Annotated in this window: 55 protein-coding genes, 1 other RNA gene and 1 pseudogene; 27 read left to right on the top strand and 30 right to left on the bottom strand. The window is 65.2% G+C overall.

Going from position 1 to position 55,101, the window contains the following annotated elements; genetic code table 11:
* Positions 1–92 precede the first annotated feature (92 nt).
* On the top strand, positions 93–1,448 hold the full coding sequence (locus tag I3J27_RS37080; protein ID WP_270163750.1) for an AmpG family muropeptide MFS transporter: 1,356 nt from the start codon (positions 93–95) through the stop codon (positions 1,446–1,448).
* 134 nt (positions 1,449–1,582) lie between these two features.
* On the opposite strand, the gene I3J27_RS37085 is transcribed toward I3J27_RS37080, so the two are convergent.
* From I3J27_RS37085 to ffs, 5 genes are all read right to left on the bottom strand, one after another.
* Complete coding sequence (locus I3J27_RS37085) at positions 1,583–2,020, bottom strand: hypothetical protein (protein ID WP_270163751.1); 438 nt, start codon at positions 2,018–2,020, stop codon at positions 1,583–1,585.
* A 26-nt stretch (positions 2,021–2,046) separates the two neighbouring features.
* A complete protein-coding gene (recR, locus tag I3J27_RS37090) occupies positions 2,047–2,649 on the bottom strand; it encodes a recombination mediator RecR (protein WP_027561562.1) in 603 nt (200 codons plus the stop codon).
* Position 2,650: 1 nt separating this feature from the next.
* Positions 2,651–2,971, bottom strand: coding sequence for a YbaB/EbfC family nucleoid-associated protein (locus I3J27_RS37095; RefSeq protein WP_270163752.1), 321 nt, complete (start codon positions 2,969–2,971; stop codon positions 2,651–2,653).
* A 31-nt stretch (positions 2,972–3,002) separates the two neighbouring features.
* Positions 3,003–4,817, bottom strand: a complete 1,815-nt coding sequence (locus I3J27_RS37100; protein ID WP_270163753.1) for a DNA polymerase III subunit gamma/tau — start codon at positions 4,815–4,817, stop codon at positions 3,003–3,005.
* Between the two features lie 93 nt (positions 4,818–4,910).
* An RNA gene (gene ffs / locus I3J27_RS37105) (signal recognition particle sRNA small type) lies at positions 4,911–5,007 on the bottom strand.
* Between the two features lie 184 nt (positions 5,008–5,191).
* On the opposite strand from ffs, the gene I3J27_RS37110 reads away from it, so the two are divergent.
* The 9 genes from I3J27_RS37110 to I3J27_RS37150 all read left to right on the top strand — a co-directional run bounded on the left by I3J27_RS37110 (position 5,192) and on the right by I3J27_RS37150 (position 12,777).
* Complete coding sequence (locus I3J27_RS37110) at positions 5,192–6,046, top strand: transporter substrate-binding domain-containing protein (RefSeq protein ID WP_270163754.1); 855 nt, start codon at positions 5,192–5,194, stop codon at positions 6,044–6,046.
* Positions 6,047–6,238: 192 nt separating this feature from the next.
* Positions 6,239–6,901, top strand: coding sequence for an amino acid ABC transporter permease (locus I3J27_RS37115; protein ID WP_270163755.1), 663 nt, complete (start codon positions 6,239–6,241; stop codon positions 6,899–6,901).
* Positions 6,898–7,692 (top strand): amino acid ABC transporter ATP-binding protein, encoded by a 795-nt coding sequence (locus tag I3J27_RS37120; protein WP_270163756.1) that lies wholly within the window; start codon positions 6,898–6,900, stop codon positions 7,690–7,692. The genes I3J27_RS37115 and I3J27_RS37120 overlap by 4 nt, the downstream gene beginning before the upstream one ends.
* Positions 7,692–8,447, top strand: coding sequence for an SDR family NAD(P)-dependent oxidoreductase (locus I3J27_RS37125; RefSeq protein ID WP_270163757.1), 756 nt, complete (start codon positions 7,692–7,694; stop codon positions 8,445–8,447). Before I3J27_RS37120 ends, I3J27_RS37125 begins: the two co-directional genes overlap by 1 nt.
* On the top strand, positions 8,444–9,571 hold the full coding sequence (locus I3J27_RS37130) for a muconate cycloisomerase family protein (protein ID WP_270163758.1): 1,128 nt from the start codon (positions 8,444–8,446) through the stop codon (positions 9,569–9,571). The genes I3J27_RS37125 and I3J27_RS37130 overlap by 4 nt, the downstream gene beginning before the upstream one ends.
* A gap of 299 nt (positions 9,572–9,870) precedes the next feature.
* Entirely contained in the window at positions 9,871–10,290 is a 420-nt protein-coding gene (locus tag I3J27_RS37135) for an HIT family protein (protein WP_212489400.1), read from the top strand.
* Between the two features lie 11 nt (positions 10,291–10,301).
* Positions 10,302–11,240, top strand: coding sequence for an NAD(+) diphosphatase (gene nudC / locus I3J27_RS37140; RefSeq protein WP_270163760.1), 939 nt, complete (start codon positions 10,302–10,304; stop codon positions 11,238–11,240).
* Between the two features lie 6 nt (positions 11,241–11,246).
* Entirely contained in the window at positions 11,247–12,170 is a 924-nt protein-coding gene (locus I3J27_RS37145) for a sugar kinase (protein WP_270163761.1), read from the top strand.
* 97 nt (positions 12,171–12,267) lie between these two features.
* Positions 12,268–12,777, top strand: coding sequence for an Lrp/AsnC family transcriptional regulator (locus I3J27_RS37150; RefSeq protein ID WP_270163762.1), 510 nt, complete (start codon positions 12,268–12,270; stop codon positions 12,775–12,777).
* A 64-nt stretch (positions 12,778–12,841) separates the two neighbouring features.
* Here I3J27_RS37150 and I3J27_RS37155 read toward each other — a convergent pair whose 3' ends face one another.
* Positions 12,842–14,182, bottom strand: a complete 1,341-nt coding sequence (locus tag I3J27_RS37155) for a sensor histidine kinase (protein WP_270163763.1) — start codon at positions 14,180–14,182, stop codon at positions 12,842–12,844.
* On the bottom strand, positions 14,182–14,904 hold the full coding sequence (locus I3J27_RS37160; protein ID WP_270163764.1) for a response regulator: 723 nt from the start codon (positions 14,902–14,904) through the stop codon (positions 14,182–14,184). The genes I3J27_RS37155 and I3J27_RS37160 overlap by 1 nt, the downstream gene beginning before the upstream one ends.
* Positions 14,905–15,085: 181 nt before the next feature.
* On the opposite strand from I3J27_RS37160, the gene I3J27_RS37165 reads away from it, so the two are divergent.
* The 3 genes from I3J27_RS37165 (at position 15,086) to I3J27_RS37175 (ending at position 16,551) form a co-directional block, all read left to right on the top strand.
* Positions 15,086–15,307 (top strand): hypothetical protein, encoded by a 222-nt coding sequence (locus I3J27_RS37165; protein ID WP_270163765.1) that lies wholly within the window; start codon positions 15,086–15,088, stop codon positions 15,305–15,307.
* Between the two features lie 71 nt (positions 15,308–15,378).
* On the top strand, positions 15,379–15,702 hold the full coding sequence (locus I3J27_RS37170; protein ID WP_270163766.1) for a cysteine rich repeat-containing protein: 324 nt from the start codon (positions 15,379–15,381) through the stop codon (positions 15,700–15,702).
* A gap of 9 nt (positions 15,703–15,711) precedes the next feature.
* A complete protein-coding gene (locus tag I3J27_RS37175; RefSeq protein WP_270163767.1) occupies positions 15,712–16,551 on the top strand; it encodes a sterol desaturase family protein in 840 nt (279 codons plus the stop codon).
* A gap of 14 nt (positions 16,552–16,565) precedes the next feature.
* Here I3J27_RS37175 and I3J27_RS37180 read toward each other — a convergent pair whose 3' ends face one another.
* From I3J27_RS37180 to I3J27_RS37205, 6 genes are all read right to left on the bottom strand, one after another.
* Positions 16,566–18,065, bottom strand: coding sequence for a phosphomannomutase/phosphoglucomutase (locus tag I3J27_RS37180; protein WP_270163768.1), 1,500 nt, complete (start codon positions 18,063–18,065; stop codon positions 16,566–16,568).
* A 156-nt stretch (positions 18,066–18,221) separates the two neighbouring features.
* Complete coding sequence (locus tag I3J27_RS37185) at positions 18,222–18,563, bottom strand: HepT-like ribonuclease domain-containing protein (protein ID WP_270163769.1); 342 nt, start codon at positions 18,561–18,563, stop codon at positions 18,222–18,224.
* Positions 18,553–18,849, bottom strand: a complete 297-nt coding sequence (locus I3J27_RS37190) for a nucleotidyltransferase family protein (protein ID WP_270163770.1) — start codon at positions 18,847–18,849, stop codon at positions 18,553–18,555. The genes I3J27_RS37185 and I3J27_RS37190 overlap by 11 nt, the downstream gene beginning before the upstream one ends.
* A 59-nt stretch (positions 18,850–18,908) precedes the next feature.
* The gene (locus I3J27_RS37195) at positions 18,909–19,421 is read right to left on the bottom strand and encodes a TIGR02281 family clan AA aspartic protease (RefSeq protein ID WP_270163771.1); all 513 of its coding nucleotides are present in this window, start codon (positions 19,419–19,421) and stop codon (positions 18,909–18,911) included.
* A 129-nt stretch (positions 19,422–19,550) separates the two neighbouring features.
* Positions 19,551–22,025, bottom strand: a complete 2,475-nt coding sequence (gene hrpB / locus I3J27_RS37200; RefSeq protein WP_270163772.1) for an ATP-dependent helicase HrpB — start codon at positions 22,023–22,025, stop codon at positions 19,551–19,553.
* Positions 22,026–22,167: 142 nt separating this feature from the next.
* Positions 22,168–23,484: a UDP-glucose dehydrogenase family protein gene (locus tag I3J27_RS37205; RefSeq protein ID WP_270163773.1), complete on the bottom strand. Its 1,317-nt coding sequence runs from the start codon at positions 23,482–23,484 to the stop codon at positions 22,168–22,170.
* 195 nt (positions 23,485–23,679) lie between these two features.
* Here I3J27_RS37205 and I3J27_RS37210 point away from each other — a divergent pair, with 195 nt between their 5' ends.
* The 4 genes from I3J27_RS37210 to I3J27_RS37225 all read left to right on the top strand — a co-directional run bounded on the left by I3J27_RS37210 (position 23,680) and on the right by I3J27_RS37225 (position 29,401).
* Positions 23,680–24,747: an acyltransferase family protein gene (locus I3J27_RS37210; protein ID WP_270163774.1), complete on the top strand. Its 1,068-nt coding sequence runs from the start codon at positions 23,680–23,682 to the stop codon at positions 24,745–24,747.
* 214 nt (positions 24,748–24,961) lie between these two features.
* On the top strand, positions 24,962–28,003 hold the full coding sequence (gene polA, locus I3J27_RS37215) for a DNA polymerase I (protein WP_270163775.1): 3,042 nt from the start codon (positions 24,962–24,964) through the stop codon (positions 28,001–28,003).
* A 46-nt stretch (positions 28,004–28,049) separates the two neighbouring features.
* Entirely contained in the window at positions 28,050–28,685 is a 636-nt protein-coding gene (locus I3J27_RS37220) for a LysE family translocator (RefSeq protein WP_270163776.1), read from the top strand.
* 80 nt (positions 28,686–28,765) lie between these two features.
* Entirely contained in the window at positions 28,766–29,401 is a 636-nt protein-coding gene (locus I3J27_RS37225) for a LysE family translocator (protein ID WP_270163777.1), read from the top strand.
* A 194-nt stretch (positions 29,402–29,595) separates the two neighbouring features.
* Here I3J27_RS37225 and I3J27_RS37230 read toward each other — a convergent pair whose 3' ends face one another.
* Positions 29,596–30,222, bottom strand: coding sequence for a glutathione S-transferase family protein (locus I3J27_RS37230; RefSeq protein WP_270163778.1), 627 nt, complete (start codon positions 30,220–30,222; stop codon positions 29,596–29,598).
* Positions 30,223–30,395: 173 nt separating this feature from the next.
* Between I3J27_RS37230 and pyrE the strand changes: the two genes are divergently transcribed.
* Together pyrE and I3J27_RS37240 are read left to right on the top strand one after the other, a co-directional pair.
* Complete coding sequence (gene pyrE / locus I3J27_RS37235) at positions 30,396–30,959, top strand: orotate phosphoribosyltransferase (protein ID WP_270163779.1); 564 nt, start codon at positions 30,396–30,398, stop codon at positions 30,957–30,959.
* Positions 30,960–31,198: 239 nt separating this feature from the next.
* Entirely contained in the window at positions 31,199–31,975 is a 777-nt protein-coding gene (locus I3J27_RS37240; RefSeq protein ID WP_270163780.1) for a DUF2865 domain-containing protein, read from the top strand.
* A 105-nt stretch (positions 31,976–32,080) separates the two neighbouring features.
* Here the strand turns inward: I3J27_RS37240 and I3J27_RS37245 are convergent, their stop codons facing one another.
* The 5 genes from I3J27_RS37245 to I3J27_RS37265 form a co-directional block, all read right to left on the bottom strand.
* Entirely contained in the window at positions 32,081–32,512 is a 432-nt protein-coding gene (locus I3J27_RS37245) for a hypothetical protein (RefSeq protein WP_270163781.1), read from the bottom strand.
* A gap of 354 nt (positions 32,513–32,866) precedes the next feature.
* Entirely contained in the window at positions 32,867–33,538 is a 672-nt protein-coding gene (gene pdeM / locus I3J27_RS37250) for a ligase-associated DNA damage response endonuclease PdeM (RefSeq protein ID WP_270163782.1), read from the bottom strand.
* A 53-nt stretch (positions 33,539–33,591) separates the two neighbouring features.
* Positions 33,592–36,180, bottom strand: a complete 2,589-nt coding sequence (locus I3J27_RS37255; RefSeq protein ID WP_270163783.1) for a ligase-associated DNA damage response DEXH box helicase — start codon at positions 36,178–36,180, stop codon at positions 33,592–33,594.
* 158 nt (positions 36,181–36,338) lie between these two features.
* A complete protein-coding gene (locus I3J27_RS37260) occupies positions 36,339–37,568 on the bottom strand; it encodes an ABC transporter substrate-binding protein (RefSeq protein ID WP_270163784.1) in 1,230 nt (409 codons plus the stop codon).
* 116 nt (positions 37,569–37,684) lie between these two features.
* Positions 37,685–38,611, bottom strand: coding sequence for a class I SAM-dependent DNA methyltransferase (locus I3J27_RS37265; RefSeq protein WP_270163785.1), 927 nt, complete (start codon positions 38,609–38,611; stop codon positions 37,685–37,687).
* Between the two features lie 64 nt (positions 38,612–38,675).
* On the opposite strand from I3J27_RS37265, the gene I3J27_RS37270 reads away from it, so the two are divergent.
* The 5 genes from I3J27_RS37270 (at position 38,676) to I3J27_RS37290 (ending at position 44,014) form a co-directional block, all read left to right on the top strand.
* A complete protein-coding gene (locus tag I3J27_RS37270; RefSeq protein ID WP_270163786.1) occupies positions 38,676–39,713 on the top strand; it encodes a ligase-associated DNA damage response exonuclease in 1,038 nt (345 codons plus the stop codon).
* Positions 39,710–41,371 (top strand): cisplatin damage response ATP-dependent DNA ligase, encoded by a 1,662-nt coding sequence (locus I3J27_RS37275; protein ID WP_270163787.1) that lies wholly within the window; start codon positions 39,710–39,712, stop codon positions 41,369–41,371. Before I3J27_RS37270 ends, I3J27_RS37275 begins: the two co-directional genes overlap by 4 nt.
* Before the next feature lie 260 nt (positions 41,372–41,631).
* A complete protein-coding gene (locus tag I3J27_RS37280) occupies positions 41,632–41,934 on the top strand; it encodes a DUF6460 domain-containing protein (RefSeq protein ID WP_270163788.1) in 303 nt (100 codons plus the stop codon).
* A gap of 18 nt (positions 41,935–41,952) precedes the next feature.
* Positions 41,953–42,687, top strand: a complete 735-nt coding sequence (locus I3J27_RS37285) for an MBL fold metallo-hydrolase (protein WP_270163789.1) — start codon at positions 41,953–41,955, stop codon at positions 42,685–42,687.
* Between the two features lies 1 nt (position 42,688).
* Positions 42,689–44,014 carry an MATE family efflux transporter gene (locus I3J27_RS37290; RefSeq protein ID WP_270163790.1) on the top strand — a complete coding sequence of 442 codons (1,326 nt, stop codon included), beginning with the start codon at positions 42,689–42,691 and terminating at the stop codon, positions 44,012–44,014.
* A gap of 51 nt (positions 44,015–44,065) precedes the next feature.
* On the opposite strand, the gene I3J27_RS37295 is transcribed toward I3J27_RS37290, so the two are convergent.
* Both I3J27_RS37295 and I3J27_RS37300 read right to left on the bottom strand, forming a co-directional pair.
* Positions 44,066–45,163, bottom strand: coding sequence for a quinone-dependent dihydroorotate dehydrogenase (locus I3J27_RS37295; protein ID WP_270163791.1), 1,098 nt, complete (start codon positions 45,161–45,163; stop codon positions 44,066–44,068).
* Positions 45,160–45,504, bottom strand: coding sequence for a DUF952 domain-containing protein (locus tag I3J27_RS37300; protein WP_270163792.1), 345 nt, complete (start codon positions 45,502–45,504; stop codon positions 45,160–45,162). Before I3J27_RS37300 ends, I3J27_RS37295 begins: the two co-directional genes overlap by 4 nt.
* A 305-nt stretch (positions 45,505–45,809) precedes the next feature.
* On the opposite strand from I3J27_RS37300, the gene I3J27_RS37305 reads away from it, so the two are divergent.
* Complete coding sequence (locus I3J27_RS37305; RefSeq protein WP_270163793.1) at positions 45,810–46,463, top strand: S24 family peptidase; 654 nt, start codon at positions 45,810–45,812, stop codon at positions 46,461–46,463.
* 12 nt (positions 46,464–46,475) lie between these two features.
* Here I3J27_RS37305 and I3J27_RS37310 read toward each other — a convergent pair whose 3' ends face one another.
* From I3J27_RS37310 to I3J27_RS37320, 3 genes are read right to left on the bottom strand one after another with little or no spacing between them, the layout of a single operon-like run.
* The gene (locus tag I3J27_RS37310) at positions 46,476–47,180 is read right to left on the bottom strand and encodes an aquaporin (protein ID WP_270163794.1); all 705 of its coding nucleotides are present in this window, start codon (positions 47,178–47,180) and stop codon (positions 46,476–46,478) included.
* Positions 47,181–47,188: 8 nt separating this feature from the next.
* The gene (locus tag I3J27_RS37315; protein ID WP_270163795.1) at positions 47,189–47,680 is read right to left on the bottom strand and encodes a DUF3237 domain-containing protein; all 492 of its coding nucleotides are present in this window, start codon (positions 47,678–47,680) and stop codon (positions 47,189–47,191) included.
* Positions 47,677–48,183, bottom strand: coding sequence for an ester cyclase (locus I3J27_RS37320; RefSeq protein ID WP_270163796.1), 507 nt, complete (start codon positions 48,181–48,183; stop codon positions 47,677–47,679). The genes I3J27_RS37315 and I3J27_RS37320 overlap by 4 nt, the downstream gene beginning before the upstream one ends.
* Positions 48,184–48,278: 95 nt before the next feature.
* Here I3J27_RS37320 and I3J27_RS37325 point away from each other — a divergent pair, with 95 nt between their 5' ends.
* The gene (locus I3J27_RS37325) at positions 48,279–48,890 is read left to right on the top strand and encodes a TetR/AcrR family transcriptional regulator (RefSeq protein WP_270163797.1); all 612 of its coding nucleotides are present in this window, start codon (positions 48,279–48,281) and stop codon (positions 48,888–48,890) included.
* A gap of 103 nt (positions 48,891–48,993) precedes the next feature.
* The gene (locus I3J27_RS37330) at positions 48,994–49,746 is read left to right on the top strand and encodes a carbonic anhydrase (protein ID WP_270163798.1); all 753 of its coding nucleotides are present in this window, start codon (positions 48,994–48,996) and stop codon (positions 49,744–49,746) included.
* Positions 49,747–49,867: 121 nt separating this feature from the next.
* Here I3J27_RS37330 and I3J27_RS37335 read toward each other — a convergent pair whose 3' ends face one another.
* The 6 genes and pseudogenes from I3J27_RS37335 to I3J27_RS37360 form a co-directional block, all read right to left on the bottom strand.
* Positions 49,868–50,614 (bottom strand): AbiV family abortive infection protein, encoded by a 747-nt coding sequence (locus tag I3J27_RS37335; protein WP_270172982.1) that lies wholly within the window; start codon positions 50,612–50,614, stop codon positions 49,868–49,870.
* A pseudogene (locus I3J27_RS37340) lies at positions 50,591–52,225 on the bottom strand (lysine--tRNA ligase); the annotation flags it as partial. The pseudogene I3J27_RS37340 and the gene I3J27_RS37335, both read right to left, overlap by 24 nt.
* A gap of 184 nt (positions 52,226–52,409) precedes the next feature.
* A complete protein-coding gene (locus I3J27_RS37345) occupies positions 52,410–53,345 on the bottom strand; it encodes an ABC transporter substrate-binding protein (protein ID WP_270163799.1) in 936 nt (311 codons plus the stop codon).
* A gap of 116 nt (positions 53,346–53,461) precedes the next feature.
* Positions 53,462–54,052 (bottom strand): SCO family protein, encoded by a 591-nt coding sequence (locus I3J27_RS37350; RefSeq protein ID WP_270163800.1) that lies wholly within the window; start codon positions 54,050–54,052, stop codon positions 53,462–53,464.
* A 24-nt stretch (positions 54,053–54,076) separates the two neighbouring features.
* Entirely contained in the window at positions 54,077–54,271 is a 195-nt protein-coding gene (locus I3J27_RS37355) for a hypothetical protein (protein WP_270163801.1), read from the bottom strand.
* Positions 54,272–54,380: 109 nt separating this feature from the next.
* Positions 54,381–54,902, bottom strand: coding sequence for a hypothetical protein (locus tag I3J27_RS37360; RefSeq protein ID WP_270163802.1), 522 nt, complete (start codon positions 54,900–54,902; stop codon positions 54,381–54,383).
* Positions 54,903–55,101: the final 199 nt, after the last annotated feature.

Below are 55,101 nucleotides of genomic sequence, written 5' to 3' on the forward strand. Positions count from 1 at the left end.
TCGCGGACGATGACAGCGAGTGGGTGTTGAGAGCTTCCGCCTCACCGGCTACCGCCAGAGTCTTTTCCCCCAGAATCTGCTAACACGCCCCCATGACTGCACCCGACGCCACCTCGCCCACCGCCCCCGCCACCTCCTGGCGCGACAGCCTGGCCGTTTACCTGCAGCCGCGGGTGCTGATCGTGCTGTTCCTCGGCTTTTCCTCAGGCCTGCCGCTGGCGCTGTCGGGCTCGACGCTGCTGGTGTGGATGCGCGAGGCCGGGGTCGACCTCAAGACCATCGGGCTGTTTGCGCTGGTCGGCACGCCCTACACACTGAAATTTTTATGGGCGCCGCTGGTGGATGCGCTGCATGTGCCGCTGTTCACGCGCGCCTTCGGGCGGCGGCGTGGCTGGCTGCTGTTCTCGCAGCTATTGCTGATCGTCGCGATCCTGCTGCTGGCACTGACCGACCCCGCCCGCTCGCCGTTCTATGTCGCACTCGGCGCGCTGCTGGTGGCGACGACGTCGTCGACGCAGGACATCGTCGTCGACGCCTTCCGCGTCGAGAGCCTGCCCGAGAGCGAGCAGGCCGCCGGCATGGCCGCCTACGTCGCCGCCTATCGCATCGGCATGCTGGTCTCGACCGCGGGCGCGCTGTTCATCGTCTCGGGCTTCGAGGGCACCGGCCTCACGCGCACCTCGGCCTGGATGTGGGGCTATGTGGTGATGGCGGCGATGGTGCTGATCGGGACGATCACGGCGCTGGTCGCGACCGAGCCCGAGCAATCGGTGCGGGCGGAAGCTGCGACGCAAACCGAGACCGCGTTCGCACGCGTGCTGAACGCAGCGATCGGCGCCTTCTCCGAGTTCCTGTCGCGCAAGGACGCGCTCGCCGCGCTCGCCTTCGTGGTGCTGTTCAAGTTCACCGACGCGTTCTCGGGCACCATGACGGCGCCGTTCGTGATCGACCTCGGCTTCACCCGCAACGATTATGCGGCGATCGTGAAAGGCGTCGGCCTCGCTGCGACACTGATCGGCGGCTTTGCCGGCGGTTTTGTCGCGCGGCGCTATCCGCTGGCAGCATCGCTCTGGATCGGCGGCGTGGTGCAGGCGCTGGCCAATCTGACCTTCTCCTGGCTCGCAGTGGTCGGCACCAATCAATGGGCGCTGGCGCTCGCCATCTGCGCCGAGAACTTCACCAGCGCCATCGGCACCGTGATCTTCGTCGCCTATCTGTCGGCGCTGTGCCAGAACCCGCTGCACACAGCGACGCAATATGCGCTGCTCACCGCTCTGGCCGCGGTGGGGCGGACGTATCTCTCGTCAGGCGCAGGCTTCGTGGCTGATATGACCGGCTGGCCGCTGTTCTTCGTGATCTGCGTGCTAGTGGCGATCCCGAGCCTGGTGCTGCTGGCCTGGCTGCAGAAGCGCGGGCATTTTGAGGCGTTGGGGCCGGTAAGGGTGTAGCAACCACTGTCATGCCCCGCGAAGGCGGGGCATCCAGTATTCCAGAGACGGTCGTGATTGACCGAGAAGCCGCGGCGTACTGGATCGCCCGCCTTCGCGGGCGATGACACCGGAATCGTGGAGAGACGCCCCCTTTACTGCTTCCTGATCAGGCTCCACTTCGTGATCACGGCCTCGCTGATCTGGCCGGGATCGCTGGCGCAGGCGATCTCGTCGACCTTGACCGAGATCTCCTTGCCGACGAACGATTTCAGCTGCGTGGCCTGCGCGTCGCTGGAGGTGACGAGCTGGAACGTCTCAGGGCCGGTCTCGAGATTGCACAGCCCGTTCGGCGGCGGCAAGCGGCGCGGCTCGGAGGTGATCTGATAGGTCGCGATGCGCTTGCCGGCGTTCTTGACGTCGCGCACCTTCATTGCGTTCAACTCGCCCGAGAGCACCTCGCCGGCGTTGATCGGCTTGCCGGGCTTCGACGGCGGCGGCGCCCCGTCGTCCTGCTGCGCGGAGATGGCCGGGCTCGCCAGCAGCATCATCGTCGCGACCAAAGCCGATCGTGTGGCGAAAAGTTTCGTCATGTCGTCCGTTCCGTAAGTCTGGATGGCTAGAACAGGGTGCGCTGCCGCATCGCGGCCGATAGCGTACCTTCATCGAGATAATCAAGCTCGCCGCCGACCGGCACGCCATGCGCAAGCCGCGTCACCTTCACATTGGCGTCCTGGAGCAGGTCGGTGATGTAATGCGCCGTGGTCTGACCGTCGACCGTGGCATTCAGCGCCAGGATGATCTCGTGCACCTCGGCCGCGTGGGCACGCGCGACCAGCGCGTCGATGGTGAGGTCTTGCGGGCCGACGCCGTCGAGCGGCGACAATGTCGCGCCCAGCACATGATAGCGTCCCTGGGTCGCATTGGCCCGCTCCAGCGCCCAGAGATCGGCAACGTCGGCGACGACGACGATGATCGCTGGATCGCGCTTCGGATCGGTGCAGACCGTGCAGGGATTTTGCGTGTCGATGTTGCCGCAGGTCTTGCAGACCTGGACCTTGTCGAGCGCGACCTGCAAGGCCGAAGACAGCGGCATCATCAGCGCTTCGCGCTTCTTGATCAGGTGCAGCGCCGCGCGCCGCGCCGAGCGCGGACCGAGGCCCGGCAGCCGTGCGAGGAGCTGGACCAGCCGCTCGATTTCGGGACCTGCAACCGCGCCCATCTTACTGGCCGAACAGCCCCGGCGGCAGGCCGAGCCCGCCGGTGAGCGACTGCATCTTCTCCTGCACGGCGGTTTCGGCCTTGCGGCGGGCATCGCCGAGCGCGGTGACGAGCAGGTCCTCAAGCACCTCGCGCTCTTCGGCCTTCATCAGCGAGGGATCGATTGTGATGCCCTTCACGTCCATCTTCGCGGTCATGCGCACGACGACGAGGCCGCCGCCGGAGATGCCTTCGACTTCCACATTGGCAAGCGCGTCCTGCATCTCCTGCATCTTGGATTGCAGTTGCGCCGCCTGCTTCATCATGCCGAGAAAATCAGCCATCGGTGCTCGTCCTTGGAAAGAAAGATAGGCTCTAGAGATCGTCGCCTTCGGAACCGTCGGGCGGATCGTCACTGCCATAGTCAGCGTTAATATTGGACTCCGGCGCCTCGGGAGCAAGCCTGCGGACCTCGACGACCTTCGCGCCGGGGAAACGCGACAGCACCTCCTGTACGCGCGGATCGGCCTCGGCGGAGCGCGCATGTTCCTGCTTGGCCGCCTGGTTCACCGAGCGCAGCGTCGGCTGGCCCTGCTCGTTGGAGACGATGATGGTCCAGCGCCGGCCGGTCCACTGCTCGAACTTGCGCGCGAGTTCGGAGATCATGGTCTTGGAGGCGTTCGGCTCGAGCCCGACTTCCAGCCGGCCCTCCTCGAAACGCACGAGGCGCATGTCGCCTTCGAGCGCGCCTTTGGTCATGATGTCGCGCTTCTGGCCGGCGAGCGCGACGAGCTGGGTGAAGCTGGTGATGCGCAGCTGGGGCGGAACAGCTTGCGGGCTGGCTGCGGGCGCCGCCATCTGCGGCCGGGCGCCGCCGCCGAACGAAGACGGCGACGAGGTCGGCATGCGAACCGGCGCTGCGGACGCCATCGGCGCGGCCGGCGCGCTGCTGCGCGCAGCACTGCCGCCGTTCACGACCGGCGAGCCGCCGCCGCTCTGCTCCAGCATTTTGATCGCTTCGTCCGGTGTCGGCAGGTCGGCGACATAGGCGATGCGCACCAGCACCATCTCGGCGGCCGCGGCAGGGCGCGTCGCCGCCTGCACCTCGGCGATGCCCTTGAGCAGCATCTGCCACATCCGTGACAACACGCGCATGGAAATCTTGGACGCGAAGTCTCGCGCGCGCACCCGCTCGGTCTCGCCATAGGCGACATTGTCGGCGGTGGCCGGCACGATCTTCACGCGGGTGACGAAATTGACGAATTCGGCGAGGTCCGAGAGAACGACGATCGGATCGGCGCCGACGTCATATTGGTCGCGGAACTCTTTGAAGGCGGCGGCAATGTCGCCGCGCGCCAGCGAGTCGAAGAGATCAATGACGCGGGTGCGGTCGGCGAGGCCCAGCATCTGCCGGACCGCGTCGGCCTTCACTGTGCCTGCGGCATGCGCGATGGCCTGATCAAGCAGCGACAGAGAGTCGCGCACCGAGCCTTCGGCGGCGCGCGCGATGATGCCGAGCGCTTCCGGCTCAATCTCGACGTTTTCCTTTGTCGCGATATTGGCGAGGTGCTTCATCAGCACGTCGGCCTCGACGCGGCGCAGGTCGAAACGCTGGCAGCGCGACAGCACGGTCACCGGAACCTTGCGGATCTCGGTGGTGGCGAACACGAATTTGGCGTGCTCCGGCGGCTCCTCCAGCGTCTTCAGGAAGGCGTTGAACGCCGCCGTCGACAGCATGTGGACTTCGTCGATGATGTAGACCTTGTAGCGGGCGCTGGCCGGCGCGTAGCGCACGCTGTCATTGATCTGGCGGACGTCGTCAACGCCCGTATGCGAGGCGGCGTCCATCTCCAGGATATCCATGTGCCGGCTTTCCATGATCGCCTGGCAATGCACACCGAGGGTCGGCATGTGGATGGTCGGGCCCTTCACCGAACCGTCCGGCATCTCGTAGTTGAGCGCACGGGCCAAGATGCGCGCGGTGGTGGTCTTGCCGACGCCGCGGACGCCGGTGAGTATCCAGGCCTGCGGGATGCGCCCGGTCTCGAACGCATTCGAGACGGTGCGCACCACAGCCTCCTGGCCGATCAGATCGTCGAAAGAGGAGGGGCGGTATTTGCGCGCCAGCACCCGGTAAGGTGCGTTTCCGGCCTGGCTGTCAGGATTGGGAGGGGCGCCAGCGTCGGTCATCGGTCGATCCGCAATGAAATGTCTGTTGGCCGGCTTTTGCGGAAAGGAGCGCGCTGGCGGGAAGCCCGCCGGCGCAATTCGCTCAAAAAACAGGTAGGAGACTGACGAGCGACCCGATCCGGACCTCGTTAGGGCTGCTTCCTTCCGGACCTGACCCGGTTGGCGAGTGGCTCGTCCACCGCCAATCTCCCGGTCTCTATTTGGGGCCAACGGGAGCGGAAAGCAAGCGGGTATCAGCTCGAACGGCTTGATCTTGCCCAGCTTCCGGGCAATTCCTGACTTGCCCAGCCAATAGGCTGTGCTTTCGCAGCCTCGGCCGCCTTGATAAGAACGCTCGGTGGAACTCCGTCCAACCAGAAAAGCGATTGATCCCAATGGTTACACGTCGTGATGTTGCATCGATTGTCGGACTTGGCGCCATCGGCGCGGCGGCCGCGGGCGCGCTGGCTTCGCCCGCCGTGGCGCAAGCCGCCGATCCCAACGAATCGACCTTCGCCCGCATCCGCCGGACCAAGAAGATGCGGATCGGCGCGGTCGGCGGCGGCGCGCCCTATTACATGAAGGATCTGTCCAGCGGACAGTGGAAGGGCTTCTACGTCGACATCGCCAAGGCGCTCGCCGACGACATGGAGGCCGAGCTCGAGATCACCGAAACCACCTGGGGCAATTCGGTGCTCGACCTGCAGGCCAACAAGATCGACATCTTCTTCGGCCTCAACCCGACCCCGAAGCGCGCGCTGGTGATCGACTTCTCGGTGCCGGTCTTCAACAACGCCTTTGCCATCCTCTGCAAGAAGGACTTCAAGCCGAAGAGCTGGGCCGAGCTGAACTCGCCCGACATCAAGATCGCCGTCGACCAGGGCTCCTCGCACGACCAGGTCGTCAGCCGCCTGACGCCGAAGGCGCAGATCACCCGGCTGAAGACCGCGGACGATGCCACCGCCGCGCTGCAGACCGGCCGCGTCGACGCGCAATGCCTGATCACCATGCTGTCGCTGACCGTGCTGAAGAAGAACCCCTCGCTCGGCCAGCTCGTGCTGCCGACCCCGATCTTTGCGACGACGTCCAACGCCGGCTTCCGCCGCGAGACCGACAAGACCTGGCGCGACTACGTCAACACCTGGATCGACTTCAACAAGGGCCTCGGCTTCATCCGCAACGCCATCATCACCAACATGGAGCTGGTGGGCGTGACGGAAGCGGACATTCCGCCGGGCGTGTCGCTCTAAGGTGTAATGAGTTTGGGTCCGGCTGGCGCGGCGCACTTCGCTTCTCTCCCTCTCCCGCTTGCGGGAGAGGGTTGGGGTGAGGGTGTCTCCACTGGCAAGACCCCCCCAGAGGAAAGAGCCCTCACCCGTGCCGCATCTTCGATGCGACGCGACCTCTCCCGCAAGCGGGAGAGGTGAAGCAAGAGAACACGCATGTATCAGTGGGACTTCGGCATCCTCTGGAGCTATCGCTGGCTCTTTCTCAACGGGCTCGGCGTCACGGTCGGCTTCACCGTGGTGATCGTGGTGCTTGGCCTCGTGTTCGGCCTGTTCGGGGCGTTCGGCAGCCTGTCGCGCTTCAAGGCGGTGCGCCTCGTCGCCCTCACTTTCATCGAGGCGTTCCGCTGCACGCCGATCCTGGTGCAGCTGATCTGGTTCTACTACGCGCTGCCGATCCTGGCCGGCGTCGAGATGACGCCGATCACGGCCTCGGCGCTGGCGCTGTCGCTCTATGGTGGCTCGTTCTATTCCGAGATCATTCGCGGCGGCATCATCTCGATCGACAAGGGCCAGTCCGAAGCCGGCGCCGCGCTCGGCATGACGCCGGGCCAGAGCATGCGGCGCATCGTGCTGCCGCAGGCGATCAAGCGCATGATTCCGGCGCTGATGAACCAGTCGATCATCCAGTTCAAGAACACCTCGCTGGTCTCGGTGCTGGCGGTGCCCGATCTCGTCTACCAGAGCCAGGTCGCCGCCCATGACAGCTACCGGCCGCTGGAAACCTACACCGCCGTCGCGGTCGCCTATGCAGCGATCCTGATTCCGCTGACTATCCTCGTCCGGCGCGGCGAGAAGCGACTGGCGGTCAGCGAATGAGCGAGACGTCCAAAATCGAGATCCGCAGCCTTCGCAAGAGCTTTGGCAGCAACGAGGTCCTGAAGAACATCAATCTGGACGTCGCCAAGGGCGGCGTGGTCGCGCTGATGGGGCCGTCCGGCTCGGGCAAGTCCACCCTGCTCCGCTGCATCAACCTGCTGGTCGTGCCCGACGGCGGCAGCGTCCGCGTCGGCGAGACGCGCTTCGCGTTCGGTGACGGCGCAAAACTCCCCGATGTGAAGACACTCGCAAGCTTCCGCGCCACCACCGGCATGGTGTTCCAGCACTTTAATCTATTTCCGCACATGACGACGCTCCAGAACGTGATGGAAGGACCCGTCACGGTGCGGCGCATGGCGAAGGCGGAGGCCGAAAGGCTCGCGCGGGCGCAGCTTGCCAAGGTGGGCCTTGCCGAGAAGGCGGATCAATATCCGGCGACGCTCTCCGGCGGCCAGAAGCAGCGCGTCGCGATCGCACGCGCGCTTGCGATGGAGCCGGATGTGATGCTGTTCGACGAGGCCACGTCCGCGCTCGATCCCGAGCTTGTCGGCGAGGTCTTGAACGTGATCCAGCAACTCGCATCGGAGGGCATGACCATGGTGATCGTGACCCACGAGATCGCGTTTGCCCGCGAGGTCGCCGACCGCCTCATCTTCATGCGCGACGGAATCGTCGTCGAGGAAGGTCCCGCGCGTCAGGTGATCGACAATCCGCAGGAAGCTGCGACGCGCGCCTTCCTCAGCCATTTCCACCGCACCGGCGCATTGCCGCCGGCCAACGCAACACCGTGATGCCCGATATCAACCGCGTCTATCTCATCACCGGTGCCGCCAGCGGCATCGGCCGCGCCACCGCAAAACTTCTCGCGGCGCCGGGCGTTGCCCTGCTGCTGCACACGCGTTCGAACGCAGAAGGTCTCGACGCCACGGCTGCGGAGGCTGAAGCTCAAGGCGCTGTTGTCGCAAAATGCCTCGGCGATCTCGCCGAGGAGGCAGCCGTCACCGACGCCATCGCGGCTGCGCAACGCGCTTTCAGCCGGCTCGACGGATTGATCCTGGTCGGTGGCCACGCCCGCCGCGGCAGCGCCATCGGCACGCCGGCGGATCAATTCCGCCACGCGATGGATGAGTCCGCACTGGCCTTTACGCGCCTCACCGAAGCCGCGCTGCCGCTGCTGCGTGCCGGCCGTGATGCAAGGATCGTCGCGGTGTCGTCGTTCGTCGCACACGCGATCCGGCCCGAATTCGCGCCCTTTGCCGCGACCGCCGCGAGCCGCTCCGCGCTGGAAGCGCTGGTGCGCCTCACTGCGGTCGAACTCGCGACGGACGGCATCAATGTCAACGCAGTTGCACCCGGCCTCATCCTCAAAGACAAGCCGAGCGAGAGCCGGCTGTCGCCCGAACAGATCGCCGCGACGGAAGCGCTGATCCCGATGCGCCGCCGCGGGCGGCCGGAGGAAGTGGCCGAGATCATCGCCTTCCTGGCGTCTCCCAAAGCATCCTACGTCACCGGCCAGGTCTGGCACGTCAATGGAGGCCTGACATGAGCGAAGCGACCATCGAACGTCTCAGGCTGTTCCTGATCGAAAGCCCGATCAAGATGGCGCGCCTCCAGGGCGTCGGCAACGTCAAGGGCACCGTGAAGCGCGTGCTGATCGAGCTGACGTCAAACGACGGCGTGGTCGGCTGGGGCGAAGCGGCGCCGTGGGAAGTCTTTACCGGAACGCCGGAAGCGGCCTTCTCCGCGCTCGACATCTATCTGCGCCCCATCGTGCTCGGCAAGCCGGTGCGCCGCATCCGCGCGCTGATGGCGGAGCTCGACCGCGCGCTGGTCGGACATGCCGAGGCCAAGGTCGCGATCGAGATGGCGCTGCTCGACACCGTCGGCAAATCCTCGGGGCTGTCGGTCGCCGACCTGCTCGGCGGCCGCGTGCGCGACACGATTCCCCTCTCCTTCTCGATCGCCGATCCCGATTTCGCCGCCGATCTCGAGCGCATGCGAAAAATGGTTCCTGATGGCAACGTCATCTACAAGGTCAAGACCGGCGTCAAGCCGCATCGCGAGGACCTCGATCATCTCGAGGCGATCCGGAAAGAATTCGGCGACACCGTCGATCTGCGCGTCGACTACAACCAGGCGCTGGCGCCGTTCGGCGCCATAAAAATCCTGCGCGATATCGAAGAGTTCGCGCCGACCTTCATCGAGCAGCCGGTGCCGCGCAAATTTCTCGACGTGATGGCGCAGCTCACCGCGGCGCTGGAAACGCCTGTGCTCGCCGACGAAAGCTGCTTCGACCGCCGCGACATGATGGAGGTGGTACGCCGCGAGGCAGCGGATGCCGTCTCGATCAAGCTGATGAAGGCCGGCGGCCTGTTCGAGGCGCAGGCGATCATGGCGATCGCCGACATCGCCGGCCTGCCCGGCTATGGCGGCACGCTGTGGGAGGGCGGCATTGGCCTTGCCGCCGGCACGCAATTGATCGCAGCAACGCCGGGCATCTCGCTCGGCTGCGAGTTCTACATGCCGCATCACGTCCTGACCGAGGACGTGCTGGAAGAGCGCGTCGCCAATCGTGCCGGTCACGTTGTCGTGCCGGACGGTCCCGGCCTGGGCATCCGCGTCAGCGAAGCCTCGGTCCGCGCCAATGCGCGCGTGATCGCGGAGGCGTAGTTTCCGCGTCACTTAGCCACCGATGCTGCCACAAACTCACTGTCGTCCCGGGCAAGCGTCAGCGCAGACCCGGGACCCATAGCCAAAGGATTGCATTAGGCGAAGACTCGGAGTTGCCGGCTCGCGAAGCACTCCTCCCTGTGGTTATGGGTCCCGAATCGGCGCTCTGCTTTGCTACGCTTGTCCGGGACGACGACCGTGTATGCAGTTGCAGAGGAGCCCAATCCTTCCCCTCGTTAACTCCCTATCGTATGGTCGTGCCCAACAAGCCCGACCCACCGGGCCATCCGGAAACGCATATGTCTGATCCTGCCTGGTCGCTGCACTCCCGCCTGAAAGAGGACACCATCGACATCGGCGATCTGCCGCTGTCGAAGGTGCTGGTCATCAAGGACGCGCATTATCCCTGGCTGCTGCTGGTGCCGCGGCGCCCTGACGCGGTCGAGATCATCGATCTCGACGAGGTGCAGCAGGCGCAGCTGATGACGGAGATCTCCCGCGTCTCGCGCGCGCTGAAGGAGATCACCAAATGCGACAAGCTCAATGTCGCCGCGCTCGGCAATCTCGTGCCGCAGCTTCACGTCCACATCATCGCGCGCCGCACCGGTGATGCGGCCTGGCCGCGTCCGGTCTGGGGCGTGATGCCGCCGCTGGCGCACGACGCCACTGAAGTTCAGAATTTCATCAGCGCGCTTCGCCGAAAAATCTGGTTGGGTTGAAAGAACAAGACATGTCAGCATTCGACGCGTTTCCGCTGGGACAGCCGGCCTTCGTCACCAACGTGCTCGATCGCGCCGCGCATCTGCGCCGCGATGACCAGAAACTGTTCGCGATGGAGCAGAAGCCGTCGTCGCGCGCCTATGTCGTCTACCGCGACTCGCTGCTGGTGAAGCGCGAGGGCGACAGGACGCGCGCGCTGCTATCGATCGACGAGGCGCTGAAATGCGGCGCCAATCCCGGCACGGTCTTCCTGGGCCTGCGCGACGGCGCCGCGGTGTTCGGCATGGGAATGTCGCAGGCGGCGGCCGAAAAGCTCGTCGGCCGCGAGGATTACACCGTCACCGAGCTGCGCGGCATGGCGATGCAGGGCGCGATTCCGCCAGACCAGCTATCGGCGATCGCGATGGCGAAGTCGATGGTGGGCTGGCATCAGCGCCACGGCTATTGCGCCAATTGCGGCACCCGCAGCGCGATGAAGGAAGGCGGCTGGAAGCGCGACTGCCCGAGCTGCAAGGCCGAGCACTTTCCGCGTACCGATCCGGTCGTGATCATGCTGGTGGCCTCCGGCGACAAATGCCTGCTCGGCCGCCAGAAGCAGTTTCCACCCGGCATGTATTCCTGTCTCGCCGGCTTCGTCGAAGCGGCCGAGACCATCGAGGACGCGGTCCGCCGCGAGATCCTTGAGGAATCCGGCATAAGCTGCACCGACGTGCAGTATTACATGACGCAGCCCTGGCCCTATCCGTCATCGCTGATGATCGGCTGCAGCGCGCGGGCCGTGAGCGAGGATGTCGTCGTCGACCACTTGGAGCTCGAGGACGCACGCTGGTTCACACGCGATGAGGCCGCCAAAATGCTGACGCGGACCCATCCGGACGGGCTCGCTGGACCGCATCCCTTCGCCATCGCCCACCATTTGCTCGGCCGCTGGGTGCACGACAAGGGCTGACCGCCGATGGCGCCATCCGAGACCGCGCCGCGCATCCTCTGCATCGGCATTCCCGTGCGCGACCTCACCTTCCGGGTCGAGGCCATGCCCGCGCGCGGCAGCAAAGCGAACGCCACGCATCTCGCCGAGATCTGCGGCGGCAACGCCCTCAATGCCGCAATTGCGATGGCGCGGCTCGGCGGCCGCGTCTCGTTCGCAGGGCCAATGGGCGATACGCGGGAGACATCGAGCGGTTTCATTCTGGAGCGGATGGCCGTCGAGGGCATCGACACCTCGCACATCGTGCACATGCCCGATGTGACCACGCCCGTCTCTGCGATCATCATCGATGCGACGGGCGAACGGACATTGACCATCTATCGTGATCCTGCGCTGTGGACGGTGAAGCTAGCGGACGCTGATGCGCTGCTCGCCGATTGCCAGGCCGTCCTCGTCGAGAGCCGCTGCGCATCGTTCTGCGTTGACCTCTGCACCGAAGCACGTCGACGCGGCATTCCCGTCATCGGCGGCGTCGATCGCGCGATGTCCTTGCAGGACGGCCTGCTCACTGCCGCCTCGCATCTGCTGTTCGCCAGCGAGCAGGTGCAGGAGACGGCCGGCATTGCCGATGACGGCGAGGCCTTGATGCGCCTCTCGCGGCTGACGCCCGCCTTCCTGGCCGCGACCCGCGGCCCGCGCGGCACGATCTGGCTGAACGAGACGGGCGGGCTCGAGGAGACGCCGGCCTTCCCGGTCGAGGCCGTGGATACGCTCGGCGCCGGCGACGTCTTCCATGGCGCCTTCACGCTTCGGCTCGTTGAGGGTAGCGGGATGCGGGAGGCGCTGCGATTCGCCGCGGCTGCCGCAGCGCTGAAATGCACCCGCCATGGAGGCGGCCCGGCCGCACCCCAACGCATTGAAGTTGAAGAACTTTTACGGAAAGGGCTTTAGAGCCATTCTGCGGGGACGCCAAGATTATGAGCTTGCGATAGAAGATTTTTCTATATATGAGTGAAAGCAGCCATCGTATTGGAACAAAGTTCTTCAAATGACTGACCTCGCCGTCCAGATCCCCGAGACCAGCCGCCGCCTCGACGCCATCGACCGCAAGATCCTGATGGTGCTCCAGGAAGATGCCTCCCTGTCCGTCGCCGAAATCGGCGACCGCGTCGGGCTGTCCTCGACCCCCTGCTGGAAGCGCATCCAGCGCCTGGAGGCCGACGGCGTGATCATCAAGCGCGTGGCCCTGGTCGACCAGAACAAGATCGGGCTCGGTATCTCCGTGTTCGTCTCGGTCGAGAGCGCCGATCATTCGGATGCCTGGCTGAAAAAATTCGCCGAGGCCGTCAGCGCCATGCCGGAGGTGATGGAGTTTTATCGCATGGCCGGCGACGTCGATTACATGCTGCGCGTCGTGGTCGCGGACATGCAGGCCTATGACATCTTCTACAAGAAGCTGATCAGCGCGGTGCCGCTCAAGAACGTCACCTCGCGCTTCGCGATGGAGAAGATCAAGTCGGTGACCACGCTGCCGATCCCGGCGGTGGTGGCGGCCTGACGCCAGAGTCTTGGTTGACGCGTTTTCTTCACGCGAACCGGTATCCACCTCGCTCGAAAACGCTCTAAGCCGGTTGAAACACCGGCAGCGCGACCTCGACGCGCGTGCCCCCGTTCGGAGCCGCACCAATCTCGATCGTGCCAGCATGGGCCTCGACCAGGCTGCGCACCACGGCGAGGCCGAGGCCAGCGCCGCCGGTCGCGCGGTTGCGCGACTTCTCCAGCCGATGGAATGGCTCCAGCACGGTCTGCCGCTGATCGGCAGGAATGCCCGGCCCCTCATCGTCGACCGAGACCACGATCGCGCCGTCCTTCAGAGCGGCCCGCACATGCGCCGCATGACCATAGGCGAGCGCGTTGTCGACGATATTGGCAAAGATCCGCCGCAACGCCAGCCGATCGCCGAGCACGACCGCATTCCGCATGCGCTCGTCCGTGACCAGATCGACCGGTGCGCCCTGAACGCGCCGGTCGTGCACCTCGGCGGCGATCAGCGCGGCGAGCTCGACCATTTCCTGCGACAGCCCCCCGGCGCCCGCCCGCGTCGACAGCAGCGCGTCGTCGAGAAGCCGGATCATGTCGTCGATATCCGCAACCGCCCGCCGCCGCTCGGCATCATCCGGTATGTGCTCGACTCTCAGCCGCAACCTCGTCGCGAAGGTCCTGACATCGTGGGCGATGCCGCCGACCAGCGTCATGCGTGCGCGCAGCATCTCCGCAAGCCGCCCCTGCAACCGATTGAACGCGGCGATGACGGCCTGGATTTCCGGCGCGCTGCGCCTTGCATCCGGCAGCGGCGGCGGATCGGCCGACAGGTCGACCGCGGCGGCCAGCCTCGCCAGCGGCCTCGTCTCGCGCTGCATGACGAGCAACGCGAGCAGCGCCACGATCGATCCCAACAGGCCGGCCCCGAAGCCGACGGGAAGACCGAGCGGGGTGACCGGCAGGCGGGTATAGGCATCGATGATCAGCATCTCGCCGCCGCGCAGACCGATCCGGAATTCGATCGCATTGGCCATCAGCCGCGCGATCCGCGGAAACGCCCGGCTGATGCGATGATCGGGCGGTGACACGATCTCGACCGGGCGCCCCGAAAGACCGGCCGCATAGGTGTCGCGCAATTGCTGCTGCTGTGGCGGCGTCTCGCCGCTGACCGGGGCGCCGGACGGCACGATCCGCACATTGAACTGGGGCGAAGACACCGCATCGAGAACGGCCGCTCGCGAATCGATGGCCGTGCGCTCGACCAGGGCCGCGAGCGCATCGAGGCGCGCCGGCGAAGGACGCGTCAGCTCGTTCTCCTGAACCGTCGTCCGGTAGAAGATCGCCACCACGACGGTGACGATCACGATGAATCCGACCAGTCCGATCAGGGCCAGCCGCGCGGCGAGCGTCACCCGCAGCATCACGACACCTGCTTGACGGTCGCGGTGAACAGATAGCCGCCGTTGCGCACCGTCGTGATGAGGTTCGAGCCAGGGCTTGCGCCGTCGAGCTTGCGGCGCAGCCGCGAGATCAGCATGTCCACAGTGCGGTCGAATGGCTCGGCCGAGCGGCCGCGGGTCCAGTCGAGGATCTGGTCGCGGGTGAGCACGCGGCGCGGCCGCTGCACGAAACAGCCGAGCAGGTCGAACTCCGCGCTGGTCAGCTGCAGCGCCTCGGTCTCGGCGTCGAGCGTCTCGACGCTCCGCGCGTCGAGATCGACCACGAACCGGTCGAATGCAAAACGGCGAACCATGGGCTTGAGCGACGGTCCGCTGGCACGCCGCAGGATGGCGCGGACCCGCGCCAGCAACTCGCGCGGTCCGAACGGTTTTGCCAAATAGTCGTCGGCGCCCATCTCGAGGCCGACCACGCGATCGATCTCGTCGCTCTTGGCGGTGAGCATCAGAATGGGAATCGAATCGTCGGCGCGCAGCCTGCGACAGATCGACAAGCCGTCCTCGCCCGGCAACATCAGGTCGAGGATCACGAGATCCGGCCGCACACGCTGAAGCATCGCGTCCATCGCCTTGCCGTCCGCGACGCACGCCACCTCGAACCCCTCCTGCCGCATGAAGTCGGCGACGAGGCGGCTGATCTCGGGATCGTCCTCCACCATGAGAATCGTGGCCGAATGCGCGCTCATGGCTGCATTGTGGGCAATGGCACGCGCCACGCAAGGGCGCCGTCCCCGTTGTTACATAGTGTTACATGCGTCCGACAAACTCATAACAATCGTTTCCTCCCGGCGATGCAGCGCCGACGCCGCGGCTCCAGTCTCCTCGCATGGCTTCCGCTTACGGAAAGCCCTCAAGGAGACGACGACCATGAAGAAACTCTTTCTCTCCACCCTCGTCATCGGCGCGCTCTCGGTTGCCGCAGCAGTGGACGCCAATGCCTGGACGCGGTCGGCGACCGCCTCCGGACCGCGCGGCACCTCGAGCGTCACCGCGACGGGCGGCTGCGCCAATGGAAGCTGCTCGCGCAACGTCACCCGCACCGGTCCCGCCGGCAACACCTATACCCGCACCGGCACGGTCTCGCGCTGACGTCACCGCCGTCGCCGCGCCGGCCCCGCGCGGCGACGGCCAGCTTCGCCAGATCAGAAAGGATGAGCACCATGTCATCGACTTTTCGCCGCCTCCCGCTTCCGCAGACCGCAATCATCGTCGCGCTCGGTCTCGCCGCCTCGACATCCGCATTCGCCCAGAGCCAGCTGCAAACGCAGATCACGCCGCAAATGCGCAGCGAAGCGAGGGCCGTCATGCAGGCCTGCCGCGCCGATTATGACCGCCTGTGCAGTGACGTCACGCCCGGGGGCGGTCGCATCCTCGCCTGCCTGCAAACCCATGCCGGCCAGCTCACCGCATCCTGCGCACAAACGCTGCCCCGCGCGCAGGCGCTGAGAGACGGCGCCGTCAGCGCCGGCGTCGCGCCGAAATAGGAGGATGCCGTGGGCTACGCTTCACTGCTGCTCGACCCGAGCCTCCGCCGCGTGATCCTCGCAACGGCGATCGGCCTGATGCTGCTCGAATACGGCGTCGGCCGGCTCGCGCATCGCGAGACACATGACTGGCGCGAGAGCGTCGCGTCATTCGGCGTCGCGTTGGGACAGAACGTGCTGCGCGCGGTCGAGGCCGGAATCCTCTCCGTGCCCTTCGCCTTCCTGTACGAGCACCGCCTGCTCGACTTCGCGCAGACCAGCCCGCCCGCGCTCGCGGGATTGTTCATCGGCAGCGAGTTCCTCTACTACTGGCAGCACCGCGCCTCGCATCGCGTTCGCTGGATGTGGGCGACGCATGCGGTGCATCACTCGACGACGCGGTTGAATTTGACGGCGGCGATCCGGCTCGGCTGGACCGGCAACATCTCGGGAAATTTCCTGTTCTTCCTGCCGCTGGCGCTGCTCGGCTTCCATCCCCTCGCGATCGTGGCGATGCTGGGGATCAACCTGTTCTACCAGTTCTTCATCCACAGCGACTTCGCGCCGAAGCTCGGCGTGCTGGAACTGGTGCTCAACACGCCGAGCCACCATCGCGTGCATCATGCCTGCAATCAGCCGTGCCTCGACAAGAATTACGGCGGCATCCTGATCGTGTTCGACCGCCTGTTCGGCACCTTTGCCGAACGTCCCGGAGACCAGCCGCTCCGCTTCGGTCTCATCGGCGGCATCGCGTCCTTCAATCCGATCCGGATCGCGCTCGGCGAATGGTTCGCGATGCTGAGCGATGCCCGGAAGGCGCAGGGCGCGGGCGCAAAGCTCCGCGCGCTGTTCGGCCCGCCGGGAGGCTGAGCGCGCCGGAGCGCTCAGATCTTCTGGTTGTACTCGCCGACTTCGGGATGCATGCGCAGCACGCTGTTCACCATCTCGAACATGTCGTGCATGCGCTGCTCGGAGACCGGGCTCTCGACCACGACCACGAGCTCGGGCTTGTTGGAGGAGGCGCGCACCAGGCCCCAGCTGCCGTCCTCGACTGTGACGCGCACGCCGTTGACGGTGACGAGATCGCGGATCGCTTGTCCCCCGATCTTCGCGCCCTTCGCCTGCAAGCCCTCGAAATGCTTCACCACCTGGTCGATGACGCCGTATTTGGTCTCGTCGGCGCAATGCGGTGACATGGTCGGCGACGACCAGGTCTTCGGCAGCGCGTTCTTCAAATCGGCCATCGACTTGCCGGACGCGCGGTCGAGCATGTCGCAGATTGCGATTGCCGAGACGAGACCGTCGTCATAGCCGCGTCCATACGGCTTGTTGAAGAAGAAATGGCCGGACTTCTCGAAGCCCGCGAGCGCACCGGTCTCGTTGGTGCGGCGCTTCATGTAGGAATGGCCGGTCTTCCAATAGGCGACCTTGGCGCCCTGCTTCTGCAACACCGGATCGGTGACGAACAGGCCGGTCGATTTCACGTCGACGATGAACTGCGCGTCCTTGTGGATCGCCGACATGTCGCGCGCGAGCATCACGCCGACCTTGTCGGCAAAAATCTCCTCGCCGGTGTTGTCGACGACGCCGCAGCGGTCGCCGTCACCGTCGAAACCGAGGCCGACATCGGCCTTGTGATGCAGCACCGCATCGCGGATCGCGTGCAGCATCTCCATGTCTTCGGGGTTCGGATTGTATTTCGGGAAGGTGTGGTCGAGCTCGGTGTCGAGCGGGACCACCTCGCAGCCGATCGCCTCCAGCACCTGCGGCGCGAACGCGCCTGCGGTGCCGTTGCCGCAGGCCGCGACGACCTTGAGCTTGCGTGTCAGCTTCGGACGATTGGTCAGATCGGCGATGTAGCGCGCCGGATAGTTCTCGTGGAACTGGTAGGAGCCGCCGGCCTTGTTCTTGAAATCGGCGCCCAGCACGATCTCCTTCAGCCGCGTCATCTCGTCGGGACCAAAGGTCAGCGGACGGTTGGCGCCCATCTTGACGCCGGTCCAGCCATTGTCGTTGTGGGAGGCCGTGACCATGGCGCAGCAGGGCACGTCGAGGTCGAATTGCGCGAAATAGGCCATCGGCGTCACCGCAAGCCCGATGTCGTGCACCTTGCAGCCCGCCGCCATCAGGCCGGAGATCAGCGCATATTTGATCGAGGCCGAATAGCCGCGAAAATCATGGCCGGTGACGATCTCCTGCTTGACGCCGAGCTCGGCAATCAGCGCGCCCAGCCCCATGCCGAGCGCCTGGATCCCCATCAGGTTGATTTCCTTCTGGAACAGCCACCGCGCGTCGTATTCGCGAAAACCGGTGGGCTTCACCATCGGTTCGGATTCGAAGGCGTAGGTGTTGGGCAGCAAGACGGGTTTCGGCTTGGGAAACATTGAGACGGTCTCGTGAAAAAGGCGGGAATTGATGCAGGCTTAGCGAATGCCGGGCCGCAGCGGAAGGCGGGAATGGCAGCTTATGGCTTATAATTGCGGCAGTTTGGTAACGGGAAATGGTGCGCTGGGGGAGACCTGCATGTCTGGCCGGGTCGGCTATGAACGTGCCATCTCGTCTTCGATGGCCGCCCTAAGAGGTGGCAGTGCCTGTTGAACGGTCTCCCACACAAGACGGGCTGCAACATCCTCATAGTTGTGGCGATAGACATTGCCCGCCGCAGCCATCTGCCTCCATGCGATGGCTGGGTGCCTCTCCTTCAATTCCTCTGGCAGGCGACGAGACGCTTCCGAAATAATCTCCAGACATCGCGTCACTGCATAGACCGCGCGCAGGTCCGCCGCGAATCCCTCGCGATCGAGACCTCCGGCGAACTCGGTCGCCAAATCGATGTGATGCAAGATGTCCCGCAAAGTCCCGTCGATGCGATCAGAAGGCATAGACAGCATCAGCCGTCGCGGCGGGAGCGACGTATGATTTCAGACCGTCGCGATTGACGACGTCAACCGGCTCACCAAAAAGATTGGAAATGTATTCCTTGAGCTCAACGTAGTCGAAGACCGTGATCCGCGCATCCGGATCGATCTCAACCATGATATCGACGTCGCTGCCGGAGTGATTTTCGCCCCTCGCCACCGAGCCGAACAATGCGGCATGCAAAACGCCCCGCTCGCGTAGAGCCGGCTCGGACCGTTGCAGGATAGCAATCGCCTCGGGGGTATTCATGGGCGGAATATAGCACCCGGCTTGCCCCAATGGGAGGCCCCTCCCACGGCGATCTGAACTTACTGCTCCAGCACCATCTGGCCGTTGGCGTATTCGAAGCGCTTGAGGCGGGACAGGAAGGACAGGCCGAGCAGGTTCTCCGACAGCGCCTCGTCGGGCAGCACCATGGCATCGACGTCGCGCACGACGAGGCCGCCGACATCGAGCATGGCGATGCGGGTGCGCGCGGCCTTGATGGTGCCGTTGGCGGTGGAGACGGTGGCGTTGTACTCGCTGCGCGAGGGACGCAGGCCGAAACGCGCGGCCGAGGTCTGGTTGAGCGCCACCACGGAGGCGCCGGTGTCGACCATGAAGCCGATGCGCTGGCCGTCGATGCGGCCATCGGCCTGGAAATGGCCGCGACCATCGCGGGGGATGCTGAGGGTGCGGCCGCCGGCCGGCGCAGTCGCCGCAACCGTGACCGTCGTGCGCGGCACCGAGGTGGCGGACGCAGAGCTCATCTTGTCCGCCATCTGCGCCATGAAGGTGCCGAGGCCGATCATGATGGCCGCGAGGATCATAATGTTACGCATCACACCACTTCCGAGCCGGAAAGCTCGATTTCATCACGGGCCACGGCCATCCGCGAGCGAGGCCACGGCTGGGGTGGTGCTATTTTGACGAAAAGGATGAGCGGGCGGTTAATGCGCGGTCTTGATTCCTTACGTCCCGCGCGGCTTCACCCGCCGGGTCGGCAGCGCGCTCGCCGGATCCTCGGGCCAGGGATGGCGGGGATAGCGGCCGCGCAGGTCGGAGCGAACCGCGCTGTAACTGCCGCGCCAAAAGCCTGGGAGATCGCGCGTGACCTGCACCGGGCGCTGCGCCGGCGACAGCAATTCCAGCACCAGCGGCACCTTGCCGGCCGCGATTGAGGGATGAGTGTTGAGGCCGAACAATTCCTGCAGCCGCACCGCGATGGTCGGCCCCTGCTCGGCCTCGTAGTCGATCGCAAGCACGCTTCCCGTCGGCGCCTCGAAATGCGTCGGCGCCTCGCGATCGAGCCGCGCACGCATCTCCCAGGGCAGCAGCGCCATCAGCGCATCGGAGAGATCGCCGGGCGAGATGTCCTTGAGCGCGATCTTGTCGTAGAGCGCGGGCACCAGCCAGTCGTCGCGTCGCGCGACCAGCCCGTCGTCGGAGAGATCGGGCCAGCTATCGCCTTCGGCCTTGCGCAGGAACATCACGCGGTCGCGCCATTGTTTTGCGGCCTTCGACCAGGGCAGCCGGTCGAGGCCTGCTGCGATCAACCCATCTGCAAAGATGCGCGCGGTGTCCTCCGAGGGCGACACGGCCAGTGTCGCCTCCGACAGCGTGATCGCATGCAGCGCGCGCTTGCGCCGCGCGCGCAGCGCCATCGCGCCGCGATCGAACGAGATCTCGTCGATGCTCTCGATATGCTCGGCGAAATGCCGCTCGATCTCGTCCTGCGTGATCTGCGCGGCGAGCAGGATGCGTCCGCTCGCCGCCGTGCCCGTCATCTCGCCGATCGCGATATAGGGCGCGCGCGCGAGCGAGGAGGTCTGCTCGACGGCGGCGCCGCGGCCATTGGCGAGCACGAAGCTGCCGTTGCCGCGATTGCGTGCGACGCGGTCCGGGAAGGCATAGGCCAGCATCAGGCCGGTCGAGAGATCGTCCTGCTGGCCCGCTTTCTCCGAGGCCGCCACCTGCGAGGCCCAGCGCCGCGCCAGATCGCGCGCGCTCGCGGCGCGCGGCGAGCGATCGCGGCGGAACTGGTCGCGGCGGTGCTCGAGATCGACGCTGTCGCCCCCGAGCCCGCGCTCGGTGATGATGGCCGCGATCTCGGCGGCGGCTTCGCCCTCGCCGGCGCGATGCGAATCCACGATCATGCGCGCCAGCCGCGGCGGCAGCGCCAGCGCGCGCAAGCTCTTGCCTTCCGCCGTGATGCGGCTGTCGCCATCGAGCGCATTGAGCTCGGAGAGCAGGCTTTTTGCCTCTTTCCAGGCTGGCTGCGGCGGCGGATCCAGGAACGACAGCGCGGCAGGATCGGCGACGCCCCATTGCGCGAGATCGAGCACCAGCGAGGACAGATCGGCGCTCAAGATTTCCGGCTGGGTGTAGGGCGCGAGCGACGCCGTCTGCGGCTCGTCCCAGAGCCGGTAGCAGATTCCTGGCTCGGTGCGGCCGGCGCGGCCGCGGCGCTGATCCACCGCGGCGCGTGCGGCGCGCACAGTCTCGAGCCGCGTCAGGCCGATGTCGGGCTCGTAGCGCGGCACGCGGGCAAGGCCGGAATCGACGACGATGCGGACGCCTTCGATGGTGAGCGAGGTCTCCGCGATCGAGGTCGCGAGCACGACCTTGCGCATGCCTTTGGGTGCGGGAGAAATGGCGCGGTCCTGCACGGCGGCATCGAGCGCGCCGAACAGCGGCACGATCTCGATAGAGGCGTCCTGCACGCGCTCAGCGAGGAAATTCTGGGTGCGGCGGATTTCGGCGGCGCCCGGCAGGAACGCCAGCACCGAGCCGCCGTCGGCGCGCAGCGCGGACGCGATCGCATCGGCCATCTGCCGCTCGATCGGCGCATCCGCCTTGCGGCCGAGATAGCGCGTCTCGACCGGGAAGGCGCGGCCCTCGCTTTCGACGACGGGGGCATCGCCAAGCAGTCTTGCGACGCGGGCGCCGTCGAGCGTTGCCGACATCACGAGGATGCGCAGATCTTCGCGCAAGCCCAGTTGCGCGTCGCGCGCCAGCGCGAGGCCCATGTCGGCATCGAGCGAGCGCTCGTGGAATTCGTCGAACAGGATGGCGGCGACACCCGACAGTTCGGGGTCGTCGAGAATCTGACGGGTGAAGATGCCCTCGGTCACCACCTCGATGCGCGTCGCGCGCGAGATCTTCGAGCCGAAGCGGACGCGATAGCCGACGGTCTCCCCGGCCCTCTCGCCAAGCGACTTGGCCATGCGATCGGCACTGGCGCGCGCGGCGATGCGGCGCGGCTCCAGCACGATGATCTTCTTGCCCTTGGTCCAGGGGGCATCGAGCAGCGCCAGCGGCACGCGCGTGGTCTTGCCGGCGCCCGGAGGGGCCACCAGCACGGCCGCGTTGTGGGCCTCCAGCGTGCGCGAGAGGTCGTCGAGCACGGCATCGATCGGGAGGGGCGTGTCGAAGTTGCGGGGCAAAAGGCTCGATCCGTCATCGCCCCGCCTCGTGCGCAATTGCGCGCGAGGGTGGGTGATCCAGTAAACTCAGATCCCGATCATCACGAAGATCGGGATGACTGGATACCCCGCCTTCGCGGGGTATGACAATCGCGGGTAACTATCAGCCCTGCGCCGGCGGACGACCGACGCTCTCGTAGGTGAAGCCGGCGGCCGCCATGTCCTGCGGGCTGAAGATGTTGCGGAGATCGACCACGACGGGCTGCGCCATGGTCGCCTTCAGCCGGTCGAGATCGAGGCCACGGAACTGCGTCCATTCGGTCACAACGACGACCGCATCGGCGCCCTGCGCGCACGAATAGGCGTCCTCGCAATAGGTGATGTCGGGCAGCTCGCTCTTGGCCTGCTCCATGCCGACGGGGTCGAAGGCCTTGACCTTCGCGCCCATGTCGATCAGGCCGGTAACGAGCGGGATCGACGGCGCATCGCGCATGTCGTCGGTGTCAGGCTTGAAGGTGAGGCCGAGCACGGCAATGGTCTTGCCGCGCAGATTGCCGCCGAGCACATGGCTCACTTTCCGCGCCATCGCGCGCTTGCGGTTCTCGTTGACCGCCAGCACCGACTCGACGATGCGCAAGGAGACGTCATAGTCCTGCGCGATCTTGATCAGCGCCTTGGTGTCCTTCGGAAAGCACGAGCCGCCGAAGCCGGGACCGGCATGCAGGAACTTGGTGCCGATGCGGTTGTCGAGGCCAATGCCGCGTGCGACCTCCTGCACGTTGGCGCCGGCCTTCTCGGACAGGTCGGCGATCTCGTTGATGAAGGTGATCTTGGTCGCGAGGAACGCGTTCGCGGCGTATTTGATCATCTCGGCGGTACGGCGCGCGGTGAACATCAGCGGCGCCTGGTTCAGCGACAGCGGGCGATAGATGTCGCCCATCACCTTGCGGCCGCGCTCGTCGGAGGTGCCGACCACGACGCGGTCGGGGAATTTGAAGTCGCGGATCGCCGCGCCCTCGCGCAGGAATTCCGGGTTCGAGGCGACGACAACGTCGGCCTTGGGATTGGTCTCGCGGATGATGCGCTCGACCTCGTCGCCGGTGCCGACCGGGACGGTCGACTTGGTCACCACGACGGTGAAGCCGGACAGCGACTGCGCGATCTCTTTCGCGGCGGCGTAGACATAGGAGAGATCGGCGTGGCCATCACCGCGGCGCGACGGCGTGCCGACCGCGATGAACACGGCGTCGGCGTCCGCGACCGGCTTCGACAAATCGGTGGTGAAGTCGAGCCGCTTGGCCTTCACATTGGCCGCGACCAGTTCATCGAGGCCCGGCTCGTAGATCGGGATCTCGCCGCGATGGAGCGCTGCGATCTTCCTCTCGTCCTTGTCGACGCAGGTGACGTCGTGGCCGAAATCCGCGAAACAGGCTCCGGACACCAGTCCCACATAGCCCGTTCCGATCATCGCGATTCGCATGAAAAACCCTGTTCTGGCTTGGTTAACGAAACCCCAATTAAGGGGCGGTTTAGCATTTTCCCGGCGGAAGGGAACCGTCTGCGAAGCAAAAACCGGCACGCGAATTGAACCGGTAAAGAAGTCGGAAACCACTGGGCTCCACACTGCCCCGCGCCCATACAGAGCCGGGCGGAACACGCCTCGAAACGGGACACCATGGCACCATCAGGCACAATCGCCGCGAGCGGGCTTTCCAAGGCCTCTCCTGTCGCGCGTGTCGACTGGGTCGATTATGCCAAAGGCATCTGCATCGTCATGGTCGTGATGATGCATTCGGTGCTGGGAGTCGAGCTCGCCGCCGGCGAGACCGGTTTCATGCACGTTCTGGTGGCCTTCGCAAAGCCGTTCCGGATGCCAGACTTCTTCCTGATTTCGGGCCTGTTCCTGCCGTTGGTGATCGATCGCGACTGGCGAACCTATCTCGACCGCAAGGTGGTGCATTTCGCCTATTTCTATGTCGTCTGGGTGACAATCCAGTTCGGCTTCAAGGCGCCGGCCTTCGCGGCCGAAACCAGCTGGCGCGATGCAGGTCTGCTGTATCTGGAATCCTTCATCGAGCCGTTCGGCACGCTCTGGTTCATCTATCTGCTGCCGATCTTCTTCGTCGTCACAAAACTGACACGACGAATGCCGCCGGCCGCGATCTGGCTCGTTGCCGCCGCGCTCGAGACGGCGCGCATCACGACGGGGTGGACCGCGATCGACGAGTTCTGCGCGCGCTTCGTCTACTTCTATTCCGGCTTTCTGTTTGCGCCTTACGTGTTCGCGCTGTCCGATCGCGCGCGCAGCTATCCGGTGCTGGCGCTCGCCGGGCTCGCGACCTGGGCGCTGGTGAATGCCGGCCTCGTCGCGATTGGCGCCAGCGAATGGAAGATCGTCTCGCTCGTGCTCGGCTTTGCCGGCGCCGGCGCCATCATCACGATGGGCACGCTGCTCGCACGCGCACATTGGCTCAATTTCTTCCGCTTCTGCGGCGAGCATTCGATCGTGATCTATCTTGCCTTCTTCCTGCCGATGGCGGCGACGCGTACGCTGCTGCTCCGCACCGGCGTCATTCCCGATATCGGCACGGTGTCACTGATCGTCACCATCGCCGGCGTGGTCGGATCGCTGGCGATCTGGCGGGCCGCCTTGCTGCTCAACGCGTACTTCCTGTTCGAGCGGCCCGACGCGTTCTGGATTGCGCCGAAGAAGGCGGGGGCTGTGTTGCAGGCGGCGGAGTAGCTGCATTCTCGGTGTCGTCGCCCGGCTTGACCGGGCGACCCAGTATTCCAGAGACAGCAATTGTTGATCGATACGCCGCGGCGTACTGGATTCCCCGCTTTCGCGGGGAATGACGCGGGGGTGTGGGGAATGACAGTGGGGATAGCGGCGTCGGCTACCCAAAAAACGGCCTTCCGAGGCTGTCAAAGCCCGCAAAAATTCATACATTGCGGCCATGCCCAAAACTGCCCCGAAGACCTCCACCAAAGCTGACACCAAGCCCGCTGCTGCGACAGCTGCTGCCAAACCCGTCGCCGCGAAGGCGGTCGGCAAGGGCGACCACATCTTCCTGGTCGACGGTTCCGGCTACATCTTCCGCGCCTATCACGCGTTGCCGCCGCTGAACCGCAAGTCCGACGGACTTCAGGTTAATGCCGTGCTCGGCTTCTGCAACATGCTGTGGAAGCTGCTCCGCGACATGCCCGAGGACAACCGGCCGACGCATCTGGCCATCGTGTTCGACAAGTCGGAAGTCACCTTCCGCAACACGATCTATCCCGAATACAAGGCGCACCGGCCGCCGGCGCCCGATGATCTCATTCCGCAATTCGCACTGATCCGCGAGGCCGTGCGCGCCTTCGACCTGCCATGCCTGGAACAGGGCGGCTTCGAGGCCGACGATCTGATCGCGACCTATGTCCGTGAAGCCTGCGAGCGCGGCGCGAGCGCGACCATCGTGTCATCCGACAAGGACCTGATGCAGCTCGTCACCGATTGCGTCACCATGTACGACACCATGAAGGACCGCCGCATTGGCATCCCCGAAGTGATCGAGAAGTTCGGCGTGCCGCCGGAGAAGGTCGTCGAGGTGCAGGCGCTCGCCGGCGATTCCACCGACAACGTGCCCGGCGTGCCCGGCATCGGCATCAAGACCGCGGCGCAGCTGATCGTCGAATATGGCGACCTCGAACAATTGCTGTTCCGTGCCGGCGAGATCAAGCAGCCGAAGCGGCGCGAGGCGCTGCTCGAGAACGCCGAGAAGGCGCGGATTTCGCGCAAGCTCGTGCTGCTTGACGACAAGGTGAAGCTGGACGTGCCGCTGGACGATCTCGCCGTCCACGAGCCCGATGCGCGCAAGCTGATCGCCTTCCTGAAGGCGATGGAATTCACCACGCTGACGCGTCGCGTCGCGGACTATTCGCAGATCGATCCCGCCAACGTCGATGCCGATGCCAGCAACAGCAGCGGCGCCAGGGCCGGCGACGGCGCAGCAAGAGCAAGATCGTCCGACGCGTCCGGCGATCTCTTCGCCGCTCCTGCGGCCACCGCGACGGGCGGCGACAAGGGCGACAAGGGTGCGAGCCTCAAGGGCGCGCCGATCTCGCTGGCTGCTGCGCGCGAGGAGGCGCTGCGCAAGCTTCCGGTCGAGCGCGGCAAGTACCAGGCGATCAAATCGCTGAAGGAGCTCAACGCCTTCATCGCGCGCATCCATGACACCGGTCATGTCGCGATCGAGATCCGCGCCAACTCCATCGACCCGATGCAGGCCGATCTCTGCGGCATCGCGCTGGCGCTGGCGCCGAACGAGGCCTGCTACGTGCCGCTGGCGCACAAGCAATCCGGCGGCGGCGCCGGCCTGTTCGACGCGGGCCTTGCGCCGGATCAGGTCAAGCATGACGACGCGATCGAGGCGTTGCGGCCGGTGCTGGAATCACCAGGCATCCTCAAGATCGGTTTCGACGTCAAGTTCACGGCCGTGATGCTGGCGCAGCACGGCATCACCTTGCGCAACAGCGACGATGCGCAGCTCATCTCCTACGTGCTCGACGCCGGCCGCGGCTCGCACGGGCTGGAATCGCTGTCCGAGCGCTGGTTCAGCCATGCCATGCTGAAGGAGGGCGAGCTGCTCGGCAGCGGCAAGGGCAAGATCACCTTCGATCAGGTGCCGATCGACAAGGCGGCGCCGCTGTCGGCGGAAGGCGCCGACATGACCTTGCGCGTCTGGCGCGTGCTGAAGCCGCGCCTCGTCGCCGAGCACATGACGACGGTCTACGAAACGCTGGAACGGCCGCTGGTGTCGGTGCTCGCGCGCATGGAGCGGCGCGGCATCTCGATCGACCGCCAGGTGCTGTCGCGGCTATCAGGCGACTTCGCCCAGACCGCGGCCCGCGTCGAGGCCGAGATCCAGGAGATCGCGGGCGAGCCGGTCAACGTCGGCAGCCCCAAGCAGATCGGCGACATCCTGTTCGGCAAGATGGGACTGCCGGGCGGCACCAAGACCAAGACCGGCGCGTGGTCCACCACCGCGCAGGTGCTCGACGAACTCGCCGAGCAGGGCCACGATTTCCCACGGAAGATTCTGGAGTGGCGCCAGGTCTCGAAACTGAAATCGACCTACACCGACGCGCTGCCGACCTACGTCAATCCGCAGACCCATCGCGTCCACACCACCTACGCGCTGGCCGCGACCACGACGGGCCGGCTGTCGTCGAACGAGCCGAACCTTCAGAACATTCCGGTCCGCACCGAGGATGGCCGCAAGATCCGCCGCGCCTTCATCGCGATATCAGGGCACAAGCTGGTCTCCGCCGACTATTCGCAGATCGAGCTGCGCCTGCTCGCCGAGATCGCCGACATCCCCGTGCTGAAGCAGGCGTTCCGCGACGGGCTCGACATTCACGCCATGACGGCCTCGGAAATGTTCGGGGTGCCGATCAAGGGTATGCCGAGCGAGATCCGCCGCCGCGCCAAGGCGATCAATTTCGGCATCATCTACGGCATCTCGGCGTTCGGCCTCGCCAACCAGCTCGGCATCGCGCGCGAGGAAGCCTCGGCCTACATCAAGAAGTACTTTGAGCGCTTTCCCGGCATCCGCGCCTATATGGACGAGACGCGCGATTTCTGCCGGCAGAACGGCTACGTCACCACGCTGTTCGGCCGGAAGATGTATTATCCCGACATCAAGGCGTCCAACGCCTCGGTGCGCGCGTTCAACGAGCGCGCCGCGATCAACGCGCGGCTGCAGGGTACCGCCGCCGACATCATCCGCCGCGCCATGACGCGGGTGGAGGGCGCACTCGCCGAGAAGAAGCTCTCGGCGCAGATGCTGCTCCAGGTGCATGACGAACTGATCTTCGAGGTGCCGGACGCCGAGGTCGAGGCGACGCTCCCGGTCGTGCAGCACGTGATGCAGGACGCACCGTTCCCGGCCGTGCTGCTCTCGGTGCCGCTGCATGTCGATGCGCGCGCGGCGAACAATTGGGACGAGGCACACTGATCCGTCGGCGCGCTCGAAACCGAGCCGGGCACGGAGGCAAACCCAGGTGAGTGATCTCGATGCGCTGCTCGCTTTCGCGCTGACGTCGCTCGTGATCGAGATCACGCCCGGCCCCAACATGACCTATCTCGCGGCGCTGTCGCTTTCCCGCGGCATGCGTACGGGCTTTGCGGCGGTGGCCGGAATTGCGCTCGGGCTCATGACTTACGGCGTCATCGCGGCATTCGGCCTCGCCGCCGCGATCGATCATTCGCCGCTGCTCTACGGTCTGCTGCGATGGAGTGGTGTCGCCTATCTGCTGTGGCTGGCCTGGGAGGCCTGGTCGGGCCGGGAAGACATCGCGCCCGATAAAGCCGGCGATGGCGATGGGCGGCCATGGCCGGCGTTCCGACGCGGGCTGATCACCAACCTGCTCAATCCGAAGGCAGCCGTGTTCTATGTGGCGGTGTTGCCGGAGTTCGTCCGCGCCGAAGCCGGATCGGTCGTCAGGCAGACCCTGATTCTCAGCATCGTCTATGTCATCATCGCAACCTTGATCCACACAACGATCGTCACGCTGGCGGGCTCGCTGCAATCGACCATCGACGTCGCGAACAACCGCAAGACGGTGCGCCGCATTTTCGCGCTCGCGCTGGTCGCTATCGCGCTCTGGTTCGCCTTTACGACGGGCCGGCCGAATTGAATTGTCCTCCGAGCAATTGCGCGATGGTCCAGCGCTCCATCGCATATTAGAACCGTGCCATCTCCCGCACCGGTTCAGCCATGCCCCACACCTCCGCCCTGCTCGGCTTCGCCCTCGTCTGCCTCGGTCTCGTGCTCACGCCGGGGCCGAACATGATCTACCTGATCTCACGCTCGATCACGCAGGGGCCCGCGGCGGGCATCGTCTCGCTCGGCGGCGTGGCGCTCGGCTTCGTGTTCTACATGCTGGCCGCGGCGTTCGGCATCACGGCGCTACTGCTCGCCATTCCATTTGCCTATGATGCGCTGCGCTTTGCCGGTGCCGGTTATCTGTTGTGGCTGGGCTGGCAGGCGGTGAAGCCGGGCGGACGTTCGCCGTTCCAGGTGAAGACGCTTGCGATCGACAGCCCGCGCAAATTGTTCGCGATGGGCTTCGTGACCAATCTGCTCAATCCGAAGATCGCGATGCTGTATCTGGCGCTGCTGCCGCAGTTCATCGATCCCGCCGCCGGCAGCGTACTGACGCAGTCGGTGGTGCTGGGGGCGATCCAGATCGCGATCAGCGTCAGCGTGAATGCGATGATCGCGATCGCGGCCGGATCGATCGCGCTGTTCCTGGCGCGCCGGCCGAGCTGGATGCTGGTGCAGCGCTGGCTGATGGGGACAGTGCTGGCAGGGCTCGCGGTGCGGATGGCGGTGGAAGCGAAGAAGGTGTGAGGTCGTTTCTTACCCTCCCCTGGAGGGGGAGGGTCGGCACGCGATCGAGCACGGCGAGATTGCGTGACGGGGTGGGGTGAAGGTCCCTCCCCATTCGACAGTGCCCGCGTGGAAAGATCACCCCACCCGCCTCACATCTCGCTGCGCTCGATGTGAGTCGACCCTCCCCCTCCAGGGGAGGGTAAGAGAGAAGCTCAATCCAGCTTCGCCTCCATGCCCCGCTTCACGGCCGGGCGCGCCATCAGGGCTTCGTACCAGCGCTTGACGTTGGGGAAATCGGCCAGATCAACCTTGTGGCGAGGGTGACGCCAGGCCCAGCCCAGGATGGCAAAATCGGCAACCGAGAGGTCGCCGGCGACGAAGTCGCGGCCATCCAGCCGGCGGTCGAGCACGCCGTAGAGCCGGCGCGTCTCGGCCATGTAACGTTTCAGGCCGTAGGCGCGGTCCTGCTCGTTCTCGAGCGCGATGAAATGATGCACCTGGCCGGGCATCGGGCCGAAGCCGCCCATCTGCCACATCAGCCATTCGTAGACCGGGATACGGCCTGCGAGCGATTTCGGCAGGAATTTGCCGGTCTTTTCGCCGAGATAGAGCAGGATCGCGCCGGATTCGAAGATGCCGACGGGCTTGCCGTCCGGACCCTCGGGGTCGAGGATCGCGGGGATCTTGTTGTTGGGGCTGAGCTTGAGGAACCCCGGCGCCATCTGCTCGCCCTTGGTGATGTTCACCGGGACCACCTTGTAGGGCAGTCCCATTTCCTCCAGCGCGACCGAGATCTTGCGGCCGTTTGGCGTGTTCCAGGTGTGCAGCTCGATGGTCATTCTAGGCGCTTCCTTCCCGAGATATCTGGCTTCCACCTACTCCAGAAGGTTGCACCCCCACAACCGGCGGACCGGGATGGCCGATCCCTGTTGACGGGAGCCTCCCCCTCTGGAATGTCGCCGCCGTCGCGGATAAATTCCGCCACTTCCAAAAACGCTCCCGAGGGACCGCCGTGTCGAAATCAGCCTCCCGCGCCCGCCTGTTCGAAATCATCCGCCGGCGCTCCTTCGGCCGCGGTGACGTGACGCTCGCGTCGGGCCGCAAGAGCGATTTCTACTTCAACCTCAAGCCGACCATGCTCGACCCCGAGGGCGCGACCCTGCTCGCCGAGCTGACTTACGAGGCGCTGAAGGACGATCAGCTCGATTTCATCGGTGGGCTCGAGATGGGCGCGGTGCCGCTGGCTGGTGCGCTGGCGCAGATCTCCTGGATCAAGGGCCATCCGATCGCGGCGTTCTTCGTGCGCAAGAAGCCGAAGGAGCACGGCGCCAAGCTCGCGATCGAGGGCCTGCCCAGGGGCGAGACGCTCGAAGGCAAGCGCGTCGTCATCGTCGAGGACGTCACCACGACAGGCGGCTCCGCGATGAAGGCGGTGGAATCCGTGCGCGAGACCGGCGCCGAGGTGGTCCTGGTGCTGACCATGGTCGACCGCGAGGAAGGCGCCACCGACACGTTCGGTGCGGCCGGCCTGCCGTTCCGCTCGCTGTACAAGGCGTCGGAGTTTTTGAAGGCGTAACAGCTCTCATGTCCCGGGCGCGGCGCAACGCGTAGCGGCGCGCCGCGAAGGGCGGCGCGCAGCACTGCGTCCGGGGCACGAGAGTCCGCGGAAACCGTCCCCGTTCAACCCTCATTTACCATCCGGCCTTATGGTGAATCATGTGCTGAGACCTGATGGTCTCGGCCCGGTTCAGTAGCGTCGGGTGGAGTAAGCGTTTGCGTACAGTCCTGTCCCATGCGCGCCGGCGGCGTCGCGCGATGCTTGTTGCCGCCACCCTGGCAGCCCCGCTGCTTGCAGCCCCCGCCCCGGTTTCGGCCGAAGGCCTGTTCGACTTCTTCTTCGGCGGCATGCAGCAGCAGCGGCCGCAGCGCGAGGTGCCGCAGCAGGCGAACTCCTACGCCGATCCCTTCACCGGCCAGCAGAATGCCGCAACCCCGCAATATGTGCCGCCGACGCGTTCGGCTGCGGCCGGCGGCTCGGGTCCGGCCTTCTGCGTGCGCAGCTGCGACGGCAAATATTTTCCGTTGATGCGCGGCCTCACCTCGCCCGCGCAGATGTGTCAGGCGTTTTGTCCTGCCAGCGCGACCAAGGTCTATTTCGGCTCCTCGATCGACGGCGCTGCGTCGCAGACCGGCGAGCGTTACGCCGACAGCGAGAACGCGTTCGCCTATCGCAAGGCGCTGCGCGCCGACTGCACCTGCAACGGCCGTGAGCCGGTCGGCCTTGCTCCGGTCGACCTGGCGCTGGATTCCTCGCTGAAGGCCGGCGACGTGATCGCAACCACCGATGGCCTCGTCGCCTATACCGGCATTCGCGTCGGCAACGACCAGGCCGCAGATTTCACCCCCGTCGCCTCCTATCCCGGCCTCACCGCGCAGGTTCGCGCGCGCCTCGGCGAGATGAAGGTCGCACCGGTGCGCGCCGAGACAGTGTCGGCGGATGCGCCGGCGCCGGCCGAGATCGTGCGCGAGGCGCTGCCTGATGTGACGGTGCCGAAGACGACAAAGCCGGCGAAGCGGGCGGGACTGGATTAGTTCAGTCTCTCTGGCGAGCGCAGCGAAGCAATCCAGAAATGCCTCTACGGAGACACTCTGGATTGCTTCGTCGCTTCGCTCCTCGCAATGACGGAGTTTGCGGCGCTAGCGCCCGATGATCACTCCGATCACGTTCGGCGCGGCCAGATATTTCTCCTCGATCGCCGCGCGCGCAGCAGCGCGGTTTTCGGCCGTGAGCAGGCCGCGCTTCTCGGCCAAAATCATCCAGCAGAAACCCCACCAGTCGGTCAGCATGCCCGTCTCGCCGATGAGGTCATAGCCCTGCTCGGCCGCGAAGATGCGTGCATGCGCTTCGTCCAGCGTGTCCAGGAACAGATGGTCCTCGGCCGAGAACAGATCGTCGCTGACGTCGTCGATGGTGTAGCCCCAGATCGACTGGCACACGGCGTTGAACTCGCGGTCGAACTGGTCGTCATCGACCCTCTGGCGCCGCGCCGCCTGATGCAGCCGCGACAGCGAGCGCGCGAAATCCGCGATCCGGGTGAGGGCGAATTGATCGAAGGCAATGGTGGACATGTAGTCCTCGCAAAGTCTGACAGACGCTAGATATTGTGTCGGCATCGCGCCGAATCACAATGATATATCAAAGACTTGCTAAAGTGTTCTTAATTTGTTCTGGAACGAATGGCGAGGCCGTCCTCGCCGAAGCCCCTGCGACTTGCCGGAATCGAAAGGGGCCGCCTCGCAGCGACCCCTTTGCCGGTTACAATCTTGTTCGGGATGAGAAATTCCAGCCCCGGCAAGAGTGACGTTAGAGCCGACAACAGGCTTGGGCGATTCCGGAAGACTACCGTATGGAATGCTGTCCTAATTTCGGTTCGCGAGGTTCCCATTCGGCCGATAGCGGCCGACAACGCGACGGCCGGGATCTCAATAGCAGCGCGAGGCGGCAATGGCGTGGACGCGGCGGTCGCCGAGCAGATGGGCGACAAAGCCGTTTTTCCGAAAGATCTTTGCAAACGCGGCGTCGCGGATGCTGAGGCCGCCGGCATAGGCCCCGAAGGCCGGCATCACGGCGCGCATCCCGTCACTGGCGAAGCAGCGGCGCTCCATCGAACGGCCGCGCGCGGAGACGCGAGCCTTTGGATGGAGATGGCCTGCGATCTCGCCGTGCGCGCCGGTCGGCTCATGGCGGAAGGTGATCGGGCCAATCGCGACCTCGTCGGCGATGGTGCCGCCGAGATCGCGCGGCAGCATCGGATCGTGATTGCCGGAGATCCAGATCCAGTCGCGGCCGCTCTGGAGCGCGGCGACGGCATCGCGGTCGTCGGCCGACAGGCGCTCATGCGCGGTGCGGTCGTGAAAGCTGTCGCCGAGCGCGATGACAGTGCGCGGGTTATGGCGGGAGATGACAGCAGCGAGCCGGCCGAGCGTCGCCAGCGTATCGTAGGGCGGCAGCAGCACGCCGCGGGTGGCGAAGCTTGAGCCTTTTTCGAGATGCAGATCGGAGACGACGAGCAGGCGCTGCTCTTCCCAGAATAGTGCACCGGAAAGATCGGTTGCGAAGGTCACATCGCTGATGGTGACTCTGGAAACGCGCATGTCCTCGACATCCCCCGAAATCAGCGCGCCTGCCGCCACGTCAAAACCTGCTTCTATCCCATCGCCTCTTTGACCAGCTCATCGGCGGCTTCGGCCAGGAGCTCGTCTGCAGCTTCGCCATAAACTGACTCGCGGCCGATTTCCAGCATCACGGGGACGGCGAGCGGGGAAACGCGGTCGAGTTCCCGGTGCGTGATGCGGCCCTGGATGCGCATCAGCATGTCGCTGAGGCGGCGCAGATCGAGCAGGCCCGTGGCAGCATCCGCGCGTGCGGCGCGCAGCAGGACATGATCGGCCTGATGCTTGCGCAGGACGTCGTAGACGAGATCGGTCGAGAACAGCACCTGGCGGCGGCTCTTCTCTTCGCCGGTATGCCTGCGCGCGATCAGGCCGGAGATGATCGCGCAATTACGGAACGTGCGTTTCATCAACGCCGACTCGGCGAGCCAGGCCTCGAGGTCGTCGCCGAGCATATCAGGGTCGAACAGCGCGTCGAGGTCGATCCGGCCGTCGCGGATCATGAAGGACAAGTCGCCGAGCGCCCAGACTGCGATCGCATATTCGTTGGCGACGAAGCCGAGCGGCCGCGCACGGGCGCGCTCGAGGCGGCGCGTCAGCAGCATGCCGAGCGTCTGATGTGCGAGGCGACCCTCAAAGGGATAGCAGACGATGTAATGCTTGTCGGCGCGCGGGAAACTTTCCACCAGCAGCTCGCGCACCGCGGGCACGCGCGAGACGTCCTTTTGCTGCGACAGCCAGTCGCGCACCTGTTCCGGCAAGCCGCCCCACGCGCGGCCGTCGTCGAGCAGACGGCGCACGCGCTCGGCGAGATAGGTGGAGAGCGGAAATTTGCCGCCCATATAGGACGGCACTTTCGGGTCCTTGTCATGCGCGCGCGAGACATAAACCTGGTCCTCGACCAGGGTCTCGTAGCGCACCACCTCGCCGCTGAACACGAAGGTATCGCCGGGGCTCAAGCCCTCGATGAAGGCTTCCTCGATCTCGCCGAGCAGCCTGCCGCCGCGCGCGATCACGCCGGTCGAGCCGCCGGCTTTTCCTTGGCCGCCGCCGCGCGAGCGCACCAGCCGCACCTTCAGCATGTCGTCCTCGACGATGGTGCCGACATTCATGCGGTAGCTCTGCCGCACCTTTGGATTGGCGACGCGCCAGCGCCCTTCCTTGTCCTGCTTGATGCGGGCGAAGCGCTCATAGGTCTTCAGTGCGTAGCCGCCGGAGGCGACGAAATCGACGACGTCGTCGAAATCCTGGCGCGTCAGATCGGCATAGGGCGCGGCGGTGCGGACTTCGCCGTAGAGCTCGTCAGAGAGAAACGGCTCGCCGCAGGCGCAGCTGAGCACGTGCTGGGCCAGCACGTCGAGCGCGCCGGTCCGCAGCGGCGGCGTGTCCTGCGCATTCTCGGCGATGGCGTCGATCGCGACGCGGCACTCCAGCACCTCGAAACGGTTCGCCGGCACCAGCACCGCGCGCGAGGCTTCATCGAGGCGGTGGTTGGCGCGGCCGATGCGCTGCATCAGACGCGAAGAACCCTTGGGCGCGCCGATATTGACGACGAGATCGACGTCGCCCCAGTCGACGCCGAGGTCGAGCGAGGAGGTGCAGACCACGCCGCGTAAGCGTCCCGCCGACATCGCGTCCTCGACCTTGCGGCGTTGCGCGACGTCGAGCGAGCCGTGATGCAGCGCGATGGCGAGCCCGTCATCGTTCATGCTCCAGAGGTTCTGGAACAGCATCTCGGCCTGGCTGCGGGTGTTGACGAAGACCAGTGTGGTCTTGTTCGCCTTGATCAGCTCGTAGATCTCAGGAAGCGCATGGCGCGCGCTGTGACCGGCCCAGGGCAGCCGCTCGCGTGTGTCGAGCATCTCGACCAGCGGCGGCGCGGCGCCGCCGGCGATGACGATGTCGGCCGATTCGGCTTTGTCCCTGGGTTGCGGCACCAGAAAGCGCGCCAGCGATTCCGGCTCGGCCACCGTCGCGGACAGGCCGATCGCGCGCATCTGCGGCGCCAGCCGCCACAGCCGCGCGAGGCCAAGCGACAAGAGATCGCCGCGCTTGGACGTCACCAGCGCATGCAGCTCATCGAGCACGATGCGCTTCAAGGAGGAGAACAGGAACGGCGCGTCATCGGAGGAGAGCAGCAACGCGAGCTGCTCGGGCGTCGTCAGCAGGACATCCGGCGGATAGCGCCGCTGGCGCTGCCGCCGCGACACCGGGGTGTCGCCGGTGCGGGTCTCGACCTTGATTGGCAGCCCCATCTCGGCAATCGGCCGCTCCAGGTTGCGCGCGATATCGACGGCGAGCGCCTTGAGCGGCGAGATGTAGAGGGTGTGGAGACCGGCACTGCGCTGCACGCTGCGACCGGTGGAGACGAGACTTTGCTTCGCGCCGGCGTCCCGTTCAGCTCCTCGAGTCGACAGCTCCACCAGCGTCGGCAGAAACCCCGCCAGTGTCTTGCCGGCGCCGGTGGGCGCGATCAGCAGCGCGCTGGCGTCTTCGCGTGCCTTTTCCAGCAACGCGAGCTGGTGCTCGCGCGGCGACCAGCCGCGGCTCGCGAACCACGCCTGGAAGCGGTCGGGCAGCAATACTGGCGTCTCGGCCGGGGATTTGAGGATGCGGGGCGGCACGGCATCACAGGTAAGCCGTGGGGGTGGGTTCGTCGAGGGGTGGGAGGTCCGGTAGGGTGGGCAAAGCGAAGCGTGCCCACCGCAGTCGTCGTCAGGGAAAATGGTGGGCACGGCGCTTTGCGCCTTTGCCCACCCTACGGCATCTCGGTTGCGGCCCCCTACTCCGACATTGGCTTGTCGGAGATGTCCCAGTCCTTGCCGGTGAAGGTGGAGATGAACAGCGTCTTCATCGGGGTGTAGTCCTCGGGCGTGTAGCTGTAGGTAACGCCGTCGAGGAAATAGGGCGAGTGGAAGCCTGCGAGCGTGGAGGCCTGCTTCAGCACATTGGCGCGGGTGAGCTCGTCGCCGCAGCGGCGCAGGATTTCGCCCATGGTGGCCGCCTGACCGTAACCGGCGAAAGCGATGGTGTTGTCGGGGTCGATCGCCGGCATGTACTTCTTGCGCAGCTCCTCGAACGCCATCACATCAGGGTCTTTCTCCCACTTAGGCAGGCCGACCTCCTTGTTGTAGCGGATGGCGACGATGCCGGTGGCGTTCTCCAGGCCAGCGGCATTGAGGATCGAGCGGCCGGTCGAGCCCGCCGACAGCAGTTGCAGCGGCTTCCAGCCGAGCTCGGCGACTTTGCGGATCGATTGCGACGACGCCTTGCCGGTGGAAATGTTGTAGAACACGTCCGCGCCCGATTTCGAGAGATTGATGAGCTGGGAATCGACCGTCGGATCGGTGAGATCGTAGGTCTGCTCCATGATCACCTGGGCGGTGCCGCCGGCATCGGCCAGCACCTTCTTGAAGGGACTCAGGAAGTCGCGGCCGAAATCGTCGTTCTGGTAGAGGATTCCAATTTTGGCATTCGGCTTCACGCTGACGACGTGCCGCGCCAGGATACGCGCCTCGGTCGGATAGAGCGGCAGGCCCGCCATCGTCCATTTGAACTCTTTCGGGTTGTTCCATTTCGACGCGCCGGTATTGAGCAGCAGTTGCGGCACGCCCTTGGAGTTCAGGTATTTGTGCACGGAGGTCTGCGGCGCGGTGCCGAGCGAGCCGTACAGCGCAAGCACTTCTTCCTGCTCGACCAGGCGCCGCGTCGCCTCGACGCATTTCGGCGCACTGTAGGCGTCGTCCATGCTCAGGAACTTGACCTTCCGCCCGTTGATGCCGCCCTTCTCGTTCAGCATCTGGAAATAGGCTTCGCCGATGCGGCCGAGCACGCCGTAGAGCGAGCCGGGGCCGGAATGCGGCACGGTCTGCCCGATCTTGATCTCGGTATCGCTGGCGCCGGCATCGTATTTCTTCTCCGCGGCCCAGACATACGGTGCGGGCAAGGTGGATGCGGCGATGGTGGCGAGCGCGCCGGCGCTGAAATCGCGCCGCGATGGATTCTTCGTCATTATTTGTTTCTCCCTGGTGCGCGCATTGTGCTGACATCGCAGCCTCGCTCGCAAGCGGGAAGTCATCGCTTTGCGACGCAATGACGCTCAAATCACCTGGGTTGTAGCGCCTAGACTCAAGTTTTCTCGGCGACGACGACGAGGCCGCGCACCGGCTCGTTGTTCTCGTTGCGCGGCGAGGCCGGCTCCAGTGTCAACAGCTTGAGTCCCGCCTTCGCTATCGCGCCCCGCGCATATTCCGCCGAGTGGGCATAGCGCAGGCCGCCGCCGAGCACGACGCCGCTGCCGTCATGCGTCTCCAGTGTGAACGCGAGCACGCCGCCGGATACGAGCACGCGCCTGGCTTCCACGAGCACCGGGGTGAGATCGGAGAGATAGACGAACGCATCCGCGGCGACGACGAGGTTCGCGCATCCATCAGCCTTGCCGCGCAGGCCTTCGATCATGTCGGCGACTTCGAGCTCGGCATAGAGATCGGTGGCGCGCGCCTCCTTGATCATGCCGGGCGACAGATCAATGCCGATGAAATGATCGACCTGTTTCGCAAAAGCGGCGGCCGCAAGCCCGGTGCCGCAGCCGAGATCGATGGTGCGCTTGAAGAAGGCCGGCTTCTTCGCAGCGACGCGCGCGGCCAGCACCGCCTTGAAGATCAGGCTCGGGGCGCGGTAGCCGAGATCGTGGATCAGCGCATGCTCGAAGCGCGGCGCGTATTGATCGAACAGGGCCTGCACATAGGCCTTCGGCATTTCGGAGAGCTGCGCGTCGCCGAGCCGCATCAGATGCAGGCCGGCGCCGTGCTGGTCCTCGGGGTCGGAGTCGCGCGCCTTGCGAAATGCCGCAACCGCCTTGTCGCGCTCGCCGAGCTGCTGACGGATCTCGCCGAGCGTGAACCAGGCCGAGGTGAAATTCGGTGAAAGCTCGATCGCCTGCTCCAGCAGATCGGCCGCGGCGGGCAGATCGCCCTTGAGCTGGAGGTCGCGTGCAAACTCGAAGCGGCGGTCGGCCATGAGATCGCCGGAGGTAAGAAACAGGCGCAGGGGCATTGGGAACCAGAGAGCGAAGCGGGTGATGACTCGAAGATGCGGTGGCACAACCTATATAACAGGCATGCGTCCGCAAGACATCCTGTTGCCAGCTGCTGCCGGCCTGTGTTGCAAGCCCGGTGGCTTCCATATCGACCCTGTCCGCCCGGTCGAGCGGGCCGTGATCACCCACGGCCATTCCGACCATGCCCGCGCCGGCCATGGCGCGGTGCTGGCGACGCAGGAAACGCTGGACATGATGCGGCTGCGCTACGGCGAGAACTTTGCCGGATCGACGCAAGTCATCCGCTATGGCGAGGAGATCCGGCTCGGCGATGTCAAAGTGAAGTTTCACCCGGCCGGCCATGTGCTGGGCTCGGCGCAGATCGCGGTGACGTGCAAGGACACCTGCATCGTCGCCTCCGGCGACTACAAGGATGCGCCCGATCCGACCTGCACGCCGTTCGAGCTGGTGCCCTGCGACGTCTTCATCACCGAGGCGACGTTCGGGCTGCCAGTGTTCCGGCACGGCGATGCCTCCGACGAGGTGAAGAAGCTGCTGGCCTCCGTCGCGCTGTTTCCCGAGCGCGCGCATCTGGTCGGCGCCTATTCGCTCGGCAAGGCGCAGCGCGTGATCGCGCTGCTGCGGCAGGCCGGCTACGACGCGCCGATCTATCTGCATGGCGCGATGGAGACAATCACGCATTACTACCAGAGCCGCGGCATCGCGCTTGGCGAGCTCAGACCCGTCAAGGGCATGAAGAAGGCGGCGCTCGCCGGCACCATCACGCTGGCGCCGCCGTCGGCGACGTCCGATCTCTGGACGCGGCGGTTTCCCGATCCCGTCACCGCCTTCGCGTCGGGCTGGATGCGCGTGCGTGCCCGCGCGCGCCAACGCGGCATCGAATTGCCGCTGGTGATCTCCGATCATGCCGATTGGGATGGCCTCACCGCAACGATCGCCGCGACCGGCGCCGGCGAAATCTGGGTCACCCACGGCCAGGAAGATGCGCTGGTGCATTGGTGCCAAAGCAAGGGCCTGAAGGCGCAGCCGCTCGATCTGGTCGGCTATGGCGACGAGGAGGAGAGCGAGACGCCGCTTCAGGACGAGGCCGAGGCATGAATCGCTTCGCCGAACTGCTGGACTGCCTCGCCTACGAGCCCGGCCGCAACAACAAGCTGCGGTTAATCACCGGCTATTTCCGCGAGGTCGGCGATCCCGACCGCGGCTATGCGCTGGCTGCGCTGACAGGTGCGCTCAGCTTCAAGCACGCCAAGCCCGCGCTGATCCGCGATTTGATCGCGTCGCGCACCGACTCCGTGCTGTTCGGGTTGAGCTACGATTACGTCGGCGATCTCTCGGAGACGGTGGCGCTGATGTGGCCTAGGGCGGCGATGGCCACCCACAACAACCCGCCGCCTCCCACCCTCGCCGAAGTCGTCACCACGCTGCGCACCCTCGGCAAGACCGAGTTGCCGAAACAGCTCGAGCGCTGGCTCGACGAGCTGGATGAGACCGGCCGCTGGGCCCTGCTGAAGCTCGTTACCGGTGCGCTGCGCATCGGCATCTCGGCACGGCTGGCGAAGACCGCGGCCGCCGCGCTCGGCGACAAGGACCCGCATGAGGTCGAGCTGATCTGGCCGGGGCTTAGCGCCCCCTATCTCGACCTGTTCGCCTGGCTGGAAGGCCGCGGCGAAAAGCCGGTCAATCGCGATCCCGCGCCGTTCCGCCCGGTGATGTTGGCGCATGCGATCGAGGACACGGATTTCGCCGCGCTCGATCCCGCTGACTACATCGCCGAATGGAAATGGGACGGCATCCGCGTGCAGGCGGTGGCCGGACGCGACGAACGCGGCCATATCACCGCGCGGCTCTATTCGCGCACCGGCGAGGACATCACCAGAAGCTTTCCGGATCTCGTACCGTCGCTGCGGCTCCCAGGCGCCATCGACGGCGAGCTGTTGATCCTCCGCGAAGGCCGCGTGCAGAGCTTCAACGTGTTGCAGCAGCGGCTGAACCGCAAGGTCGTTTCGCCGAAGCTGATCAAGGAGTTTCCGATCCATTTGCGCGCTTATGATCTGCTCGGCGACGACGAAAACGATCTGCGCGAGCTGCCGTTCGCCGAGCGGCGCGAGCGGCTGGAGACGTTCGTCAAAAAGCTCGACGATCACCGCATCGATCTGTCGCCCACCGTCCCCTTCGCGAGTTGGGCGGCTCTCACCGCCGCCCGCGCCGCCCCCGCAAGCGCCGGCGCAGGCGAGGATGCGGACGCTGTCGAAGGCGTGATGCTGAAGCGGCGCGATGCGCCCTATCTGCCGGGACGGCCGAAGGGCCAGTGGTGGAAGTGGAAGCGCGACCCGCACATCATCGATGCCGTGCTGATGTATGCGCAGCGCGGCCACGGCAAGCGCTCGTCCTATTACTCCGACTACACCTTTGGCGTCTGGACCGAAGGCGATGCCGGCGACGAGCTGGTGCCGGTCGGCAAAGCCTATTTCGGCTTCACCGACGAGGAGCTCCTGCAGATCGACCGTTTCGTCCGCCGCAACACCACGGAAAAATTCGGCCCCGTGCGCCATGTCGTGCACGAGGGCGACAAGGGACTGGTGCTGGAGGTCGCCTTCGAGGGCCTGCAGCGCTCGCCGCGGCACAAATCCGGCGTCGCGATGCGCTTTCCCCGCATCAGCCGCCTGCGCTGGGACAAGCCGCCGCGCGAGGCCGACCGGCTGGAAACACTGGAAAAGATGCTGAAAGCGGACGTAGCTGAGGTTGAGGCTTGAGGCGCGGCAGGTGCGCTCCCTCGCCCGCTTGCGGGAGAGGGTTGGGGAGAGGGTGTCTCCGCATCGGGGCTCCCCAAGAGGCGAGAGCCCTCACCCGCGCCTTCGGCGCGACCTCTCCCGCCAGCGGGAGAGGTCGCAGCGAGCCCGCGGCGTGTGCTGTCCGAATTAAAATGCGGTAAGCTGATTGACGGTCGGGTCAGGGTTCCCCATGTGCCCCGCCGTGCCCTATAATCGGGGCGAATCCCCGCGAGGAGTTTGAGATGGCCCATGACGTCAGAGATTTGCCGGCCGGCCGCAGCGATGGGCTGAACCGCTTTCTCGGCGGCTCGCCGCTGGCGGTCGCGTTTCGCCTGGTGCTGCTCTCGATCCTTGTCGGCGTCGTGCTGGCGGCGATCGGCTTCGATCCCTGGAATATCATTTATAGCATTCGCCTCTTGTTCCAGCGGCTGTGGGATCTCGGCTTCGATGCCGTCAACTGGCTGTGGCGCTACTTCCTGCTCGGCGCGGTCATCGTGATCCCGATCTGGCTGCTCTCGCGCGTGTTCGGCACGCCGCGCAGGTAAGATGGGAGCCAGCGGCCGATGCAACTGCGCTTTGTCGGCTGCGGCGACGCCTTCGGTTCGGGCGGCAGGCTCAACACCTGCTTCCACGTCTCGGGGCGCGAAGCCAACTTCCTGATCGATTGCGGCGCGTCGGCTCTGCCGGCGCTGAAGCGGCTCGAGATCGACCGCAATGAGATCGACCTGATCCTGATCACGCATTTCCACGGCGACCATTTTTCCGGCCTGCCGTTCGTCCTGCTCGATGCGCAATTCGCGCGGCGGACGCGGCCGCTGACGATCGCGGGCCCGCAGGGCATCGAGACGCGGCTGCGTGAGCTGATGGAGGCGCTGTTCGAGCATTCCTCGAAGACGAAACAACGCTTCGAGCTTGATGTCGTCGAGCTCGCGCCGGAGCAAGGCCGGTCCTTCGGCGCGGTGAATGTGACGCCCTACCCGGTCGTGCACGGCGAATCCGGCGGGCCGTTCCTCGCCTACCGCGTCGAGGCCGAGGGCCGCGTGCTCGCCTACAGCGCCGACACCGAATGGACGGAGACGCTCATTCCGCTGGCGCATGGCGCGGACCTTTTCATTGCGGAAGCCTATATGTACGAGAAGGTGATCAAGGACCATCTCAGCCTGAAGACCTTGGAACAGCATCTGCCAGCGATCGGCGCAAAACGCCTCGTCCTCACCCATATGAGCGACGACGTGCTGTCGCGCCTCGACGACATCGCACATCTCGCCGCCGAAGACGGCATGGTGCTCGTGTTCTGATATGCACGCGCCCGTTCATCACAAGGTCGGCTCCCGCCAGGTCTTCGCCATCGCCGGTCCTGCGATGGTCGCGAACCTCACCACGCCGCTGATCGGCGTGGTCTCGACCACCGCGATCGGACGGCTCGACGATGCCGCCCTGCTCGGCGGCGTCGCGATCGCGTCCGTCATCTTCGACTGCCTGTTCTGGCTGTTCGGCTTCCTGCGCATGAGCACGCTCGCCTTCACCGCGCAGGCGCTCGGCGCCGGCGAGACGCGCGAGCAGACCGTGATCCTGGTGCGCGGCTTCATCGTCGCGGGCCTGATCGGCGCCGCGCTGATCGCGCTGCAGCTGCCGCTCTCCGCCGTGTTGTTCGATTTGATGGGCGGCAGCGAGGGCGTGACACGCGCCGCCAAAACCTATTTCACGATCCGGATCTGGTCGTCGCCGCTCGCGCTCGCCAATTACGTCATCCTCGGCTGGCTGATCGGCAAGGCTCGCGCCAATCCCGCGCTGCTGCTCCAGATCATCATCAACCTCGTCAACATGGCGGCGACGATCCTGCTGGTGCTGGTCTACGACACCGGCATCGCGGGCGCGGCGATCGCAGCGCTGCTGTCGGAGGCAGTCGGGTTCGGGCTCGGCGTACTCGTCTGCCGCCGATATGCCGAGGGTGGCTTCGCCGTGCCGCACGCGGCCCTGTTCGACCGGGCCAAGCTGATGCGGATGCTGTCGGTGAACTCCGACATCCTGATCCGCACCGCGGCGCTGATCGCCACGTTCCTGTTCTTCACCGCCAAGGGCGCGCGCGCCGGCGACGTGACGCTGGCGGCGAATTCCGTGCTGAACAATTTCCTGCTGGTCAGCGCGTTCTTCCTCGATGGCCTTGCCAACGCGGCCCAGCAGCTCTGCGGCCGTGCCATTGGTGCGCGCGATGCCAGAGGGTTTGCTGATTCCACGAGGCTGGTATTGCTCTGGGGCCTCGGGTTCGCGCTGATGGTCGCCGTGCTGTTCGCGCTGTTCGGGCCGAACCTGATCGATGTCATGACGGCCAGCGACGCCGTCCGCCGTGCCGCGCGCGAATTCCTGCCGTTCGTCGTGCTTGCGCCCATTCCCGGCGTGTTCGCCTTCGGCTTCGACGGCATCTATATCGGCGCGACCTGGGCGCGGGAGATGCGCAATCTGATGCTGTTATCGCTCGCGATCTTCCTCGCCGCCTGGTGGGCGCTGCAATCGTTCGGCAATGCCGGACTGTGGGGCGCGCTGCTCGTCTCCTACGTCTCGCGCGGCGGCCTGCAGGCTGCGCGCTATACGGCGCAGTATCGGGCGACGTTTCCCAAGCTGTAGCTCTCGTGTCCCGGACGCGCTGCTGCGCTGCGTCCGGGGCACGAGATCACCCTACATCCCCGGCCAGTCTTCCGCCGTCAGCGTCGCCGCATCCGCGCCGACGATCTCGGACAGCGAATCGCGCCCCGTGCGGAGCAGCGTCGAGGTGAGGTCGCGCTTGATCTCGTCGACGAGGCCGAGGCCCTTGTAGACCAGCGACGAATAGAGCTGGATCAGGCTCGCACCGGCACGAATTTTCGTCAGCGCGGCGCCGCCGGAGTCCACCCCGCCGACACCGATCAGCGGGAATGCGCCCTCGACGCGCACATAGGTCTCCGCGACCATGCGCGTCGACAGGCGGAACAGCGGACGGCCGGACAGGCCGCCCTGCTCCTTGGCGCGCGTCTCCTCGCGCAGCGTGCTCGGCCGCGCGATGGTCGTGTTCGACACGATCATGCCGTCGACCCGGCGCGAACGTGCGACCTGCACGACGTCGTCGAGCTGGGCGAGGCTCAAGTCCGGCGCGATCTTGAGCAGCACCGGCGTGTCGCCGGCCTTCTGCCTGACATGCTCGCGCGCGTCGATCACGCGTGCGAGGAGATCGTCGAGCAGCGCACCTTCCTGCAGATTGCGCAGGCCCGGCGTATTCGGCGACGAGACGTTGACGGTGAAATAGCTCGCCACCGGCGCAAAAGTCTCGATCAGCTTGACGTAATCGCCGACGCGATCCGGTGAATCCTTGTTGGCGCCGACATTGACGCCGACGATGCCGCCGTGCTGGGCGCGCGCGGCGAGCCGGCGCAGCGCGACGTCGGCGCCGTCGTTGTTGAAGCCCATGCGGTTGATGACGGCCTCGTCGCGCTCGAGCCGAAACAGCCGCGGCCGCGGATTGCCGCTCTGCGGCTTCGGCGTCACCGAGCCGATCTCGACGAAACCGAAGCCGAGCCGCAGCAGCGCATCCGGCACCTCGGCGCTCTTGTCGAAGCCCGCGGCCATGCCGATCGGATTGGGAAAGTTGAGCCCGAAGGCGCGCACCGCGAGCTTGGGATCGTCAGGGCGCGGCTTGACCGGCGGCAGGAAGCGCAGGCCCTGGATGGCCAGGCGATGCGCGTCCTCCGGATCGAGCCAGCGCAGCACCGGCAGCGAGAAGGCGTCGAAAGCCCGGATCACGGCAGGAGCTCCGGAACGTCGTGGCCGCCATCGGAGCGCATGTTGAGATTCGTCACCGCGATCACCGCGCCGAGATCGAGCTCGCCGTAGAGGTGTGGAAACAGCTCGTCATTGCGCGAGCGCTCCCAGCGCAATTCGCTGCCGAGCGCATCGCCGTCGACCTCGACCAGGAACAGCGCGCGCTGCCCGGAATAATGCTTGCGCAAGGTCTCGGGAACCTGGGACGCGGTCGAGAAATGGATGAAACCGTCGCGCGAATCGTCCGCGCTGCCCCGGTAAACACCCTGCCGTTCCGCCTCGCGCCAGGCCGAGGCCGGACAGATTTTGTAGATCTTGACCACCGCTACCGCAGCCCTGTTTGCTCGTTGAGTCTTTTGGGTTTTTTTGTCTCGTGCGGGTCCTCAAAACCCGGGCGCGACCGTAAAGGCCACCCCCTCCGAACTCAAGGCTTAGAGCCATTTCCGGTCTGATGAAATCGGAACGGGGCTCCAAATTCTTGTTTTGACGGGTTTTCTTCACGCCAGCCGGGATCTCCTTGCTTGGAAGCGCGTCTTGAAAGCGCGTCCTGCCCTGCCCCTTGCGCGGAAACCGGAAAACCGGTTGATTTGAGGATAGTTTTCCTGAGTTGCGACGGGCTGGACCTTCCATGGTCAGACAGGCCAAAGCGCAGAGGATGCTGACTCACGGCCAGATCTGGGCCGCGCTGGATCGGCTGGCGGCGCACGCCGGCCTGTCGCCGTCGGGCCTTGCCAAGCGCGCCGGGCTCGATCCCACCACCTTCAACAAGTCCAAGCGCATCACCGCCGACGGCCGCGAGCGCTGGCCCTCGACCGAATCGATCGCGAAAGCGCTGGCGGCGGCCGGCTCCTCGATGGACAGTTTTGCCAGACTGGTCGACGACGATTCCGGCGACAGCCACTCCGTGCCGCTGCTCGGGCTCGCACAGGCCGGCACCAGCGGCGCTTTCGACGAATCCGGCTTTCCGTCCGGCAAGGGCTGGACCGAATTCATGCTTCCAGCCGCCGAGGACAGCCACAGTTTCGCGCTGGAGATCTCCAGCGATGCGCTTGCGCCGGTCTATCGCGAGGGCGACGTCATCCTGGTCTCGCCCGGCGCGCCGATCCGCAAAGGCGATCGCGTGGTGGTGAAGAGCAAGGCGGGTGAAGTGACGATTGCGACGTTGAAGCGCCGCACCGCGAAAGCGCTGGAGTTGCAGTCGCTCGATGCGTCGGCGGCCGAGCGCACGACGGCGTCGAGCGAGGTCGGCTGGATCGCGCGGATCGTGTGGGCGAGCCAGTAACCTCAGTCTTCGTCAGCGCGTATCGGGCACGAGCCACCGAAACAGCAACACGGCCGTCAGGGCGCCCAGCATCTCCGCGGCGAGGAAGCCCGGCACGTCCACCGGACGAATTCCGGAGAACGTATCGGTCAGCGCACGCGCGAGCGCGACGGCCGGGTTGGCGAAATCGGTCGCCGTGAACCAGAAGCCGCCGCCAATATAGGCCGCCACCACGCCCGCAAGCGCGGTCGGCCGCAGACGCGAGCAGGTCCACACCATTCCGATCAGGCCGAACGTGACCAGGAACTCGCTCAACCATTGCGATGGGCCGCTGCGGGAATGGGATGACAGCGTGTAGAGCGGCATGTCGAACATCGCATCGGCGATGACAACGCCGGCAATGGCACCGGCCAGCTGGGTCGGCACGTAGAATCCGGCGGCGCGCGGTGCGATATCACCGCGCAGCGCCAGCACCAGCGTCACAAGCGGATTGAAATGAGCGCCCGACAAAGGCGCTAGCCACACGATCAGGGCATAGAGCGCGGCGCCGGTCGCCAGCGCATTGGCGAGCAGCGCCAGGGCGGCATTGCCTGCTGCCAGCCGTTCACCGAGAATGCCGGAGCCGACGATCGCAATGAGCAAAAACGCGGTGCCAAGCGCCTCCGCCACCAGCGATCGCGCGAGCGACGGCTGGCCGTCGCGACCGCCGATATCACGCACCGCGCTCAGCGCATCCACGATCGGCCTCACAGCACTTCGAATATCTTGTAGGCCACGGCGCCTTCGACGAGATAGCCCTTGCCGACGCAGACGATGTCGTTGAGCCAGGAATAGGTTTGCGAGCCTGTTTCGAACAGCGGGTTGGTTCGGAAATAATATCCGGCAGGATCGATCAGAGTGCGCCGCGCAGGATCGGCCATGTCGGCGCGCAAATTCTGCGGCGTCACCCAGCGGCCGCCATAGGTCATGTAGATCAGCTCGCCGTCATGCGTGCGCAGCGACAGCCGCACATCCAGCGTCATCGCGCCGTCGGCGCGAAACAAGGCCCAGTCGCCACCGCCCCTGAGCACGTCGCCGCGCAGGCGCGGCCCTTCGAACGAGCCCTTGGCCGCGCCGAACAAGACGCGCTGCCCGACCGGACCCGCTCCGAAATTAAGCCGCGGATCGAGATCGACGACGATGTCGAACAGGTGGCTGGCCACGAGGTCGCCGACGGATTTGACGCGGGGATCGCTCATGATCTGGTGCTCCTTGATGTCGTGGTCAGAGTTGCGCCGGCGAATGACGCTGCCTGCAAGGCACCGCCGAACAGCTTTCGCCTCGCCGCATCGGTCGAGATGCCGGACTGGGCGCAGAGTTCCGAGAGGTCGAAGACGAAGCGCTCATGCGCGATCTTGTCGTCGCGAAAGGCGAAAGTGATGAACACCGGCAGCTCGGCGCGACGGCCGTTCGGCACGCCGCCGAAGCGATCGCCCGTCATCGTCATCCGGGCGGTGCCCCAGCAGACCAGCGTGTCGCTGGAATTGGCGTGGCCTTCCAGGGTGACGTTGTAATCGGGAAAGGACGTGAAGAAGCGCGTCAGGATGCGCTCGTTTTCAGCGAGCCCCTGGGCTCTGGTGCCGAACGCCGGCGTTTCCAGCACCATGTCCGGATGCAGGACCTTCAGCGCCGCAGCGACGTCCTGTCGGCTTTTCGCGATCGCCAGCTCCTCCGCCAGCTCGAACATGCGCTCGCCGTTCATGGTCACGCCTCCTTTACATTCTTTATGTTTAATACATACATTATGTATGTCATATGCGGTTTGATACCGGCGCGTCAAGCATTAGGTTGCGCGCGATGCGGGCGAAGGAACCTCCGAAAAGTCGTCGGGAAGAGTACAGCGAGGCCACACGGCAGGCGCTGCTCGATGCCGGCCGCCAGGCGTTTGCGGCGAACGGATTTCAGGCCGCCGGCATGGAGGCGATCTCGCGGGCGGCGCGGGTCACGCGCGGCGCGTTCTACCACCACTTCGAGGACAAGAAGGCGCTGTTCGACGCCGTGGTGGTCGCCATGCAGCGCGACGCGGCGGCCAGGATCGAGGCTGCGGCCCGGAATGAGCGCAAGGTTTGGGATCGTCTCAGCGCCGGCATCGAAGCCTATCTCGATGCCTGCGAAGAGCCGGACTATGCACGCATCGTGATCCAGGAAGCGCAGGCCGTGCTCGGCGAACCGCGTTATCGCGAAATCGAGGAGACCTATCCGACCGCGCTCCTGATCGCGACACTGCGTGCACTGAAGCGCGACGGCGAGCTCGACGCGGACGACGTCGATCTGCTCAGCCGGATGATCGACGCCATGATCTGCAAGATCGGGCTGTTGTTGCCATACACAGACGATCCCGGGAAGCTGCGCAGGAACGGACAGAAGATCGTCGCGGCCGTGCTGGAGACCTTTCGCCGGAAGGTGTGAAGCTGCCTGGCGCGCGTCGCCCTCGATCGCCGTTGCGACTCACCGCCCCTCTCGCATAGGTTGCGGCCGATATTGCCGATCAAATTCGTCTTGGGGGAATACGATGAATCGCCGTCACGCATTGAAGGCCCTGGCGGGTCTCGCGCTGTGTCCGCTCTGCAAGCCGGCTTTCGCCGCCGAAGGCGCGCATTGGAGCTATGAGGGCGCCGGCGGTCCGGCCAAATGGGGCGACCTCGATGCGGCCAACAAGGCCTGCGCGGTCGGCCTGCAACAATCCCCGATCGACGTCGAGGCGACGATCAAGTCGCAATTGCCCGCGCTGAAGCTGAACTGGGGCAAGAGCGCCGACACCATCGTCAACAACGGGCATACGATCCAGCTCAACTTCACCGAGGGCAGCACGCTCACGCTCGGCGACGTGAAGTACAAGCTGCTTCAGGTCCACTTCCACCGGCCGAGCGAGCACATGATCGGCGGCAAGAATTTTCCGATGGAAGCCCATTTCGTCCATCGCAACGATGCCGGCGGGCTCGCCGTGGTCGGCGTGCTGATGGCGGAAGGCAGGCCTAACGCGGCCTTCGGCAAGATCGTCAAGACCATGCCGGCCGCGGAGGGCCCTGCAGTGAAGGCCGACGCGACCATCGATCCTCACGCCCTGCTGCCGCACAAGCTCAGCTACTTCCGCTATCCCGGCTCGCTGACCACGCCGCCCTGCTCGGAGGTGGTGGAATGGCTACTGCTGACCGACCCGATCCAGGTGTCAGCGACCGATGTTGCCGCGTTCGCAAAGCTCTATCCGATGAACGCGCGCCCGGTGCAGAAGGACAACCGGCGCTTCGTGCTGCGCTCGATTTGAGGGGGGTAGTACTCACCGTGGCCGTTGCGGCGAAAGCCAGGACGACCGTGGGAGATGATAGCGCCCCTACGAGAATTATGTAGCCCGAAGCGAAAGGCCGCGCAAAGTACTTGCTGGCTCTTTAAGTCCTCTCTTTTGCCAAGCGCTTCGCTAAATCTGCCAAGCTCTTTTCGAGATCATGTTTCCAATCGGGAAAGGCAGAATACAACTCACTTTTGTCCGGATTTCTCCCCGCCAGCTTGTCGATATGGAACTTGGCTAAAAGTACGTCGCTTCGAATTTTCTTGTATTCATCCACTTGCAGTTTACCCGGGTCGTTTTTGACGCCAAGCTCTTGATCAAAGTCGACATATATAGAATTCAACCTGAGCTTCTCCGAAGCATCAATAGAATCTTTCAACTGTTGCTTCAGACGTAATTCACCTGAATTATCCGACATTGAGTAAAGCGACTTCGTGATTACTTCAGCAAGATCCTTGGGATCATCGCTAAGCACAGTGGGCAGATGCTCAATCACCACAGAGGTCGCTTCGCGAACTTCGGGATCGTTTTCTCTTTCTCGCAAGAGCTCAAGCGCACCTACCGCGAAATCCAAAGCCTGCAACTTTCCGCTAAGGAAATGGAAGATGCCCGCCTTCTCGTGCTTGAAGTCGTGGCGGAAGATTTTCGAACGCGACTCTCGCTCTAAAAACTCCCAACAATGCACTAGCATCCATTTCACCGATTCCTCGCGAGCCGCCATCATGAGATGGATTGCTGGGCCATAGAATGATTTTGCCGCAAGCAACTCTGCGGAATCAAACAAGCGACGAATGTTCGTCTCAATTGTCGCTTCCGCATCCTTCTGCGACAATCTTTCGTCAATCATTGCAATTGCGTTCTGCACGCCATACACCGCGACGAAGGAGCCGAAGCGCGGGCCCTTCTCCTGGCCGAGCAGCACCTGATAGAGCATGTTGAACCAGTCGAGCGTGACGCCGGGACGGCCGTCCTTGCCCTTCTTGACCTGGTCGAGGAACGGCTCGCGGCGGCCGATCTCGTAGACGACATTCTGGATGTCCTCGGCGGAAGCGTCCTGCGGAAGCTGCGACAGCGCATCGCGCAGGTCCTGCAGCGCCGTGCGATCGGTCTCGGTCGGTTCGCGGAACGTCTTCGTCGGCGCCACGAAGTCGCGATAATAGTTGATCGCGTAGCCCACCATCGCATCGAGCTTCGGATGGGTCTGCGGTGACACGCCGGGCCGATAGCGGCCAATGAAACCCCACAGCGTCTCGGCATTCTCCGCGTTCGACGACGACACCAGCGTCAGCAGAAGCTGGAACGTGACAGGCATGTCGCCCTTCGGCGGGTTGCCATTATGGACATGCCAGACCGGATTGCCGAGCTGCTGCTTGGCGTCCTGCTTCGCAAAGCCGTCGATGAACTGCTGATAGTCGTCGACGTTGCGCGGGATGACGTCGAAGTACAGCCGCTTCGCGGCCTTCGGCTCGCGATACATGAACAGCGACAGCGATTCCGGCGAGGCGTAGCGCAGCCATTCGTCGATGGTCAGGCCATTGCCCTTCGACTTCGAGATCTTCTGGCCCTTCTCGTCGAGGAAGAGCTCGTAATTGAAACCTTCCGGCGGCGTGGCGCCGAGCGCCCGCGCAATCGCACCTGACAGCTTCACGGAATCGATCAGGTCCTTGCCGGCCATCTCGTAGTCGACGCCGAGCGCGACCCAGCGCATCGCCCAGTCGGCCTTCCACTGGCATTTTACATTTCCGCCGGTGACAGGGGTTTCAACTTCCTGATTTGTGTCTGGATCGACATAGGTCACCGTGCCGGCCGCGACGTCGCGGCGGATCATCGGCACCTGCAGCACGACACCGGTGGTCTTGCTGATCGGCAGGAACGGCGAATAGGTGGCGCGGCGATCAGGACCGAGCGTCGGCAGGATGATCGCCATGACCTTGTCGTAGGCGGCGAGCATCTTGAGCAGCGTCGCGTCGAAGCGGCCGGACGTATAGTAATCGGTCGAGCTGGCGAACTCGTAGTCGAAGCCGAAATGATCCAGAAACGCGCGCAGCCGCGCGTTGTTGTGGTGCCCGAACGAGGGGTACTCGTTGGAGAACGGATCCGGCACCCGCGTCAGCGGCTTGCCGAGATGCGCGGCCAGCATCTCCTTGTTGGGGACGTTGTCGGGCACCTTGCGAAACCCGTCCATGTCGTCGGAGAACGCGAGCAGGCGCGTCTTGATCTTGTCCTCGGTCAGCACGCGAAAGGCATGGCGCACCATCGAGGTGCGGGCGACCTCGCCGAACGTGCCGATATGCGGCAGGCCGGACGGACCGTAGCCTGTCTCGAACAGCACCTCGTCCTTCGGGCTCTTCTTCAGCCGCGCGACAATGGCCTTTGCCTGCTCGAACGGCCAGGCATTGGATTGTTCGGCGAGCGCACGAAGATCGCTCGGGTTCATGCTGGGATCGATAACGGACATCAAGAAGGGCCTCCGGGCCGCGGAAAATAGCGATTTCCGGGCAGAATGCAAAAGTTGCGAGCAACTATCGCGGAATCGTGGGGTGGGCAAAGCGAAGCGTGCCCACCACGTTTAAGGACGGTGGGCACGGCGCTCACGCGCCTTTGCCCACCCTACGCCAGCTCGCTCGCCGCGAGCAGCGAAGCTAGAACGGGCTCACCGAGAAATACCGCAGCCACAGATCGGTGTAGCGCCCCTTCTCCCAGACGCGGAACAGGGCCCAGTTCAGGGCCTGGCGCAGCACGTCGTTGCCCTTGCGCACGGCGATGCCGATGCCTTCGCCGAAGAAGCGGCTTTCGACGAAGGGGCCGCCGGAGAAGGCACAGCAATCGCCGGAATCGGTGCCGTTGATCCAGAACGCGAGCGAGATGGCGTCGCCGAAGATGAAATCGACCTCGCCCTTGCGCAAGGCGGTGCGGAGCGCATCGTCATTGGGATAGCCATGCAGCTCGGCGTCGGTGAACATCGCCTTCAGATACGCCTCATGCGCGGAGCCCGCGATGACGCCGACCTTCTTGCCCTCGAGATATTCGGGCCGGATCTCCGGCATCACCGCGTCCTTGCGCGAGGCGAAGCGCGCCGGCACGCGGTAATAAGGATCGGTGAAATCGACGCGGGCGCGGAGCTGCGGGCTCACCGCCATCGAGGCGATGATGGCATCGCCCCGGTTGGAGGAGAGCGCGTCGACCAGCGTCTCGAAGCGGCGCATCTGCACCGTGCAGGTGACCTTGATCTCCTCGCACAGGCTGCGAGCGAGATCGACGTTGAAGCCGGCCGGATTGCCGTCGGCGCCGGTGTAGTTGAACGGCGGGTAGTCGGTCTCGGTCAGGAAGCGGATCACGGTCAGGCGCGACAGGTCCGGCCGCTCCGGCCGCCGCCGCGGGTCCCAGAAGCCGGGCACGGCCTGGGGAGCCGCCTGGGGTGCGACCTGCGGCGTCGCCTGGGGGGCCAGCGGGGGCTGCTTGGCTGGGGCTTGGGCCTGCGCGCCGGGCAGGCCCGCGAGCAGGCAAATGCCGACGGCCAGCCCTGTCAGCAAGCCACGGGCAGATTTGGACGATTTCGCCTGTTGCGATGGAGCCATCGGCCGGAAATGAACGAATTTCGTTGAGATCGGAGGGCCTTATAGACCATCCCGCCGGGAACGCGAGCGCCGATTATGGCCTGGGTGTGGGTCTCTCGGCCGCCGTGCCGGCTAGATCAGAGATACCGCTTCAGGTCCGCCGCGGCCTCTTCCGGGGTCCGCTTCAAATTGAACGGCGAGACGAAGCGGCCGTCGCGGTCCATCAGGTAGATCAACGCGGTGTGGTCCATGGTGTAGTCGCCGTCCTTGGTCGGGACCTTCTTGGCGTAGACCCGGTAGGAGGTGATCACCTTGGCGGTCTCGGCGGGATCGCCGCTGAGGCCTTCGAGATGCGGATCGAAGCTCGACAGATAATCCTTCATCGTCGCCGGGGTGTCGCGCTCGGGGTCGACCGAGATGAAGACGGCATTGACCTTGTCGGCGTCCTTGCCCATCGCGCGCAACACTTCCGAGATCTCGAACAGTGAGGTCGGGCAGACATCGGGGCAATGGGTGTAGCCGAAGAAAATCAGGGTCGGCTTGCCCTTCAGGTCCTTGTCGGTGACGGCCTTGCCGGTCTGGTCGGTGAGCTGGAACGGACCGCCGATCGCGGCCGGCTGCGCCACCTTGCTGACCCCGCCCATGGCCCAGAACATGATCAAGAGCCCGAGGACGAGGCTTGCGGCGAAGGCGGTTGCGATCACCAGCGGACGGGCGGCGGAGCTCATGGGCGGAAAACTTCCTGTCGCGGATCAGAAGCAGGCGGCAAAGCCGGTCCTGATCATTTCGAAGAACACCTGGCTGCCGTAGTGGAACCAGAGCGCGAGCGCGCCGAGCACGAGCAGCCCGCCGGCACCTGCGCCGGCCAACAGCAGCACGGACGGCGTCCGGGCGGCAGTGGGCGAATTGTCCTGTAGCTGATGGGCCGGATGCACTGGTTGAGCCATGGCAATGATCGGGGCGAAGGCCCCGGTTCCCACGCTGTCAGATAAGCTTTGGCCCGCCTGCGGGCAAGGCGCCGCTGGCGGGCCAAACCATCCCGTCAGGCCGGGACTATCAGTGCAGGAGCTGGCCCCGGGCGGATTCGAGCTGGTCCGCTTGCGGGAGAGGCCGGCGCGACGGCTTGATCGTCGAGGCCTGCGCGTCCAGGTAGCAGGGCTTGTACATGGCCTGCAGCTGCCTGCCCTTCAGGAACAGCATATGCGGGGTGAGGCCGCCGCGCTGGTTGATCCAGCGCCTCACCTGCGAGGGGTACATCGCATAGAGCATCTGGGTTGCTTCGGCGTTGGTGATGGCACGGCCGTTGGTGCCGAAATCCCAGGCGGCGTGGAAGCCGAGCGTTGCGCTCGAGGTCACGCAGATGCGGTCATGCGGGATGGCGCCGAGGACGATGGTGCAGGCCGAGGCACAGAGGCCGTCGATGATGACGGTTTCGCCTGACTGGCGCAGATCCTGGTATTTGTCGACGTAGGTTCCAATCCGGCCGCCGCGGTCGTCTGCGATCCGAACCACCGCGTGAGAAGCCCCCATGCAAGCGATCAGGAGAACCGCCGCAAGCAACCCCGTCAGAACCTTCATTGTCCCCCGCCCCGGTCGAATTCGAATCTGCGTGTCAGGTGGTGATGCACAGCTAGCGTCTGTCGTAACCAAGGTTTTGTCTAGGCAGGCCGGCTCGCTCAAAACAAATTCAAATCCAGTGTTGCGTCCGCGCTGCACTCGGCCAGTCTCTATCCCAAAGTGGAACAAGTTAATGATGTCTTGCGCGCCACACCCTTGA

The sequence above is a fragment of the Bradyrhizobium xenonodulans genome, assembly GCF_027594865.1.
In the GTDB taxonomy this organism is placed as follows: domain Bacteria; phylum Pseudomonadota; class Alphaproteobacteria; order Rhizobiales; family Xanthobacteraceae; genus Bradyrhizobium; species Bradyrhizobium xenonodulans.

What these genes read in the sequence shown, in the direction of transcription:
- I3J27_RS37160 (WP_270163764.1), bottom strand. Translation starts at nt 14,904, where the DNA reads ATGAGCGCGCATTCGGCCACGATTCTCATGGTGGAGGACGATCCCGAG.
- I3J27_RS37125 (WP_270163757.1), top strand. Translation starts at nt 7,692, where the DNA reads ATGCCCGATATCAACCGCGTCTATCTCATCACCGGTGCCGCCAGCGGC.
- I3J27_RS37265 (WP_270163785.1), bottom strand. Translation starts at nt 38,611, where the DNA reads ATGCCCCTGCGCCTGTTTCTTACCTCCGGCGATCTCATGGCCGACCGC.
- I3J27_RS37190 (WP_270163770.1), bottom strand. Translation starts at nt 18,849, where the DNA reads ATGAATACCCCCGAGGCGATTGCTATCCTGCAACGGTCCGAGCCGGCT.
- I3J27_RS37330 (WP_270163798.1), top strand. Translation starts at nt 48,994, where the DNA reads ATGAATCGCCGTCACGCATTGAAGGCCCTGGCGGGTCTCGCGCTGTGT.
- I3J27_RS37270 (WP_270163786.1), top strand. Translation starts at nt 38,676, where the DNA reads ATGCGTCCGCAAGACATCCTGTTGCCAGCTGCTGCCGGCCTGTGTTGC.
- I3J27_RS37320 (WP_270163796.1), bottom strand. Translation starts at nt 48,183, where the DNA reads ATGAACGGCGAGCGCATGTTCGAGCTGGCGGAGGAGCTGGCGATCGCG.
- I3J27_RS37245 (WP_270163781.1), bottom strand. Translation starts at nt 32,512, where the DNA reads ATGTCCACCATTGCCTTCGATCAATTCGCCCTCACCCGGATCGCGGAT.
- I3J27_RS37120 (WP_270163756.1), top strand. Translation starts at nt 6,898, where the DNA reads ATGAGCGAGACGTCCAAAATCGAGATCCGCAGCCTTCGCAAGAGCTTT.
- polA (WP_270163775.1), top strand. Translation starts at nt 24,962, where the DNA reads ATGCCCAAAACTGCCCCGAAGACCTCCACCAAAGCTGACACCAAGCCC.
- I3J27_RS37205 (WP_270163773.1), bottom strand. Translation starts at nt 23,484, where the DNA reads ATGCGAATCGCGATGATCGGAACGGGCTATGTGGGACTGGTGTCCGGA.
- nudC (WP_270163760.1), top strand. Translation starts at nt 10,302, where the DNA reads ATGTCAGCATTCGACGCGTTTCCGCTGGGACAGCCGGCCTTCGTCACC.
- I3J27_RS37115 (WP_270163755.1), top strand. Translation starts at nt 6,239, where the DNA reads ATGTATCAGTGGGACTTCGGCATCCTCTGGAGCTATCGCTGGCTCTTT.
- I3J27_RS37130 (WP_270163758.1), top strand. Translation starts at nt 8,444, where the DNA reads ATGAGCGAAGCGACCATCGAACGTCTCAGGCTGTTCCTGATCGAAAGC.
- I3J27_RS37155 (WP_270163763.1), bottom strand. Translation starts at nt 14,182, where the DNA reads ATGCTGCGGGTGACGCTCGCCGCGCGGCTGGCCCTGATCGGACTGGTC.
- I3J27_RS37170 (WP_270163766.1), top strand. Translation starts at nt 15,379, where the DNA reads ATGTCATCGACTTTTCGCCGCCTCCCGCTTCCGCAGACCGCAATCATC.
- I3J27_RS37275 (WP_270163787.1), top strand. Translation starts at nt 39,710, where the DNA reads ATGAATCGCTTCGCCGAACTGCTGGACTGCCTCGCCTACGAGCCCGGC.
- I3J27_RS37180 (WP_270163768.1), bottom strand. Translation starts at nt 18,065, where the DNA reads ATGTTTCCCAAGCCGAAACCCGTCTTGCTGCCCAACACCTACGCCTTC.
- I3J27_RS37110 (WP_270163754.1), top strand. Translation starts at nt 5,192, where the DNA reads ATGGTTACACGTCGTGATGTTGCATCGATTGTCGGACTTGGCGCCATC.
- I3J27_RS37145 (WP_270163761.1), top strand. Translation starts at nt 11,247, where the DNA reads ATGGCGCCATCCGAGACCGCGCCGCGCATCCTCTGCATCGGCATTCCC.
- recR (WP_027561562.1), bottom strand. Translation starts at nt 2,649, where the DNA reads ATGGGCGCGGTTGCAGGTCCCGAAATCGAGCGGCTGGTCCAGCTCCTC.
- I3J27_RS37165 (WP_270163765.1), top strand. Translation starts at nt 15,086, where the DNA reads ATGAAGAAACTCTTTCTCTCCACCCTCGTCATCGGCGCGCTCTCGGTT.
- I3J27_RS37290 (WP_270163790.1), top strand. Translation starts at nt 42,689, where the DNA reads ATGCACGCGCCCGTTCATCACAAGGTCGGCTCCCGCCAGGTCTTCGCC.
- I3J27_RS37305 (WP_270163793.1), top strand. Translation starts at nt 45,810, where the DNA reads ATGGTCAGACAGGCCAAAGCGCAGAGGATGCTGACTCACGGCCAGATC.
- I3J27_RS37195 (WP_270163771.1), bottom strand. Translation starts at nt 19,421, where the DNA reads ATGCGTAACATTATGATCCTCGCGGCCATCATGATCGGCCTCGGCACC.
- I3J27_RS37360 (WP_270163802.1), bottom strand. Translation starts at nt 54,902, where the DNA reads ATGAAGGTTCTGACGGGGTTGCTTGCGGCGGTTCTCCTGATCGCTTGC.
- pdeM (WP_270163782.1), bottom strand. Translation starts at nt 33,538, where the DNA reads ATGCGCGTTTCCAGAGTCACCATCAGCGATGTGACCTTCGCAACCGAT.
- I3J27_RS37080 (WP_270163750.1), top strand. Translation starts at nt 93, where the DNA reads ATGACTGCACCCGACGCCACCTCGCCCACCGCCCCCGCCACCTCCTGG.
- I3J27_RS37185 (WP_270163769.1), bottom strand. Translation starts at nt 18,563, where the DNA reads ATGCCTTCTGATCGCATCGACGGGACTTTGCGGGACATCTTGCATCAC.
- I3J27_RS37325 (WP_270163797.1), top strand. Translation starts at nt 48,279, where the DNA reads ATGCGGGCGAAGGAACCTCCGAAAAGTCGTCGGGAAGAGTACAGCGAG.
- I3J27_RS37225 (WP_270163777.1), top strand. Translation starts at nt 28,766, where the DNA reads ATGCCCCACACCTCCGCCCTGCTCGGCTTCGCCCTCGTCTGCCTCGGT.
- I3J27_RS37345 (WP_270163799.1), bottom strand. Translation starts at nt 53,345, where the DNA reads ATGGCTCCATCGCAACAGGCGAAATCGTCCAAATCTGCCCGTGGCTTG.
- I3J27_RS37085 (WP_270163751.1), bottom strand. Translation starts at nt 2,020, where the DNA reads ATGACGAAACTTTTCGCCACACGATCGGCTTTGGTCGCGACGATGATG.
- I3J27_RS37285 (WP_270163789.1), top strand. Translation starts at nt 41,953, where the DNA reads ATGCAACTGCGCTTTGTCGGCTGCGGCGACGCCTTCGGTTCGGGCGGC.
- I3J27_RS37240 (WP_270163780.1), top strand. Translation starts at nt 31,199, where the DNA reads ATGCTTGTTGCCGCCACCCTGGCAGCCCCGCTGCTTGCAGCCCCCGCC.
- I3J27_RS37100 (WP_270163753.1), bottom strand. Translation starts at nt 4,817, where the DNA reads ATGACCGACGCTGGCGCCCCTCCCAATCCTGACAGCCAGGCCGGAAAC.
- I3J27_RS37280 (WP_270163788.1), top strand. Translation starts at nt 41,632, where the DNA reads ATGGCCCATGACGTCAGAGATTTGCCGGCCGGCCGCAGCGATGGGCTG.
- I3J27_RS37135 (WP_212489400.1), top strand. Translation starts at nt 9,871, where the DNA reads ATGTCTGATCCTGCCTGGTCGCTGCACTCCCGCCTGAAAGAGGACACC.
- I3J27_RS37350 (WP_270163800.1), bottom strand. Translation starts at nt 54,052, where the DNA reads ATGAGCTCCGCCGCCCGTCCGCTGGTGATCGCAACCGCCTTCGCCGCA.
- I3J27_RS37355 (WP_270163801.1), bottom strand. Translation starts at nt 54,271, where the DNA reads ATGGCTCAACCAGTGCATCCGGCCCATCAGCTACAGGACAATTCGCCC.
- I3J27_RS37095 (WP_270163752.1), bottom strand. Translation starts at nt 2,971, where the DNA reads ATGGCTGATTTTCTCGGCATGATGAAGCAGGCGGCGCAACTGCAATCC.
- I3J27_RS37230 (WP_270163778.1), bottom strand. Translation starts at nt 30,222, where the DNA reads ATGACCATCGAGCTGCACACCTGGAACACGCCAAACGGCCGCAAGATC.
- I3J27_RS37315 (WP_270163795.1), bottom strand. Translation starts at nt 47,680, where the DNA reads ATGAGCGATCCCCGCGTCAAATCCGTCGGCGACCTCGTGGCCAGCCAC.
- I3J27_RS37335 (WP_270172982.1), bottom strand. Translation starts at nt 50,614, where the DNA reads ATGATTGACGAAAGATTGTCGCAGAAGGATGCGGAAGCGACAATTGAG.
- I3J27_RS37210 (WP_270163774.1), top strand. Translation starts at nt 23,680, where the DNA reads ATGGCACCATCAGGCACAATCGCCGCGAGCGGGCTTTCCAAGGCCTCT.
- I3J27_RS37150 (WP_270163762.1), top strand. Translation starts at nt 12,268, where the DNA reads ATGACTGACCTCGCCGTCCAGATCCCCGAGACCAGCCGCCGCCTCGAC.
- I3J27_RS37260 (WP_270163784.1), bottom strand. Translation starts at nt 37,568, where the DNA reads ATGACGAAGAATCCATCGCGGCGCGATTTCAGCGCCGGCGCGCTCGCC.